This is a genomic window from Curtobacterium sp. SL109 (assembly GCF_026672405.1).
Taxonomy (GTDB): Bacteria; Actinomycetota; Actinomycetes; order Actinomycetales; family Microbacteriaceae; genus Curtobacterium.
Genome location: NZ_JAPPRB010000002.1, coordinates 396,529 through 452,200, shown reverse-complemented (window position 1 = coordinate 452,200; position 55,672 = coordinate 396,529). Strand labels below are relative to the sequence as shown.

Annotated in this window: 55 protein-coding genes (1 of these 55 cut by a window edge); 40 read left to right on the top strand and 15 right to left on the bottom strand. The window is 71.9% G+C overall.

Going from position 1 to position 55,672, the window contains the following annotated elements:
- Positions 1–479, bottom strand: partial view of a TMEM175 family protein gene (locus tag OVA28_RS03510; RefSeq protein WP_268095770.1) — the 5' portion only. The gene continues 169 nt to the left of window position 1, outside the view; 479 of the gene's 648 nt are visible here — the first part of the coding sequence; the start codon lies at positions 477–479; its stop codon lies off the left edge, out of view.
- A 78-nt stretch (positions 480–557) separates the two neighbouring features.
- On the opposite strand from OVA28_RS03510, the gene OVA28_RS03505 reads away from it, so the two are divergent.
- Positions 558–1,052, top strand: coding sequence for a hypothetical protein (locus tag OVA28_RS03505; RefSeq protein ID WP_194659496.1), 495 nt, complete (start codon positions 558–560; stop codon positions 1,050–1,052).
- Positions 1,053–1,056: 4 nt separating this feature from the next.
- Here OVA28_RS03505 and OVA28_RS03500 read toward each other — a convergent pair whose 3' ends face one another.
- A complete protein-coding gene (locus tag OVA28_RS03500) occupies positions 1,057–2,754 on the bottom strand; it encodes a cation:proton antiporter (protein ID WP_268095769.1) in 1,698 nt (565 codons plus the stop codon).
- 142 nt (positions 2,755–2,896) lie between these two features.
- On the opposite strand from OVA28_RS03500, the gene OVA28_RS03495 reads away from it, so the two are divergent.
- The gene (locus OVA28_RS03495; RefSeq protein WP_194659494.1) at positions 2,897–5,107 is read left to right on the top strand and encodes an NADP-dependent isocitrate dehydrogenase; all 2,211 of its coding nucleotides are present in this window, start codon (positions 2,897–2,899) and stop codon (positions 5,105–5,107) included.
- A gap of 216 nt (positions 5,108–5,323) precedes the next feature.
- Here the strand turns inward: OVA28_RS03495 and OVA28_RS03490 are convergent, their stop codons facing one another.
- Complete coding sequence (locus OVA28_RS03490) at positions 5,324–5,782, bottom strand: DUF3817 domain-containing protein (protein WP_268095768.1); 459 nt, start codon at positions 5,780–5,782, stop codon at positions 5,324–5,326.
- A gap of 192 nt (positions 5,783–5,974) precedes the next feature.
- On the opposite strand from OVA28_RS03490, the gene OVA28_RS03485 reads away from it, so the two are divergent.
- From OVA28_RS03485 to OVA28_RS03475, 3 genes are read left to right on the top strand one after another with little or no spacing between them, the layout of a single operon-like run.
- Positions 5,975–7,099: a Gfo/Idh/MocA family protein gene (locus OVA28_RS03485; protein WP_228504429.1), complete on the top strand. Its 1,125-nt coding sequence runs from the start codon at positions 5,975–5,977 to the stop codon at positions 7,097–7,099.
- On the top strand, positions 7,096–7,848 hold the full coding sequence (locus tag OVA28_RS03480) for a ThuA domain-containing protein (protein ID WP_194659492.1): 753 nt from the start codon (positions 7,096–7,098) through the stop codon (positions 7,846–7,848). Before OVA28_RS03485 ends, OVA28_RS03480 begins: the two co-directional genes overlap by 4 nt.
- Positions 7,845–9,002, top strand: coding sequence for a PP2C family protein-serine/threonine phosphatase (locus tag OVA28_RS03475; protein WP_268095767.1), 1,158 nt, complete (start codon positions 7,845–7,847; stop codon positions 9,000–9,002). The genes OVA28_RS03480 and OVA28_RS03475 overlap by 4 nt, the downstream gene beginning before the upstream one ends.
- Positions 9,003–9,068: 66 nt before the next feature.
- Here the strand turns inward: OVA28_RS03475 and OVA28_RS03470 are convergent, their stop codons facing one another.
- A complete protein-coding gene (locus OVA28_RS03470) occupies positions 9,069–9,500 on the bottom strand; it encodes a hypothetical protein (protein WP_268095766.1) in 432 nt (143 codons plus the stop codon).
- 98 nt (positions 9,501–9,598) lie between these two features.
- On the opposite strand from OVA28_RS03470, the gene OVA28_RS03465 reads away from it, so the two are divergent.
- The 15 genes from OVA28_RS03465 to OVA28_RS03395 all read left to right on the top strand — a co-directional run bounded on the left by OVA28_RS03465 (position 9,599) and on the right by OVA28_RS03395 (position 24,318).
- Positions 9,599–10,258 carry a ScbR family autoregulator-binding transcription factor gene (locus OVA28_RS03465; RefSeq protein ID WP_268095765.1) on the top strand — a complete coding sequence of 220 codons (660 nt, stop codon included), beginning with the start codon at positions 9,599–9,601 and terminating at the stop codon, positions 10,256–10,258.
- Between the two features lie 135 nt (positions 10,259–10,393).
- Positions 10,394–11,269: an aminoglycoside phosphotransferase family protein gene (locus tag OVA28_RS03460; protein ID WP_268095764.1), complete on the top strand. Its 876-nt coding sequence runs from the start codon at positions 10,394–10,396 to the stop codon at positions 11,267–11,269.
- A 60-nt stretch (positions 11,270–11,329) separates the two neighbouring features.
- Entirely contained in the window at positions 11,330–11,941 is a 612-nt protein-coding gene (locus tag OVA28_RS03455) for a DUF6197 family protein (RefSeq protein WP_268095763.1), read from the top strand.
- Positions 11,938–12,660, top strand: a complete 723-nt coding sequence (locus OVA28_RS03450) for a DinB family protein (protein WP_194659486.1) — start codon at positions 11,938–11,940, stop codon at positions 12,658–12,660. Before OVA28_RS03455 ends, OVA28_RS03450 begins: the two co-directional genes overlap by 4 nt.
- An 85-nt stretch (positions 12,661–12,745) precedes the next feature.
- Positions 12,746–13,081: a lactococcin 972 family bacteriocin gene (locus OVA28_RS03445; RefSeq protein ID WP_194659485.1), complete on the top strand. Its 336-nt coding sequence runs from the start codon at positions 12,746–12,748 to the stop codon at positions 13,079–13,081.
- Positions 13,082–13,728: 647 nt separating this feature from the next.
- Positions 13,729–15,135 carry a hypothetical protein gene (locus tag OVA28_RS03440; protein WP_268095761.1) on the top strand — a complete coding sequence of 469 codons (1,407 nt, stop codon included), beginning with the start codon at positions 13,729–13,731 and terminating at the stop codon, positions 15,133–15,135.
- Entirely contained in the window at positions 15,125–15,793 is a 669-nt protein-coding gene (locus tag OVA28_RS03435; protein ID WP_268095760.1) for an ABC transporter ATP-binding protein, read from the top strand. Before OVA28_RS03440 ends, OVA28_RS03435 begins: the two co-directional genes overlap by 11 nt.
- A gap of 234 nt (positions 15,794–16,027) precedes the next feature.
- Positions 16,028–16,672: an ABC transporter permease gene (locus tag OVA28_RS03430; RefSeq protein WP_268095759.1), complete on the top strand. Its 645-nt coding sequence runs from the start codon at positions 16,028–16,030 to the stop codon at positions 16,670–16,672.
- The gene (locus tag OVA28_RS03425; protein WP_268095758.1) at positions 16,662–17,933 is read left to right on the top strand and encodes an ABC transporter ATP-binding protein; all 1,272 of its coding nucleotides are present in this window, start codon (positions 16,662–16,664) and stop codon (positions 17,931–17,933) included. The genes OVA28_RS03430 and OVA28_RS03425 overlap by 11 nt, the downstream gene beginning before the upstream one ends.
- Positions 17,926–18,699 carry an ABC transporter permease gene (locus OVA28_RS03420; RefSeq protein WP_268095757.1) on the top strand — a complete coding sequence of 258 codons (774 nt, stop codon included), beginning with the start codon at positions 17,926–17,928 and terminating at the stop codon, positions 18,697–18,699. The genes OVA28_RS03425 and OVA28_RS03420 overlap by 8 nt, the downstream gene beginning before the upstream one ends.
- Complete coding sequence (locus OVA28_RS03415) at positions 18,696–19,700, top strand: glycine betaine ABC transporter substrate-binding protein (RefSeq protein ID WP_194659478.1); 1,005 nt, start codon at positions 18,696–18,698, stop codon at positions 19,698–19,700. Before OVA28_RS03420 ends, OVA28_RS03415 begins: the two co-directional genes overlap by 4 nt.
- A 27-nt stretch (positions 19,701–19,727) precedes the next feature.
- Positions 19,728–20,900: an ROK family transcriptional regulator gene (locus tag OVA28_RS03410; protein WP_194659477.1), complete on the top strand. Its 1,173-nt coding sequence runs from the start codon at positions 19,728–19,730 to the stop codon at positions 20,898–20,900.
- A gap of 163 nt (positions 20,901–21,063) precedes the next feature.
- Complete coding sequence (locus OVA28_RS03405; RefSeq protein WP_194659475.1) at positions 21,064–22,179, top strand: sugar ABC transporter substrate-binding protein; 1,116 nt, start codon at positions 21,064–21,066, stop codon at positions 22,177–22,179.
- Between the two features lie 109 nt (positions 22,180–22,288).
- The gene (locus OVA28_RS03400) at positions 22,289–23,053 is read left to right on the top strand and encodes an ATP-binding cassette domain-containing protein (protein ID WP_194660142.1); all 765 of its coding nucleotides are present in this window, start codon (positions 22,289–22,291) and stop codon (positions 23,051–23,053) included.
- Positions 23,050–24,318 carry a sugar ABC transporter permease gene (locus OVA28_RS03395; protein ID WP_194626624.1) on the top strand — a complete coding sequence of 423 codons (1,269 nt, stop codon included), beginning with the start codon at positions 23,050–23,052 and terminating at the stop codon, positions 24,316–24,318. The genes OVA28_RS03400 and OVA28_RS03395 overlap by 4 nt, the downstream gene beginning before the upstream one ends.
- A gap of 56 nt (positions 24,319–24,374) precedes the next feature.
- Here the strand turns inward: OVA28_RS03395 and OVA28_RS03390 are convergent, their stop codons facing one another.
- The gene (locus tag OVA28_RS03390) at positions 24,375–25,004 is read right to left on the bottom strand and encodes a TetR/AcrR family transcriptional regulator (protein WP_194659474.1); all 630 of its coding nucleotides are present in this window, start codon (positions 25,002–25,004) and stop codon (positions 24,375–24,377) included.
- Positions 25,005–25,085: 81 nt separating this feature from the next.
- Between OVA28_RS03390 and OVA28_RS03385 the strand changes: the two genes are divergently transcribed.
- On the top strand, positions 25,086–25,847 hold the full coding sequence (locus OVA28_RS03385) for an ABC transporter ATP-binding protein (RefSeq protein WP_228504428.1): 762 nt from the start codon (positions 25,086–25,088) through the stop codon (positions 25,845–25,847).
- Entirely contained in the window at positions 25,844–27,121 is a 1,278-nt protein-coding gene (locus OVA28_RS03380) for an ABC transporter permease (protein WP_268095755.1), read from the top strand. Before OVA28_RS03385 ends, OVA28_RS03380 begins: the two co-directional genes overlap by 4 nt.
- A 30-nt stretch (positions 27,122–27,151) precedes the next feature.
- On the opposite strand, the gene OVA28_RS03375 is transcribed toward OVA28_RS03380, so the two are convergent.
- Positions 27,152–27,427: a hypothetical protein gene (locus OVA28_RS03375; RefSeq protein ID WP_268095754.1), complete on the bottom strand. Its 276-nt coding sequence runs from the start codon at positions 27,425–27,427 to the stop codon at positions 27,152–27,154.
- Positions 27,428–27,530: 103 nt separating this feature from the next.
- On the opposite strand from OVA28_RS03375, the gene OVA28_RS03370 reads away from it, so the two are divergent.
- From OVA28_RS03370 to OVA28_RS03360, 3 genes are read left to right on the top strand one after another with little or no spacing between them, the layout of a single operon-like run.
- Positions 27,531–28,208 (top strand): hypothetical protein, encoded by a 678-nt coding sequence (locus tag OVA28_RS03370; RefSeq protein ID WP_194659469.1) that lies wholly within the window; start codon positions 27,531–27,533, stop codon positions 28,206–28,208.
- 47 nt (positions 28,209–28,255) lie between these two features.
- On the top strand, positions 28,256–29,701 hold the full coding sequence (locus OVA28_RS03365) for a phytoene desaturase family protein (RefSeq protein WP_268095753.1): 1,446 nt from the start codon (positions 28,256–28,258) through the stop codon (positions 29,699–29,701).
- 5 nt (positions 29,702–29,706) lie between these two features.
- On the top strand, positions 29,707–30,150 hold the full coding sequence (locus OVA28_RS03360) for an SRPBCC family protein (protein WP_268095752.1): 444 nt from the start codon (positions 29,707–29,709) through the stop codon (positions 30,148–30,150).
- Positions 30,151–30,210: 60 nt separating this feature from the next.
- Here OVA28_RS03360 and OVA28_RS03355 read toward each other — a convergent pair whose 3' ends face one another.
- Positions 30,211–31,029 (bottom strand): shikimate 5-dehydrogenase, encoded by an 819-nt coding sequence (locus OVA28_RS03355; protein WP_268095750.1) that lies wholly within the window; start codon positions 31,027–31,029, stop codon positions 30,211–30,213.
- Between the two features lie 90 nt (positions 31,030–31,119).
- Between OVA28_RS03355 and OVA28_RS03350 the strand changes: the two genes are divergently transcribed.
- From OVA28_RS03350 to lepB, 3 genes are all read left to right on the top strand, one after another.
- Entirely contained in the window at positions 31,120–32,058 is a 939-nt protein-coding gene (locus tag OVA28_RS03350) for an NADP-dependent oxidoreductase (protein WP_228504427.1), read from the top strand.
- Between the two features lie 83 nt (positions 32,059–32,141).
- On the top strand, positions 32,142–32,336 hold the full coding sequence (locus tag OVA28_RS03345) for a PspC domain-containing protein (RefSeq protein ID WP_071276996.1): 195 nt from the start codon (positions 32,142–32,144) through the stop codon (positions 32,334–32,336).
- A 15-nt stretch (positions 32,337–32,351) separates the two neighbouring features.
- Positions 32,352–33,062 carry a signal peptidase I gene (gene lepB / locus OVA28_RS03340; protein ID WP_268095749.1) on the top strand — a complete coding sequence of 237 codons (711 nt, stop codon included), beginning with the start codon at positions 32,352–32,354 and terminating at the stop codon, positions 33,060–33,062.
- A gap of 3 nt (positions 33,063–33,065) precedes the next feature.
- On the opposite strand, the gene OVA28_RS03335 is transcribed toward lepB, so the two are convergent.
- Positions 33,066–34,439, bottom strand: coding sequence for an acyltransferase family protein (locus tag OVA28_RS03335; RefSeq protein WP_268095748.1), 1,374 nt, complete (start codon positions 34,437–34,439; stop codon positions 33,066–33,068).
- Entirely contained in the window at positions 34,436–35,167 is a 732-nt protein-coding gene (locus OVA28_RS03330) for an acyltransferase family protein (RefSeq protein WP_268095747.1), read from the bottom strand. The genes OVA28_RS03335 and OVA28_RS03330 overlap by 4 nt, the downstream gene beginning before the upstream one ends.
- An 84-nt stretch (positions 35,168–35,251) precedes the next feature.
- Between OVA28_RS03330 and OVA28_RS03325 the strand changes: the two genes are divergently transcribed.
- Together OVA28_RS03325 and OVA28_RS03320 are read left to right on the top strand one after the other, a co-directional pair.
- Complete coding sequence (locus OVA28_RS03325; RefSeq protein ID WP_268095746.1) at positions 35,252–36,634, top strand: L-serine ammonia-lyase; 1,383 nt, start codon at positions 35,252–35,254, stop codon at positions 36,632–36,634.
- Positions 36,635–36,824: 190 nt separating this feature from the next.
- Positions 36,825–39,128, top strand: coding sequence for a S8 family serine peptidase (locus OVA28_RS03320; RefSeq protein WP_268095745.1), 2,304 nt, complete (start codon positions 36,825–36,827; stop codon positions 39,126–39,128).
- 59 nt (positions 39,129–39,187) lie between these two features.
- Here the strand turns inward: OVA28_RS03320 and OVA28_RS03315 are convergent, their stop codons facing one another.
- The 5 genes from OVA28_RS03315 to OVA28_RS03295 are packed head-to-tail and all read right to left on the bottom strand — an operon-like array spanning position 39,188 to position 43,728.
- Positions 39,188–40,027 carry a class II fructose-bisphosphate aldolase gene (locus tag OVA28_RS03315; protein WP_268095744.1) on the bottom strand — a complete coding sequence of 280 codons (840 nt, stop codon included), beginning with the start codon at positions 40,025–40,027 and terminating at the stop codon, positions 39,188–39,190.
- Entirely contained in the window at positions 40,024–40,944 is a 921-nt protein-coding gene (locus tag OVA28_RS03310; protein ID WP_268095743.1) for a 1-phosphofructokinase family hexose kinase, read from the bottom strand. Before OVA28_RS03310 ends, OVA28_RS03315 begins: the two co-directional genes overlap by 4 nt.
- Positions 40,941–41,906 (bottom strand): N-acetylglucosamine-6-phosphate deacetylase, encoded by a 966-nt coding sequence (locus OVA28_RS03305; protein WP_268095742.1) that lies wholly within the window; start codon positions 41,904–41,906, stop codon positions 40,941–40,943. The genes OVA28_RS03310 and OVA28_RS03305 overlap by 4 nt, the downstream gene beginning before the upstream one ends.
- A complete protein-coding gene (locus OVA28_RS03300) occupies positions 41,903–42,850 on the bottom strand; it encodes an ROK family protein (protein ID WP_268095738.1) in 948 nt (315 codons plus the stop codon). Before OVA28_RS03300 ends, OVA28_RS03305 begins: the two co-directional genes overlap by 4 nt.
- The gene (locus OVA28_RS03295; RefSeq protein WP_268095737.1) at positions 42,850–43,728 is read right to left on the bottom strand and encodes an SIS domain-containing protein; all 879 of its coding nucleotides are present in this window, start codon (positions 43,726–43,728) and stop codon (positions 42,850–42,852) included. The genes OVA28_RS03300 and OVA28_RS03295 overlap by 1 nt, the downstream gene beginning before the upstream one ends.
- Positions 43,729–43,864: 136 nt before the next feature.
- On the opposite strand from OVA28_RS03295, the gene OVA28_RS03290 reads away from it, so the two are divergent.
- The 10 genes from OVA28_RS03290 to OVA28_RS03245 all read left to right on the top strand — a co-directional run bounded on the left by OVA28_RS03290 (position 43,865) and on the right by OVA28_RS03245 (position 54,740).
- Complete coding sequence (locus OVA28_RS03290) at positions 43,865–44,653, top strand: DeoR/GlpR family DNA-binding transcription regulator (protein ID WP_194659454.1); 789 nt, start codon at positions 43,865–43,867, stop codon at positions 44,651–44,653.
- A 161-nt stretch (positions 44,654–44,814) separates the two neighbouring features.
- Entirely contained in the window at positions 44,815–46,026 is a 1,212-nt protein-coding gene (locus OVA28_RS03285) for a Gfo/Idh/MocA family protein (RefSeq protein WP_268095736.1), read from the top strand.
- A complete protein-coding gene (locus OVA28_RS03280; RefSeq protein WP_268095735.1) occupies positions 46,023–47,333 on the top strand; it encodes an ABC transporter substrate-binding protein in 1,311 nt (436 codons plus the stop codon). Before OVA28_RS03285 ends, OVA28_RS03280 begins: the two co-directional genes overlap by 4 nt.
- Before the next feature lie 114 nt (positions 47,334–47,447).
- Complete coding sequence (locus OVA28_RS03275; RefSeq protein ID WP_194659451.1) at positions 47,448–48,398, top strand: carbohydrate ABC transporter permease; 951 nt, start codon at positions 47,448–47,450, stop codon at positions 48,396–48,398.
- On the top strand, positions 48,395–49,303 hold the full coding sequence (locus OVA28_RS03270) for a carbohydrate ABC transporter permease (protein ID WP_194659450.1): 909 nt from the start codon (positions 48,395–48,397) through the stop codon (positions 49,301–49,303). Before OVA28_RS03275 ends, OVA28_RS03270 begins: the two co-directional genes overlap by 4 nt.
- 11 nt (positions 49,304–49,314) lie before the next feature.
- Positions 49,315–50,100 carry a hypothetical protein gene (locus tag OVA28_RS03265; RefSeq protein ID WP_268095734.1) on the top strand — a complete coding sequence of 262 codons (786 nt, stop codon included), beginning with the start codon at positions 49,315–49,317 and terminating at the stop codon, positions 50,098–50,100.
- On the top strand, positions 50,097–50,324 hold the full coding sequence (locus tag OVA28_RS03260) for a hypothetical protein (RefSeq protein WP_268095733.1): 228 nt from the start codon (positions 50,097–50,099) through the stop codon (positions 50,322–50,324). Before OVA28_RS03265 ends, OVA28_RS03260 begins: the two co-directional genes overlap by 4 nt.
- Positions 50,325–50,352: 28 nt before the next feature.
- Positions 50,353–52,038: a bifunctional 3'-5' exonuclease/DNA polymerase gene (locus tag OVA28_RS03255; protein WP_268095731.1), complete on the top strand. Its 1,686-nt coding sequence runs from the start codon at positions 50,353–50,355 to the stop codon at positions 52,036–52,038.
- A 205-nt stretch (positions 52,039–52,243) separates the two neighbouring features.
- Entirely contained in the window at positions 52,244–53,086 is an 843-nt protein-coding gene (locus OVA28_RS03250; protein WP_194659446.1) for a phosphatase PAP2 family protein, read from the top strand.
- A gap of 49 nt (positions 53,087–53,135) precedes the next feature.
- A complete protein-coding gene (locus tag OVA28_RS03245) occupies positions 53,136–54,740 on the top strand; it encodes a serine/threonine-protein kinase (RefSeq protein WP_268095730.1) in 1,605 nt (534 codons plus the stop codon).
- Positions 54,741–54,743: 3 nt separating this feature from the next.
- On the opposite strand, the gene OVA28_RS03240 is transcribed toward OVA28_RS03245, so the two are convergent.
- Positions 54,744–55,604, bottom strand: a complete 861-nt coding sequence (locus OVA28_RS03240; RefSeq protein WP_268095729.1) for an NmrA family NAD(P)-binding protein — start codon at positions 55,602–55,604, stop codon at positions 54,744–54,746.
- Between the last annotated feature and the right edge of the window lie 68 nt (positions 55,605–55,672).

The window sequence follows — 55,672 nt, the reverse complement described above, 5'->3', positions numbered from 1 at the left end:
GCGCCGTCGATCGGGTGGAGCAGCGCGCGACCGTCCTCGCGGAGGAGCTCCGGGTCGCGCCACACCGCCCACTGCATCACCGTCATGCTCAGGCTGGTCACGGCGATCGTGCCGATGTACAGCGCGTTGACGCCGACGTCGTGGGTCGTCTGCGCGATGAGGTTCGATGCGAACGGCAGGAAGGCGATGCTGGCGAGCCAGACGAAGTTCACCCGCAGCACCAGGGTGGAGTACGAGCGCGTGGCCTCGAACAGGCGGTGGTGCGAGAGCCACAGGCGCGAGATGACGATGAAGCTCACGAAGAACGCGACGACGGTGCCCACGTGCTCGGCCAGCAGGTCGCCGAGGGACTCGTGCTGGATCTCGTCCGCGACGTCGACGAGCGGCAGGAGCAGCAGCGTGATGGCGATCGCGACGGTGGCGTCCGAGAAGTTGACGAGGCGGTCGAGCCCTCGGTCGGTCCGCAGCGTCGGCGTCATGGCGTCAACCTAGCGGCACGCAGGCGCTCCGCACCGGTCGTCGGTACTGTCCAGGGCACTCAAGCGGAAGGACCCCTCATGGCCCGAACGCCTCGGGAACGCCACGACCCCGTCGACCTGCAACACGCCGAGGTCGTCCTCGCCGGCACGCAGGAGCTCCTGCCCGTGCTCCGCGCCGCGGCCGTCCGCGCCGGCGTGGACGCCACGCGCATGCGGGTGGTGGGCGTCGACGACCTGCCGGACCCGACCGACCACGCCGAGGCCGAACTGGCGGTCATCGCCATCCGCCGTCCCGGGGACGACCCGGCCTTCCACCGCGCGCAGGACGCCGCCGAGAAGATCGACCCGCTGATGGCCCCGAACGCGGTGCGCATCGTGGTGACGGTGTCCGGTGCGACGCGGCTCGCGCCGAAGCTCGAGCGGACGCTGACCACCGAGGTGCTGCACCAGATGGGGGCCGCGGCTGCACCGTTCGGGTTCCGGCGACCCTTCCGGAACCTGCGGAAGCGCCTCGGGCTCGCGGCGCTGCAGACCGCCGGTGTCCGGGTCTTCCGGATCACGATCGGGCACTGACGCCTCAGGCGGCCGGACCGCCCCGCAGTTCGAGCGCGATCTGCTCCGCGTCGAGGTTCCTGAGCACGGACTCCAGCACCTCGGCGTCGAACGTGCCGTCGTCGCGGGCGTCGAGCAGTGCCGCACGTTGGCTCTCGAGGACCCGGAGGCGCCGGACCTTCTCCTGGCCGAGCCACGCGCGGAGTTCGGCGGGGTCAGCGGCTTCGAGCTCCTCCCGCGTGCGCTGTGTCGACGGAGTGGGGTCGTCCGCCTGCGTGGACTCCGCCGCGGCACGCATCACCACGAGGAGCCGACCGCGTTCCTCGACGTCGGCCCGCGCCCGGTCGGCGGCCGGTGGGCTGATCCGTCGCAGCAGCGGACCGATCGTCCCGCCCTGGAGCAGCAGGGAGAACCCCGCGACGGCGAAGGCGACGAACACGAGCAACGACCGCTCCGGGGTGTCCTGCGGCAGCGTCTGGGCCGCGGCGACCGTCACCGCGCCGCGCATCCCCGCCCACACCACCGTGGTGCCCTCACGCCAGCCGAGTGGGGCCGCGCGGAAGTACTGGATGTCCGCGAGCATCTGTCGGACCCGGCCGCCGAACCGCTCGAGGTCCCGTTCGGAGGGCGTGCGGTTCCCGAGCCGGTGCTCCTGCAGGGCGGCGCTCGCGGTCTCGCGGTCGGCGTTCCGGTAGTCCTGCAGCCGGTCCTGCATCCGGGCCTGGCGTTCGGCGCTCCGCGTCAGGCCGAACAGCAGCGGGACGACGTACGCGGCCCGCACCAGGACCGTGAGCACGAGGGCGCCGAGGGCGATGAGGAGCGCCGGCCCGACGCCGGCGTGGTCGTGCTGCACGTCGCCGATGATCGACGCCAGCTCGAGTCCCATCACCAGGAAGACCGCGCCCTCGAGCACGAACTCGACCGTTCCCCAGTTCTGCGCGTCCGACAGGCGGTGGTTCGGCGGCAGCACGCGCGGCGCCCGGATGCCGGTGACCAGTCCGGCGACGACGGCGGCGACGAGGCCCGAGGCGTGCAGGTGCTCCGCGGGGATCGAGGCGACGAACGGCACCGCGAACGACAGTGCCGTGTTGACGGTGGGGTTCGCGACGCGGGCACGGACGACGAGGTTGAGCCACCCGACGACCAGGCCGATCGCGACGGCGACCGCCACCGCGAAGGCGAAGTCCCCGACGGCGCCCCAGAACGAGAAGGTGGCGCCCGCGGCGACGATCGCCGTCCGGAGCAGCACCAGCGCCGTGGCGTCGTTGAGGAGCGATTCGCCGTCCAGGATCGCGACCACCCGCCGGGACACCGAGGTCTGCTTCACGATGGACGTCGCGACCGCGTCGGTCGGGCTGACGATGGCGCCGAGGGCGATGCCCCACGCCAGGCCGAGGTCCGGCACCACCCAGGCGAAGAACAGCCCGAGCACCAGGGAACTCGCGACGACGAGCACCACCGACAGGCCGCTGATCGCGCCGAACTCCCGCCGGAAGTTCATCGTCGGCATCGAGACGGCGGACGAGTACAGCAGCGGGGGCAGCACCCCGGCGAGGATCCACTCCGGGTCGACCTCGACGGTCGGGATCCACGGCACCAGGCTCGCGACGATGCCGACGGTCACCAGGACCAGGGGCGCGGCCACGCCGATCCGGGGTCCGAACACGGCGGCGCCCGCGATGACGAGCAGGGCGACGATGCCGGCCACGAGGAGTTCTGTCACGTGCCCAGGGTGGCATCGATCGGCCTCCACAGGTCGGCGTCTCGGAGGCCTCCTCCACAGCCCATGTATCTTGATGTCGAGATACTGCTCACCGCGAGTAGCGTGGAGCCACCGACGCGCGAACAAGGGAGTACCCGCCAGCATGGCCAAGATCATCTACACCCTCACGGACGAGGCGCCGTTCCTCGCCACCCACTCCTTCCTCCCCGTCATCAAGGCGTTCGCCGGCACCGCCGGCGTGGACGTCGAGACGCGGGACATCTCCCTCTCCGGCCGGATCATCGCGCTGTTCCCCGAGCGGCTCAGTGCTGAGCAGCGGATGGACGACGCCCTCGCCGAGCTGGGCGACCTCGCCAAGACGCCAGAGGCCAACATCATCAAGCTGCCGAACATCTCGGCGTCGATCCCCCAGCTCAAGGTTGCTATCACCGAGCTGCAGTCCCAGGGCTACGACCTGCCCGACTACCCGGACGAGCCCAGCACCGACGCTGAGCGCGACGTCCGCGCCAAGTACGACACCGTCAAGGGCAGCGCCGTCAACCCGGTCCTGCGCGAAGGCAACTCCGACCGACGCGCACCCCTGTCGGTGAAGAACTACGCCCGCAAGCACCCGCACCGCATGGGTGCGTGGAACGCCCACTCGAAGACGAACGTCGTGACGATGGGGGTCGACGACTTCCGCGCCAACGAGAAGACGTGGGTCGCGCCCGCCGACGACACCCTGACGATCACCTTCGTCGGGTCGGACGGCACCGAGCAGGTCCTCAAGCAGTCGATCCCCGTGCTCTCCGGCGAGGTCATCGACGGCACCGTCCTGCACGTCGGGCCGCTCGAGCAGTTCCTCCGCGCGCAGATCCAGCGCGCCGCGGACGAGGGCATCCTGTTCTCGGTGCACCTCAAGGCCACGATGATGAAGATCTCGGACCCGATCATCTTCGGCCACGTCATCCGTGCCTTCTTCCCGGACGTCTTCGACCGCTACGGCGCCGACCTCGCCGCCGCCGGGCTCACCCCGAACGACGGCCTCAACTCGATCCTCACCGGGCTCGACGCCCTGCCGAACGGCGCGGAGATCAAGCAGGCCTTCACGGACGGCATCGCCGCCGGCCCCGAGCTCGCGATGGTCGACTCGGACAAGGGCATCACGAACCTGCACGTCCCGAGCGACGTCATCGTGGACGCCTCGATGCCCGCGATGATCCGTACCTCCGGCCACATGTGGGGCCCGGACGGCGACGAGCACGACACCCTCGCCGTGATCCCGGACTCCAGCTACGCGGGCATCTACCAGACCGTGATCGAGGACTGCCGGGCCAACGGTGCCTTCGACCCGTCCACCATGGGCTCGGTGCCGAACGTCGGCCTCATGGCGCAGAAGGCCGAGGAGTACGGCTCCCACGACAAGACCTTCGAGGTCCCCGGTGACGGCACGGTCCGCGTGACGAACGCCGCCGGTGACGTCGTCATCGAGCACCAGGTCGCCCAGGGCGACATCTGGCGTGCGTGCCAGACCAAGGACGTCGCCATCCGCGACTGGGTCAAGCTCGCCGTCACGCGTGCCCGCGCCTCGGAGACCCCGGCCGTGTTCTGGCTCGACGACAGCCGCTCGCACGACGCCGCCCTCATCGAGCTCGTGCACCGCTACCTCGGCGAGCACGACACCGACGGCCTCGACATCCGGGTGCTCTCCCCCGTCGACGCCATGCGCCTCTCGCTCGAGCGCATCCGCCGTGGCGAGGACACCATCTCCGTCACCGGCAACGTGCTCCGCGACTACCTCACCGACCTGTTCCCGATCATGGAGCTCGGCACCTCGGCCAAGATGCTCTCGGTCGTGCCGCTGCTGGGCGGCGGCGGGCTGTTCGAGACGGGTGCCGGTGGTTCCGCCCCGAAGCACGTCCAGCAGCTCGTGCAGCAGAACTACCTGCGCTGGGACAGCCTCGGGGAGTTCCTGGCGCTCGCCGTCAGCCTCGAACACCTCGCCGGCGTCACGGGCAACCAGCGCGCGAAGATCCTCGGCGCGACCCTCGACCGTGCCACCGGGACCTTCCTCGAGCAGGACAAGTCCCCGGGCCGCAAGCTCGGCTCGATCGACAATCGCGGCAGCCACTTCTTCCTGGCGAAGTACTGGGCCGAGGAACTCGCCGCGCAGACCGAGGACACCGAGCTGGCGGCGGCGTTCGCGGAGATCGCCCGGCAGCTCGACGCCCAGGAGCAGACCATCGTCGACGAGCTCGTCGCGGTGCAGGGCTCCCCGGCCGACATCGGCGGCTACTACCACCCGGACGACGCCAAGACGAGCGCGATCATGCGTCCGTCCACGACGCTGAACGCGGTGCTCGCCGCGCTCTAGACGCGACCAGGCCCACCGACAGGAGGCCCGGTGCCAGCTGGCACCGGGCCTCCTGTCCGTCTGCCCACCCGTCCGGCACCGGAGCCCGCCGAGTGGTCACCAATCGTCGTCCCGGGGACTCCTGAGCGACGTCCCCTGGCCGCTCGGCAGACGTGAGCGGGGTGTTGCGACCGGTCGCGGCGGCGCGGGCGCGGTCGGGTTGGGCGCGGGCGCGGGTCAGCGGGACGGGACCGGCGGGCCGATCGTCAGCAGCACCACGAAGACGAGGGCCACCAGGACCACCCCGACCAGCGCGGCCACGAACGGGTGCGCGACCACCAGGAAGAGCAGGCGGTCGAGCGGCCCGGGGCGCCGAGCCTCGGACGCCGACCGACGCCACGGCCCGTCGAGCATGCCGCGGCGGGCGACACCGACCTCGAACGGCAGCGTCGTGTACGGCACGATCGCGCTGGCCCACCCGAGCAGCGTCGCGCCGATCGACCACCGCTGGTTCACCGCGACGACCGTAGTCACGACGAGGTAGGCGAGGAACACGAAGCCGTGCACGCTCCCGCCGATGCGCACCGGCAGGTCACCCAGCCCGGCACCGTACTTCAGCACCATGCCCACGAGGAGCATCGTCCAGGTCACGAGTTCGGCGACCGCGAGGACACGGAACAGGGAGCGAGGCGTCATGCCTCCATCGTCCCGGACGGGTCTTGGGAACCACCGCTGAGATCGCACTCGGTGTCGGCTCCCGGAGACCGGAGGCGACACGAAGTGCGATCTCAGCGAGCACCGCGAGCACCGCGAGCGGGCCGCGCGAGAAACGACCCCCCGCGCGTCGGATCGGAACGATTCGACCCGGCCTCGGGTAGCGTCGTCGGCATGTCGATGACGACCAACACGACCACGGACGCAGCACGCACGCTCCGCGTCGGGGTGGTGGGTCTCGGGTTCGCCGGGACCACGCACCTCGATGCCTACACGGCACTCCCGGGGGTCGAGGTGGTGGCGCTCGCGGGGCAGGAGACCGCGCGGCTGGCCGAACTCGCCGAGACCCGGCACGTGCCGAACACGTACGAGGACTGGCAGGACCTCGTCGCGCGGGACGACCTCGACGTCGTGTCGATCGGCGTCCCGAACGCCCTGCACCACCCGATCGCGGTCGCGGCGCTCGAGTCCGGCAAGCACGTCTTCTGCGAGAAGCCCCTCGCGACGACCGGCGACCAGGCGCAGGAGATGGTCGACGCCGCGCTGCGGAACGACCGCGTGCTCGAGGTGGCCTACAACCACCGGCGTCGTGCGGACGTGCAGTTCCTCGCGGCCCACCTGCACAACGACGGCGGCGAGAACCCGCTGGGCGACGTCTACCACGCCAGGGCCAGCTGGCTCCGGCGTGCGGGCATCCCCGGCATCCGCAGCTGGTTCGCGAACAAGGAGACGGCCGGTGGCGGTCCGCTCATCGACCTCGGCTCCCACGTGCTGGACATCGCGCTGCACCTGATGGGCGAGCCCCGGGTGGTGACGGCGAGCGCGGTCACGTACAACGAGCTCGGCCGCGCCGGCCGTGGTGGCAGCGAGCACACGCCGGTGTCCGCCACGACCGACCGCCCCTTCGACGTCGAGGACTTCGCCAGCGCACTGCTCCGCTTCGACACCGGCGCGAGTCTGCTGCTGCAGGCGAGCTGGGCGTCGTACTCGAAGGACGCCGAGGACATCGAGGTGGAGCTCCTCGGGTCGACCGGTGGCGCGCGACTGTTCGTCCGCGACTACGCGACCGAGGGCACGGTGACGCTGTACTCCGACGAGCAGGGCGTCCCGACGGTCACCCGCCCCGCCGTGCAGGTGCCGTCCGGGCACCACCAGCGGGTCATCGAGGAGTTCATCGCGACCATCCGCAGCGGCCTGCACGACGGCCACCACGGGGAGTTCGCACTGCACCGGAGCCGTGTCGTCGACGCGATCTACGCGTCAGCGGCTGCCGGACACGAGATGGAGGTACCGGCATGACGAACATCGTCGTCTGGAACGAGAACGTGCACGAGAGCCGCGGCGACGCCACCGTCCTCGGCCACTACCCCGACGGCATCCACACCGTCGTCGCGGACGCCCTGCGCGCCCACCACCCCGAGGCCGACGTCTCGACGGCCACGCTGCAGGAGCCCGAGCACGGCCTGAGCGCAGAGCGTCTGGCGTCGACGGACGTCCTGTTCTGGTGGGGCCACGTCGCCCACGACCAGGTCGCGGACGAGGTCGTCGACCGCGTCGTGCGGGCCGTGCACGCCGGCATGGGCCTCGTGGTGCTGCACTCCGGGCACTACTCCAAGCCGTTCACCCGCCTGATGGGCACGACCTGCTCCCTGAAGTGGCGCAACGACGGGGAGCGCGAGCTCGTCTGGACGACCGCGCCCGAGCACCCGATCGCCGAGGGCGTGCCGCACCCGATCGTCATCGACCGCCAGGAGATGTACGGCGAGTACTTCGACATCCCCCGCCCGGACGAGGAGGTCTTCCTGTCGACCTTCGCCGGTGGCGAGGTGTTCCGCTCGGGCGTCGCCTACCGCCGCGGCCGCGGGCGCGTGTTCTACTTCTCGCCCGGCGACCAGGAGTACCCCGTGTACCACCACCCGGACATCCAGCGGGTCCTGGCGAACGCGGCGGGCTGGGCGACCCCGACCACGGAACGCCGCGACCTGACCGCCGACCCCCACCCGCGGGACTGGTTCCTGAGCGGCGGTGCGGGTAGACAGGACGGGTGACCACCACCACGGATCAGGGCGCCGACCACCGGGACGCCGTCGTCGAGTCCCTCGCGGTCCTCGGCAGCGGCCCGGAGGAGCGGTTCGACCGCATCACCCGCATGACCCAGCAGGCCTTCGGCGTGCCGTTGAGCTTCCTCAACCTGGTCCACCACGACCTGGTGACGGCGCAGTCCACGCAGGGCTGGGAGCAGGGCGGCAGCGTGCCCGCGAGCATGGTCTTCTGCTCGACGACGGTGATGCAGGGCGAGCCGGTGGTCGTGCCGGACGCGACCCTCGACCCGCGCTTCAGCTCCCTGCCCGCGGTCACGGGTGAGCCGGGCATCCGCTTCTACGCCGGTGCGCCGCTGACCATGCCCGACGGCACCCCGGTCGGCACACTCTGCATCATGGACCCGCGGCCGCGGGAGCTGTCCGCCGAGGACCTCGCGCTGCTGCAGGACCTGGCCAGGTGGGCCGAGCGCGAGCTGGGGCAGGCCATCGACCTCGACCGGGTCCGCAAGACCCTCGACGGCCTCGTCCCCGAACCCGTGTCCGTGCCCGGCTACGACCTCGACGTCGTCACCGCCCGCAACGAGGACGGCGGCGACGTCGCCGACTGGCGCGTCGCCGACGACGGCGCACTCCACCTGACGATCGGGGCCGTCTCCGCCGTCGGTCGTGCCGCCGGCCTGCTGGCCGCGAACGTCCGTGGGGCGCTCGTCGCGCGCGCTGACCGGTCGATCAGGGACGGGGGCCCCGGTCTGGAGGCGCAGATCGCCGCCGACCTGGACGCTGCGGGGGCCGTCGTCTCGCTCTTCCACGCGCGGCTCGACCCGACGTCGGGGCGCGTCGAGCACGTGGACGCCGGGCACGGTCTCGCCGTGCACCTGCACGCCGACGGCGGTCACGACGTGCTGCGGTCCCTCGACCTGCCGCTCGGCCTGCATGCGCCGACGGAGCGACGCGCGACGGGCACCCTGCTGCTCGGCCCGGGCGACCGGCTCGTGGTGTTCTCCGAGGGGCTGTTCGGCCTGACGGGGATGCCGGACGTCGACGCCGTGGTGGCCCTGGCGGCGACGGAGCCGGACGGAGCGGCCTTCGGCGACCGTGTCCGCGCGCTGCTGTCGACGGCCGGCGCGGACGTCACCGTCGCGGTCCTCACCCGCCGCTGACACCAGCCGGCGTCGGCGCGACGGGGACGAGCACGCGTCAGCGCGACGACGACCGGGTGGGACGGGTCAGCGCGACGACGACCGGGTGGGACGGGTCAGCGCGACGACGAGCAGCGTCGCCAGCAGCCCGAACCCGCACAGCTCGATGCCGAGTCCGGCGAGCCGCCAGTACGCGCTGCCCACGTGCTGCGGCTGCGTGAGGGCGTCGGGCCACCACGGGTCGATGAGCGGGAAGGTCCCGGGGAACGGGTCGAGCGCCAGCACGACGAGCCCACCGAGGAGCATCACCACCCCGAGCGCCGCCATCGCCCCGAGGCTGCCGCGGAGCATGCGCACGACGAGCGCAGCGGCGATGCCGACGAGCCCGGCGACCGCGACGAGGAACGCCACCACGAACACGCCCTGCGGCACGAGCGAGAACCAGTTGAGGACGGCGGTCGGCACGAGCAGCCACCGCCCCGTCCGGGCCCAGCGCGCGGGGTTCCGCCATCCGTCCATGCCCGGAACCGTAGGGCACGCGTCCTGACGGTTCCCCGGAACGAGTCCGACAGGTGTCGCCGTACGGGCGTCCCGGTGGCCCTCGGTACGCTGGGTGCATGGCGCAGGACGGCCGGTCACGGCAGCAGCGGGCCGGGGACACCCGGGCCGCGATCGTCGCCGGTGCCGCCCTCGAGTTCGACCACCGCGGCTACGTCGGCACCTCGATGGACGCCGTCGCCGAACGGGCCGGCGTCACCAAGGGCGCGCTGTACTTCCACTTCACGTCGAAGGCCGACCTGGCCGGGGCCGTCATCGCCGAGCAGCACGCGATCTCCCGTCGGTACGGCGAGGCCGCGTTCGCGAAGGCCTCGTCGCCCCTCGAGACGCTGATGTGGATGTCCCAGGGCCTCGCGACGCAGATGGTGTCGGAGGTCATGGTGAGCGCGGGCATCCGGCTCTCGACCGAGGCCGCCACCACCGACGTCGCCCGTGCGGCGCCGTACACCGACTGGATGTCCGTCACGGCGGACCTGGTGCGCGCGGGCATCGCCGACGGGCAGGTGCAGGACACCTGGGACCCGGAGCTGCTCGGGCGCGTGGTCATCCCCGCGTACACGGGCGTGCAGACGGTCTCGGACGTGCTCGCCGGCCGCCGCGACCTGTTCGAGCGGCTCCGCGAGCTCTGGACGGTGCTGCTCGCGGCCATCGTCACCGACCGCGTCCGCCCGGAGATCCCCCGGCTCGTCGGGATCATCGCACCGACCGTGGCCCCCTGAGACCACGACCGGCCGTTGCGGTACGTGGGTCCCCCCAGGGACACCCACGTCGTCCGACACTGTGAAGCTACCAAGAGTCCGATCCGCGCTGAACTCCCCCGTTCGCGGGGAAACGACGCCCGCTAGCCTGTCGCGATGCCCACCCCCGCCGCCGAGGTCGACGTCGACGTGCCGCTCGTCCGGGCCCTGCTGGCCGACCAGCACCCGGACCTGGCCGACCGCCGGTTGCGCATCGTCGCGAACGGCTGGGACAACGTGGTCGCCCGGCTCGGCGACGACCTGGCGGTCCGACTCCCCCGGCGGACGGCCGCCGCACGGCTCATCGAGCACGAGCAGCGGTGGCTGCCGGAGATCGCCCGCCGCGTCGCGCCCGTCGTCCCGGTGCCGGCGCCGATCCGCCTGGGCCGCCCAGCGCTCGGCTACCCGTGGTCGTGGAGCGTCGTCCGCTGGCTGCCCGGCGAGGTGGTCGGCGAGCGGGCAGCCGGACCCGGTGTGGCCGCAGCGCTCGCCGCCTTCGTCGGGCTGCTCCACGTGCCCGCGCCGTCGGACGCTCCGGTGAACCCGTTCCGCGCGGTCCCGCTCGCCACCCGGAGCGACGCGGTGCTCGAGCGGCTGGCGACCGCGGACGTGCCCCGTGCCCGCGAACTGGCTGCGCTCTGGCGGACCGCAGCGGCGGCGCCGACGCACACCGGGCCTCCCGTCTGGGTGCACGGCGACCTGCACCCGTTCAACGTGCTCGTGGAGCGCGCTGCTGGCGGCGACCGCCTGTCGGCGGTCGTCGACTTCGGGGACGTGACCGCCGGGGACCCCGCCGTCGACCTGGCCACGGCCTGGCTGAGCTTCGACCGGGAGGGCCGGCGCACGTTCCGCGCACAGGTGGCGGCCGACGACGCGACCTGGACCAGGGCACGGGGCTGGGCCGTGTCCATCGCCTCGGCCCTGTGGACCAGTGACGACCGCGCGTTCCGGACCGTCGGACGCCGCGGGATCGACGCGACCCTCGACGACTGAGCAGAACGGCGTTATCGTCGCTCCACACCATCCGTGCACGTGAAGAATCGGAGGGGCCTGATGACCCTCGAGTTCCGCGTCCAGCACGACGTCGACACCGACGCCGCTCCCTCCTCGTCCGCGCCCGCCCGCCCCGGGCTGCGCGGCCTCCTCGACCGCATCGCCATCCGCCGGGCCGCCGCCAGGGCCCGCCGCGACGCCACCGAGATCGCCGAGCTGGCCGACCTCGGGCGGCTGCTCTCCGACGCCCGCGCCGTCGTCGAGCACGGCTGGATCCAGCACGCGTGGTTCGCGTACGTTGACCCGACCGGGCGCACGCGCACGGCCTCCAGCGCGGCGGCGATGGACGTCGTCGGCCGGCCGCTCGTCGGCGCCTGCCTGGTCGGTGCCGTCGTCTCCGCAGCGGGCGGGCCGCACGCGGTGCACGCCCAGCCGGTGCAACGCGCGCTCGACGTCGTGTGGCACGCCCTCGCGTCCGCCGAGGGGACCCCGGTGCTCTGGTGCCCGGCGCCGGACGTCCGGATGGGCCGGGTCCGCGACCTGACCAGCTGGAACGACCAGCCGACGCGGAGCGCCACCGACGTCGCATCGCTGCTGCTCACGGCCGAACGGGTCGCCGTGGCCGAGTCGGAGCGCGTCCGGGCACGAGCGGTGGCACGATCGACCGCATGACCGACTCCCCCGCGAGCACCCCGGCCGTCGACGACTCCGGCGTTCCTGCCGTGCGGCGTGCGCCGGCGTCCCCGACCCTGGCGGCGGTCGGAGGGTCGCGTCTCAGTGACGAGGGCCGCGCGCCCGTGACGGACCAGGCCCAGGTGAAGGCGACGCTGCACCGCTACCTGCAGAAGCACCGGGCAGCGCTGGTCGGCAAGCTCGACGGGCTCGCGGAACGGCAGGCCCGGTGGCCGGTCACGCCGACCGGCACGAACGTGCTCGGGGTCGTCAAGCACGTGGCCTCGGTGCAGCTGCTGTACTTCGGGTCCGTGTTCGACCGGCCCTTCCCCGATCCGCCGGCCTGGGTCACGGCCGAGGACGGCACCGACATGTACGCCAGCCTCGACGAGACGACCGCCGACGTCATCGCGTTCCACGACGCCAGCGCCGCACACGCCGACGCCACCATCGAGGCGCTCGACCTCGACGCCCGCGGCGTGGTGCCGTGGTGGCCCGAGGACGTCCGCGAGGTCACGCTGCACCGCATCCTCGTGCACATGGCGTACGAGACCGCCCGGCACGCTGGCCACGCCGACATCGTGCGCGAGATGCTCGACGGCCTGGCCGGGGACGGCGACGGCAACCTGGCGGACAGGACGGCCGACGAGTGGCGCGACTGGCGCGACCACCTCGCCGACATCGCGGAACGAGCCGGCCTGCGCACCTCCGGGCTGTAGCCGACTTGGGACGTCGGTGCATCTGACGTATGAGTACTGATATGTTCCGAGTGCGGGGGGAAGTGCCTCTCGTGAAGGGACATCGATGAAGAAGATGCTCGTGACGACAGTCGGGGCCGCACTGCTGCTGGCGCTGGTGACACCCAGCGCCGCACATGCAGAAAGCGGCGGAGGGGCGAATGCCGATCGCGCTGCGTCGGCTCGGACCGTCGCGCACGTGGGCGGCGGGTACTGGGAGTACGGAACCGCCAACGGGTTCGTGCAGTCGTTCTACAGCCACGGCTCGAAGACCCACAAGGCCACGGCCTGTGACGGAGCCAACCGCTGCACCTACACCGGGTGGAAGGCCAAGGGCGTGTACGCCAGTGCCATCCGCGACAAGACCGCAACGGGGAACACGGCGTACTGGGGCGTGAAGTAGGACGGAACGGCTGTCCACCCGGGGTTCGCGTCGTCCGTGGCCCCCGGGTGTCTGCCTCACGGACATGCACAAGAACTTCCCCCGCCTGCTCGTCATCAGCACACTCCTCCTGAGTGCCTTGCTCTCCGTGAGCGTCGCGTTCGTCGCGTGCGTCGACCGTGACCGGGAGACCTTCCCGACGGCACGTAGTGCGATCGTCGTCCTGGACGTCCCGGAACACGCCGACCTGTGGCGGATGGTGCAGACCTCGGCCGATGCAACGCACTCGAACACCTACCGGGTGCAACTCGACCCTGATTCCGCTGGCGGCCGCCTGGTCCGAGCGGCGGTCGGGAACCGAGAGTCGTTCGACTCGGTGTTCCGCCAGGGGCGGCATCGAGCCTTCGCCGATGGTCAGACGTCGACGCTGGTCAGGTCGTCGTCGACTGAGCGCGGGCTCTACTTCAGCACCATGTCCCGCGTCCAAGCGGAGGACCTCGTGCGGAGCATGCGAGAAGCCGGCGTCGAAGTCCGCCTCGACAGTGCCGGCTGGGACGTGAGCCTCGCCTTCACCGCAACGCGTCCGGGTCTCGTGATCGGCTTGGTCTCCACGCTCTTCGCCCTCCTGCTCCTCGGTCAGACCAGTGGGGCTCCTGGTCGCGCGACACGTGGCACTCAGGGAGGTCGTCGGTCGGCGTGCCCTCGCCAGGGACCTCTGCGGCGTCCTGGCCACCGCCGGCGGCGTCGCGGTCGTCGTCGGGGTGATGGTCGCCACCGTCTCCGCGACGCCCCTGGTCGGCGGGCAGGTGATGCCCTTCCTCGTGATCAGCGAGACGTTGTTCCTCATCTGCGCCGTGGTGTTCGCCTCCGGGATCATGACCGGGTCAGCCGTACGCGCGGCCGACCGGATGCGCGCGGCCTTCAGTGGATGGCGTCCGTGGCAGAAGGCTGGCCTGGTGCGATGGGCGGCGCAGGTCGCGGCGGTCGCGAGTGTTGCCTTCGCCTCCGTCCCGATCGTCTCCACTGTCGATCTGCTCGACGAGTACGCGCGGAGTTCGCCGCTCGTTGCCCGTTGTGCCGCGTGTGTCCCCCCGTTGCTCTCGGGGACCCTGCGCCCCGAGGACATCGATGCTGCAGCGCCGCGTTTCACCGCGATGGTGAACGAACTCGATGCAGCGGACGGCCTCCTCCTTGCTCGACATCCGTCGGACCCGGTGCCAGTGAGCTACGCACCGGAGACCGGGAACTCCGTCATCGTGAACTCCGCGTTCCTCCAGCGATTCGGCTCGACTGGGATGCCTGCCGGCGTCGACGACACCCGAGATCACCCTGGGGCGTGGTCGATCTTCGTGCCAGAAGGGGCTGCGCCTTCGACCGGTCCCCTGGTCGACGAGTGGAAGGCCTGGTTCGCGTTCCAGCGCGAGGTCGACCCGGACCTCGTCGAGGCCGATGCGCCGACCGTGCGGACGTACGAACCACAGGAGGTCTTCGACCTCGGAGGCGAGACGAGTGCGACGCCGCTGTTCGCCGCGGCACCGGTCGTCGTGGTCGTCGATGCTCGCGCACGTCTCCTCAGCGGTGACTTCTACACTGCGGCGGCGTCCTCCGGACAGCTCCTCATCGACACGCCTGATCCGCGCGCGGCGGTCGAGCGCTTCGGTCTCTCTGCGGTGGTCGGGTCGTTCGTGCCGCTCGTCGACGTCCTCGCGTCGGACAGGGCGGTCGTGGTGACATCGCTGCTCGTGAACGTGGCTGCTGGCCTCCTCGCCGTGATCGGGCTCATCACCGCGGTGACACTCAGGATCTGCGCTCATCGCTGGCGCAGCGCTGACCGCCTGCGGCAGTCGATGGTCCTCGGTGCGTCCTTCCTGTCCGCGCACCGGTCCTTCATCATCCCGGAAGCCGCTGCCGTCATCGCTGTCGTCGGTCTGACCGGGGTGGGCAGCCGACTCATGATCACCGACCCGTCGGGGGCGGAGGTGATCGCAGCACTCGTCGCGGTCACCGTCGGAGTGCTCGCCATCATCATCGCGGTCCGGCCGCACAACGAGAACGGGCGCAGACATGGCCAGTAGCGGGATGATCACCGTGACAGGGCTCGACCTGACCTACGACGATCGTCGGGTGCTCCATGGGGTCGACCTCACCGTCGGTCCTTCACAGATGATCGCCGTCACCGGCCCGAGTGGTGCAGGGAAGTCGACGCTCCTCCGCGTGCTGGGGGGCATCGAACCGCCGACGGCCGGGCTGGTCGAAGTCGGAGGTCTCGATGTGGGGGGCATGTCGCCTCGTGAGCGCCGGCGATACCGTCGCAACCTGGTGGGCTTCGTCTTCCAGGACGGAGGACTCGACGAAGCTCGGACTGTCCGAGAGAACCTGACGGTGGCTGCGCGTGCGATGCCAGCGACGCCGTCGGGCCGACCAGCGCCGCTCCGAGACGCCTGTCATGCCCTCGGCGTCGACTGCTGGTTCGACACGCCGGTCCACCGGCTCAGCGGTGGTGAGAAGCAACGAGTAGCGCTCGCCCAACTCCTCGTTCGCCGACCGCCCCTCGTCCTCGCTGACGAACCGACCGCCGCGCTCGACCGGGACAACGCCGAACTCGTGGTCCTGTTGCTCCGCGGTCTCTGCGACCAAGGGGCGACGGTCATCACGGCGACTCACGATGACCGTCTCGTCCTGGCGTCGGACGACGAGTTCCGGATCCCAATCGATCGGAACGCAGGAGTCTGAACCGCATCGACGCGGTCATGGTCAGTAGCTGACCGTCGTGCAGGATCGTTACCGTTCTCCCAGGGTGACGGGCGTGCGCCCGCTCTGACCTGGGGTTCCCTGCTGCATGGTTGCGCAGGTTCGCGGCGGAAACCGGTTCCACGGTTGTACAGGTCGCGGACGCCTTGGCTACGTTTGGCCGGGTTCGCGCCCCGATCCGTGGGTCGACATGCCGACCGGGAAGGGACCGACTCCGTGTTCCAGTACGTCGTGGAGCGGTGGGACCAGATCTGGTTCGCCTCGTGGCAGCACTTCTCACTGGTCGTCCAGTGCGTGGTGCTCGCCACCGTCATCGCCGTGGTGCTCGCAGCACTCGTCTACCGCATCCCCCGCCTCCGGTCGGCGGCGAACGAGCTGTCGACCATCGGGCTGACCCTGCCGTCGTTCGCCGTGATCGGGCTGCTGCTCGTGCCGCTCGGGTTCGGCGTCGTGCCGTCCGTCGTCACCGTCACGTTCTTCGCCGCCCTGCCGATCCTCCGCAACGCGGTCGTCGGGCTCTCCGAGATCTCCCCCGCCGTCGTCGAGTCGGCGCGCGGCATCGGGATGAGCCGCTTCCGCACGCTGGTGCAGGTCGAGCTCCCCATGGCGTGGCCGATCATCCTGACCGGCGTCCGGGTCTCCGCCCAGATGGTGATGGGTGTCGCCGCAGTGGCCGCCTACGCCCTCGGCCCGGGACTCGGCGGCTTCATCTTCTCCGGACTGTCGCGTCTCGGCGGCGCCAACTCCCTCAACTCCGTCGTGGTGGGTGTGGTCGGCGTCGTCCTCCTCGCCCTCGTCCTCGACCTCCTGCTCCTCGGCCTCGGCCGCCTGACCACCTCGCGAGGTATCCGTGTCCACTGAGAACGCCACCCTCACCGCCCCCGACGGAGACGTCACCGGCCGCAGCATCCTGCTCGACACCGTCACCAAGCGGTACCCGGGCCAGGACAAGCCGGCCGTCGACGGCATCACGCTCGAGATCCCCGCGGGCAAGATCGTCATGCTCGTCGGCCCGTCCGGCTGCGGCAAGACCACCACGCTGAAGATGATCAACCGGCTCATCGAGCCCACCGAGGGCCGCATCGTGGTCGGCGACGACGACGTGACCTCGATCGACGGCGACGAGCTGCGCCGCCGCATGGGCTACGTGATCCAGGCCGGTGGGCTCTTCCCGCACATGACGGTCGCCGCGAACATCGCGATCGTGCCGAAGATGCTCGGCTGGTCCAAGGCGAAGATCGCCGCCCGCGTCGACGAGCTCCTCGAGCTGGTGTCCCTCGACCCCGACACCTACCGCGACCGCTACCCCCGTGAGCTCTCCGGTGGCCAGCAGCAGCGCGTCGGTGTCGCCCGGGCGCTCGCCGCCGACCCGCCCGTGCTGCTCATGGACGAGCCCTTCGGTGCCGTCGACCCGATCACCCGTGCGCGGCTGCAGGACGAGCTCATCCGGATCCAGGAGGAGCTGCACAAGACGATCGTCATCGTCACGCACGACTTCGACGAGGCCGTGAAGCTCGGCGACTGGATCGTGATCTTCTCCGAGGGCGCGCACATCGTGCAGTACGACAGCCCGGAGCGCATCCTCGCCGAGCCCGCGAACGAGTTCGTCGAGAACTTCATCGGCTCGGGCGCCGGCCTCAAGCAGCTCACGCTGAACCGGGTCCGCGACGTCGAGGTCGTCGACGCCGTGACCTGCTCCCCCGGCGAAGAGGCCAAGGCCGTCCTGCAGCGGATGCGCGAGGCCGGTGGCCATGGGCACGCCGTCGTCGTCGACCGCCGGCAGCGCCCGATCGGGTGGCCGTCCCGCCGTCAGCTCGAGCGCCTGGACCGCATCCCCGACGGCGTCGACCCGAACCTGCCCGTCGTCGGCGAGGCCGCGACGCTCAACGACGCGCTCGACACCATGCTCGTGTCCAGCGCCGGTGCCGCCCTCGTCACCGCCGGCCGTGACGCCTTCCGCGGTGTGATCACCGTCGAGACGGTCATGGAGGCGATCACCCGCTCCCGCGCCGCCGCGGCCGAGGAGCAGGCGTACACGCCGGTCGGGACGAACACGAACCCGATCGAGACCCTGCCGAAGTCCCCGGTGCAGGCCTCGTCCACCGGAGGCACCGATGACTGACGTCGTCGTGGACCCCGCCACCACGAAGTCCGGTGGCCACGCGTCGTCCTGGAAGGCCCTGGTCATCCAGCCCGTCGCGATCCTCGTCGTGCTCGCTGCGTTCGCCGTCTGGCTGAACACGGCCGACCTCACCGCCACCGAGCGCAGCACGCTGAACCCGGCCGACCTGCTCGCGCTGACGTGGCAGCACCTGATGCTGACCGTCGTGTCGACGGCGATCGTGCTCGTCATCGGCATCCCGCTCGGCATCGTCCTGACGCGCGGTCCGCTCCGCCGGGCCAGCGGCGCGATCCTCGCCGTCGCGAACTTCGGCCAGGCAGCACCCGCGGTCGGACTCGTGGTGCTGCTGGCGTTCTGGCTCGGCTTCTCGTTCTGGGCGGCCGTCATCGCGCTGGTCCTCTACGCGATCCTGCCCGTGCTCCGGAACACCATCATCGGCATCGAGAGCGTCGACCAGCGCACCGTCGAGGCCGGTCGTGGCATGGGCATGAGCGCGTTCTCCGTCCTGCTCAAGGTCGAGCTGCCGCTGGCCGTGCCCGTGATGCTCGCGGGCATCCGCACCGCCCTGGTGCTCCTCGTCGGGTCCGCCGCCCTGGCGACCTTCATCGGCGCCGGTGGCCTCGGGCTGCTCATCACCACGGGCGTGAACCTGTTCCTGCCCAAGGTGCTGGTCGCCGGTGCGCTCCTCATCGCGCTCCTGGCCCTGTCCATCGACTGGCTCGGCCGCATCGTCGAGACGTACGCCCGACCGAAGGGACTCCGATGACCCGCACGAAGCGCACCCGTCGCGTCGCCGCGACCCTCGTCGCCGGTGCCGCTGCCCTGGCCCTGACCGGCTGCGGTCTGCAGCCGGCGACCTCGTTCGTCCCCGCGGCCGAGCCCGGCACCATCAAGCGGATCGCCGACCTGCCCGAGGACGCCCACATCACCGTCACGGCGAAGAACTTCACCGAGCAGCTCGTGCTCGGCAAGATCGCCGTGCTCGCCGCGAAGGCCGCCGGGTTCGACGTCACGGACGAGACGAACGTCCCGGGCAGCGTCGCCGTGCGGCAGCTGATGACCGGGCACGACGCCGACATGACGTACGAGTACACCGGCACCGCGTGGCTGACCTACATGGGCCACAAGCAGGGCATCCCGGACAAGCAGGAGCAGTACCAGGCGGTCAAGGAGGAGGACGCCGGCAACGGTCTCACCTGGCTGCCGCCGGCGCCGATGAACAACACGTACGCGTTCGCGGTGCGCAAGGAGGCGGTGAAGGACCTCGGCGGCATCACCACGCTCTCGCAGATCGCCGAGCTGCCCGCGGAGGACCGCACGTTCTGCGTCGAGTCCGAGTTCAACTCCCGCGCCGACGGGTTCAAGCCGATGCTGGCGAAGTACGGCATGCAGCTCGGTGGGTCCGGCGACGGCGCGATCCCGAAGCGCAACGTCGACATCCTCGACACCGGCACCGTGTACACGGCGACCGACCGCGGGACGTGCAACTTCGGCGAGGTCTTCACCACCGACGGCCGCATCAAGTCGCTCGGCCTGCAGGTGCTCGAGGACGACGAGGGCTTCTTCCCGGCGTACAACGTCGCGCCGGTGCTCAGCAGCGCGACGCTGGAGCGGTACCCACAGCTCGAGGGCGTCTACGACCAGATCTCCCCGAAGCTGACCGACGCGGTGCTGCAGGAGCTGAACCGGCAGGTCGACGTCGAGGGCCGCGAGCCGGTCGACGCCGCCTACGACTGGATGGTCAAGGAAGGCTTCATCACGAAGTAGCCGGACGCCCCCGGTTACGCTGTCCCCGTGTCAGAACCACGCCGGAGTCCGGGCAGCCAAGCTTCACTGCGTGAAGCCAACCGGGGACGGGTGGTCGAGGCCGTCAAGCGCCACGGGGGACTGACCCAGGTCGAGCTGGCCGGTGCGACGGGGCTCTCGCCGGCCACCGTGTCGAACATCGTCAAGGAGCTCGTCGCGACCGGGGCCCTGCACGCCACCCCGAGCACGTCGAGCGGACGCCGGGCCCTCCGGGTGACGCTGCCGCACGGCCTCGGGCTCGTCGCCGGGGTGCACGTCGCGCCGCGGCACCTCCGCGTGGCCCTGTCCGACCTCAACGGCGCCGTGCTGGCCGAGCGGCACATGCCCCTGGCCCGTGACCACCGCGCCGACGCCGAGCTGGACAAGGCCGCCCTGCTCGTGATGGACATGGCCGAGTCGGTGGACTCGTCCATGGCCGAGGTCCTGTCGGTCGGGCTCGCCGTGGCCGCACCGATCGACAAGCGCACGGGGATGACCGCGCGCGGCGGGATCCTCCGCGGGTGGGACGGCATCGCGATCGGGACGTCCCTCGGCGAGCGGATCGGCAAGCCCGTGCAGCTCGACAACGCCGCCACGCTGTCGGCCCTCGCCGAGCACCGCAGCGGCGCCGGTCGCGGCCGGAGCACCGTCGTCACGCTCGACGTCGGCAACGGCATCGGCGCCGGCCTGGTGCTCGACGGCCGGCTGTTCCGCGGGCACCACGGCGTCGCGGGCGAGTTCGGGCACACGCCCGTGGTGCCGCACGGGCCGATCTGCCGCTGCGGGAACCGCGGGTGCCTGGAGGCGGTGGCCGGAGCCCCCGCGGTGCTCGAGTCCGTCCGTGACGAGGTGGGCACGCTCAAGCTGACCGACCTGATCCTCCGGGCGATGTCCGGCGACCCGACGTGCATCCGGGCGGTGGCGGACGCCGGTCGGGCGATCGGCACGGCGGCGGTCGGGCTCTGCAACGTGCTGGACCCCGAGCGGGTCGTCGTCACGGGGGAGTTCGCCCGTGCCGGGGAGCTGCTGCTCGGACCGATGCGGCACGCGCTCGAGTCGATGCTCATCATCGACGCGGACGGCACCCCGGACGTCGTGCAGGGGCAGCTCGGCGAGAAGGCGGCCGTGACCGGGGCCCTCGCCGTGGCGATCGAGGCGGTGGACGTCACCCGAGCCCGGTGACGCCCTGACCGCGCGGTCTGCCCAAGCCCGATGACGAGGCGGTCTAGATAACGATTTCGTCACGGGCCGCACCCCTTGCGTTCAACTCTTGCAGCCAAGAACGCCCGCTGGCACACTCAGGGCACCGCCAACGTGGGCGGTCCACCTGTCGGAGGACGTTTCAATGAAGAAATCCACCACACGCGCCATGCTCGGCGTCGGCGCGCTCCTGATCGCGATCACCACCCTGGCGGGCTGCTCGAACGGTGCCGGTGCCGGGACGGGGTCCGGCAGTGGCGGCGGCGACGCCTCGAAGGCCAAGATCGGCCTGCTCCTGCCCGACTCGGTCACCGCCCGCTACGCCAGCGCCGACCGTCCGCTGTTCACCGCCGAGATCAAGAAGCAGTGCAGCGGCTGCTCGGTCGTCTACGCCAACGCCGACGGTGACGCGTCGAAGCAGCTCCAGCAGGCCCAGTCGATGCTCACGCAGGGCGTCAAGGTCCTGGTCCTCGACCCGTTCGACGGCGAGGCGGCAGCGTCCATCGTCCAGCAGGCCAAGGCGAAGAAGGTCCCGGTCATCTCCTACGACCGGCTCATCGACAGCCCGGACCTGAGCTACTACATCTCGTTCGACAACGAGAAGGTCGGACAGCTCCAGGGGCAGGCCCTCGTCGACGCCCTCAAGGCGAAGAAGGTGCCGGCCGGCTCGGGGATCATCATGGTCAACGGCTCGCCGACCGACAACAACGCGTCGCAGTTCAAGAAGGGCGCGCACTCGGTCATCGACAAGAGCGACTACAAGGTGCTCGCCGAGTACGACACCCCCGGTTGGGACCCCGCCAAGGCGCAGGACTGGGCCTCCGGGCAGATCAGCAAGCTCGGTGCCGACAAGATCACCGGCGTCTACGCGGCGAACGACGACACCGGCGGCGGTGTGATCGCGGCGCTCAAGTCGAGCGGCGTGAAGACGCTGCCCCCGGTCACCGGTCAGGACGCGTCACTCGCGGGCATCCAGCGGATCCTCGCGGGGGAGCAGTACATGACCGTCTACAAGGCGTTCAAGCCCGAGGCCTCGCAGGCCGCGGACCTGGCGATCCAGTTCGCCAAGGGCGAGTCGCCGAAGGGTGACTCGACCGTGAAGACCGCCAAGGGCGACAGCGTGCCCTCGACCCTGCTCGACCCGGTGGCCGTCACGACGGACAACGTGCAGGACACGGTGATCAAGGACGGTCTGTACACGACGAAGCAGGTCTGCACGTCGCAGTACGCCGCCGCCTGCTCCACCGCCGGCATCAACTAGTCCGAACAACCGCCCGCCCGGTCCCACACGGACCGGGCGGGCCCCACCGATCGAGGACGACCCCGTGAGCAACGAGTCCCCAGCAGCACACCCCACCTCCGAGCCGGTGATGTCCCTCCGTGGGATCACGAAGCGGTTCGGTGCCGTCCAGGCCCTCAGCGACATCGACTTCGACGTGCACGCGGGCGAGGTGATCGCCATCGTCGGCGACAACGGCGCCGGCAAGTCCACGTTCGTGAAGATCCTCGCCGGGGTCTACACGCCCGACGGCGGCACGATCACCTTCAACGGCGAGGAGGTCACCGTGCCGAACCCGGCGGCCGCCCAGTCGCTCGGCATCGCCACCGTGTTCCAGGACCTGGCGCTCGCTGACAACCTCGACGTCGTGTCGAACCTGTTCCTCGGCCGCGAGATCAGCCACCCCTTCCTCGACGAGGAGGAGATGGAACGTCGCTCGTGGGAGCTCCTGCAGCAGCTCGCCGCGCGGATCCCGTCCGTGCGCATCCCGATCGCCTCGCTCTCCGGTGGCCAGCGCCAGACGGTCGCCATCGCCCGGTCGCTCATCGGCAACCCGCAGGTGGTCGTCCTCGACGAGCCGACCGCCGCACTCGGGGTCGCCCAGACCGCCGAGGTGCTCAACCTCGTCGAACGGCTCCGCGAGCGCGGCCTCGGCGTCGTGCTCATCAGCCACAACCTCGCGGACGTGCAGGCCGTCGCCGACCGGGTCGCGGTGCTCCGCCTCGGCCGGAACAACGGCACGTTCCGCATCGACGACGTCTCCTACGAGGAGATCATCGCGGCCATCACCGGAGCGACCGACAACGCCGTCACCCGTCGCGCCGCCGCCAGGACCGAGCAGGAGACCACCGCATGAGCAAGGCCGACGAGACCCTCACCGCCGCGACGCCCACCCCGTCAGCGGCCGACCTGCAGGACGAGCGGCTGCTCCGTGACCAGGGGATCGGCGGGGCCGCGAAGGCCTTCGTCCGCCGGGTCCGCGGCGGTGACATCGGCTCGCTGCCCGTGGTCGTCGGCCTCGTGGTGATCTGGGCGGTGTTCCAGGCCCTGTCGCCGGACTTCCTGTCGCCCGGCAACCTGGTCAACCTCGCGCTGCAGTGCGCCGCGGTCGGCACCATCGCGATCGGCATCGTGCTGGTCCTGCTCCTCGGCGAGATCGACCTCTCCGTCGGCAGCGTCAGCGGGCTCTCGGCCGCGATCCTCGGCCAGGGCCTGACGACGCTCGGCTGGCCGCTGTGGCTCGTGCTCGTCGTCGCGCTCGCCGTCGGTGCCGCCGCCGGCTTGCTCTACGGCCTGCTCTTCACGCGGTTCGGCGTCCCGAGCTTCGTGATCACGCTCGCCGGGCTGCTCGGCTTCCTCGGCCTGCAGCTGCTCATCCTCGGCCCCAACGGCTCGATCAACCTGCCGTACTCGTCGCCGATCGTGCAGTTCGCCTCGGCGTCGTACCTGCCCCCGTGGCTCGCGTACCTGCTCGCCGCGGTCGCGGCCGGTGGCCTGTTCGTCACCGAGGTCCGTCGCGCCGGTCGTCGACGCCGTGCCGGCCTGTCCACGGGCGCGATGTCCCTGACGATCGCCAAGTCGCTCGCGCTGTTCATCGGCCTCGGCGTCATGGTCTGGTACCTGTCCCGCGACTTCGGCACGGGCACCTCGTTCGTGTTCTTCATCGTGCTCGTCGTGCTGATGAACTTCGTCCTGAAGCGCACCCGCTGGGGTCGCTCGGTCTTCGCGGTCGGCGGCAACGTCGAGGCAGCACGACGCTCGGGCATCCGGGTGAACCGGATCTACATCTCGGTCTTCGTGCTCACCTCGCTGTTCGCCACCATCGGCGGGATCCTGGCCGCAGCGCGCCTCAACTCCGCGAGCCTGTCCTCGGGTGCCGGCGACACGAACCTCAACGCGATCGCCGCTGCGGTCATCGGCGGCACGAGCCTGTTCGGCGGTCGCGGCAGCGCCTGGTCGGCCCTGCTCGGCATCATCGTCATCCAGTCGATCTCGAACGGCCTGACGCTGCTCAGCCTCGACTCGTCGATCCGCTACATGATCACCGGTGCTGTCCTGCTGCTCGCGGTCATCATCGACTCGCTCTCACGACGCAGCCGCGCCAGCCACGGCGCCGCCTGATCGGCACCCGACAGACGGGAGGCTCCCCACCGGACCGGTGGGGAGCCTCCTGTCAGTCAGCCGGCTGCGATGCGGGCCGCGGTGTCGCGCATCAACGCGACCACCCGGCTGCGGACCTCGTCCGGGTCGGTGCCCTCGTGCCGGGCCGCGCTGCGGAGCGCGGTCATCACCATGCCGAGCAGCATCTCGGCCGCCTGGGCCGTGGCCGCGTCCGGGCCCCAGGCCGGGTCGCGCTCGAGGACGGTGCGGACGGCACCGGTCATCGCCTCGGCCACGGTCGTCATCCGGCTGACCTGGCGGCGCATCAGCTGCGGGAAGCGCACGATGAGCTCCTTGCGGGCGAGCCGCTCGCGCTCGTCGCCGAACGTCTCGCCGAACACCAGGAACGCCAGGTCCACGACGGCCTGCGCCGCGGGCTCACCGGCGACGGTGCGGAGGTGGGCGTCGAGGGCCTCGGGGGACAGGTCGAGCTCGGTGTGCCCGAGGACCGCGTCCTCCTTGCTCTCGAAGTAGTTGAAGAAGGTGCGCGGCGAGATGTCGGCACGCGCGGCGACCTGCTCGATCGTGGTGTGGTCGATGTCGTTCTCGAGGGCCAGCGAGCGGGCGGCCTCGGCGATCCGGTGGCGCGTCTCGATCCGCTTGCGGTCGCGGAGACCGAGTGCGGGGGGCGCGACGGACTCAGGCATGGGACGACTGTAACCGGAACGTCACGTGGTTTGCAGCAGATGCAAACTTTCACTCGTGCATCCGCCACTACGCTCAGGCCCATGACCACTCCCGTGCTCGAGGTCCGAGACCTCACGAGGACCTACGGCCGCGGCTCGTCGCGGTTCGACGCGCTCAAGGGGGTGTCGCTCGCGGTGAACCAGGGTGAGAGCCTGGCGATCGTCGGCAAGTCCGGATCGGGCAAGTCGACGCTCATGCACCTGCTGGCGCTGCTCGACAAGCCCTCGGCCGGGCAGGTGCTGCTCGACGGCACCGACGCGGCGACGCTGAGCGCCCGCGACGTCAACCGCACCAGGAACAGCACCTTCGGGTTCGTGTTCCAGCAGTTCTTCCTGACGCCGAAGACCTCGGTGCTCGACAACGTCGTGCTGCCGCTGAAGATCGCCGGCGTCTCCGGAGCCGAGCGGAAGCGCCGGGGGATGGCCGCCCTCGACGCCCTCGACCTGGCGGACAAGGCGAAGAACGACGCCAACGACCTGTCCGGCGGGCAGAAGCAGCGCGTCGTCATCGCCAGGGCGCTGGTGGGGGAGCCGAGCGTGATCTTCGCCGACGAACCGACCGGCAACCTCGACACGAACACCGGGCAGGTCGTCGAGGACCTGCTCTTCGGCCTGCAGCGCGAACGGGGCATCACGCTCGTCGTCGTCACCCACGACGAGGAGCTCGCTGCGCGGTGCGACCGGAGCGTCAACGTGCGCGACGGACTCATCGTCGGCGGTTCGGACGCCCGCGCCGCCGCCGCGTCCCCTGGTGCCGCGACCGCCTCGGTCGCCACCGACCAGCACGGGAGGCACTCCGCATGAACTTCCTCGACCTCCTCCGGACCGCGGTCGGCAACACCTTCCGCTCCAAGCTCCGCACCACGCTGACCGTCATCGCGATCTTCATCGGCGCGTTCACCATCACGCTGACCTCGGCGATCGGCACCGGTGTCGGCAACTACATCGACACCCAGGTCGCGTCCATCGGGGACACCGGCTCGCTGACCATCACGAAGGCCGTCGACTCGTCGAGCACCGACAGCGGCCCGGCGAAGTACGACCCGGACGCCTCCACCCAGAGCGTCGACCGGGGGCCGGCGTCGTTCGGCTTCCTGTCGGCGTCCGACATCGACAAGGTCAAGGCGGTCGACGGCATCGGCACCGTCCGCCCGGCCGTCGCGCTGAGCCCGAAGTACGCCGAGCACGGCGACGACGGCAAGTACGTCGTCACGCTGACCGCCAACGCGGGGGAGCTCAAGGCCGACCTGGCGTCGGGGAAGCAGCTCGACGACGACACGAGGTCGAACCAGGTGGTCCTGCCGACCGACTACCTGAAGAACCTCGGGCTCGGCAGCGCGAAGGCGGCCGTGGGCGAGGACCTGACGTTCGCGGTCGACGACTACCAGGGCGCGGAGCACACCCTCACCGCCAGGGTCGTCGGCGTGCAGAACGAGTCGCTCTTCGGCGGCGGCGCCGGGGCGAACACGGCCCTGACCGACGCCATGCAGGCCGCGCAGGAGACCGGCAAGCCCTCGTCGATCGCGACCTCGTACGCCAGCGCCTCGGCCACGGTGTCATCCGGTGCTGACGTGTCCGACGTGAAGAAGGCCCTGGCGGACGACGGCTACACGGGCCAGACGATCCAGGACCAGCTCGGCCAGTTCCAGACGGTCATCAGCGGCATCGTCGGCGTGCTCAACGCCTTCGCCGTGATCGCGCTCATCGCCGCCGGGTTCGGCATCATCAACACGCTGCTGATGAGCGTGCAGGAGCGCACCCGCGAGATCGGCCTGATGAAGGCCATGGGCATGGGCGGCGGGAAGGTCTACACGCTGTTCTCGCTCGAGGCCGTGTTCATCGGGTTCCTCGGCAGCGCCATCGGGGCCGGCGTCGCGATCGGCCTCGGCACCGCGATCTCGAACGTGCTCGCGGGCACCCTGCTCAAGGACCTGCCGGGTCTGCAGATCCTGCAGTTCGCACCGTCCTCGGTGATCACGATCATCCTCGTGGTGATGTTCATCGCGTTCCTCGCGGGCACGCTGCCGGCTCGTCGGGCGGCCCGTCAGAACCCGATCGAGGCGCTCCGGTACGAGTAGCGCGCGGGCGCGACTCGTGGGGCACGGGAGTCAGGAGCCGTGGACGGTCCGCTGCCAGAGTGCGAAGGTGTGGGCGCCGACGGCGAGCACCAGCAGCACGACCCAGATCGCCAGGGCGACGACGGCGAGCAGGACGCCCCAGCCCGCCCGGCCCCGGGCGGCCGGCTCCTTCCGGAGCGAGGCGATCCCCAGGCAGAGCCCGACGATCGGGGCGAAGAACGTCCACCCGGCGAGCAGTGAGCAGATGCCCAGCACCAGGCTCGCGGTGCCGAGTCCGGTGCGGGTGGGTGCGGGTGCGGTGATCATGTCGACGACGCTACGGACGCGGCCGAGGCAAGTCGTCCCTCCAGGCGGTGATCCGGGTCCACCTGCGGGCTGACCGACACCGGACGCCGGTATCGTTCCGGGCATGGCTCTGTTCGGACGGCGCAGCAAGACCTCGACCGAGCGACCCATCAGCCAGGTCGAGCTGAAGCGGGCCGTGGACGAGGGCTTCCTCATCTCGCGCGCGGCGATCGTCATCGCGGTCGCGAACCGGATCATCACGACCTCCCTCCGCGAGAACGGGTACTTCGACCACGCCGTCGCGGCCGAGGCCACGCGTGAGGAACTCCTCCGCATGGCGACCGAGCAGCGCGGCGACGCCGAGCGCATGCGGGAGATCCGCTCGAAGGCCATGAAGCAGAAGGGCCGGTCGAAGCACCAGCACGACTACCGCCGCGGTGACGACCTCAAGCTCCGCACGCGGGAGGCCACCTACGAGCAGCTCGCCACGATGCTCGAGCAGCGTCGGGACGACAAGGGCTTCGTCGACCGCATCGTCCTCGCCGCCCGTGCCCGTGCGTGGGACGACATCGGCACCACGGTCGTGGGGCGCCTGGGCTGGGCGCAGCGTCCGACCGAGGGCTACGAGATCGGCCGCGACGACCGCGTGCAGCAGATGCTCGACGAGGACTTCGCGGCGCTGCTCGCGGAGCACCCCGTCGGCTCGGGTCCGGACTCCGTGGAGGACACCGACGAGCCCGACGACGCCGACGCGGGCGACGAGGGCACGGACGCCTCGGACGCCGACGCCGCGCGCAGCTGACTCGCCGGCTCCGAAGGCCCCGAGCCACACGGCCGTAGGCTCGACGCATGGTCGATGCGGTGGTGGTCGGAGCGGGGCCGAACGGTCTCGCCGCAGCGGTGACGCTCGCGCGGGCGGGACTGTCCGTCGAGGTCGTCGAGCGGAACGACACGATCGGTGGCGGTGCCCGCACGTCGGAGCTCACGCTGCCCGGGTTCCTGCACGACGTCTGCTCCGCCGTGCACCCCATGGCCCTGCAGTCCGAGTTCTTCCGGCGCTTCCGGATGGAGGACCGCATCGAGCTCCACCTGCCCGAGGTGCAGTACGGCCACCCGCTCGACGGCGGCCGCGCGGGCATCGCCTACCGGGACCTCGACCGCACCGCGGCTGAGCTCGGCGTCGACGGCCCCGCGTTCAAGCACCTGATGGCACCGCTCGCGCGCAACGCCGACCAGGTCGCCGACTTCGCCACCGATGCCCTGCTGCACGTGCCGCGGCACCCGCTGACGGTGCTGCGGTTCGGCCTGCGGGCACTCGAGCAGGGCAGCGCCGCGTGGAACGTCCGGTTCCGCGGGGACACCGCCCCGGCCATGGTCTCCGGCGTCGCGGCGCACTCGATCCAGCACCTGCCCTCGCTGTCCACCGCCGCCGCGGCCCTGTCGCTCGGCTCCTACGCCCACGCCAGGGGCTGGCCGGTGCCGATCGGCGGCAGCCAGGCGATCGTCGACGCGCTCGCCGCGGACCTCGTCGCGCACGGCGGCACGATCACCACGGGGCACGAGGTCCGCTCGCTCGCCGACCTGACCCCCGCCAAGGCCGTGCTGTTCGACACGAGCGTCCCCGGCATGCTCCGGATCGCCGGGAAGCAGATCCCGACCCCGAGACGCGGTGCCCTGCGACGCTTCAGGTTCGGCAACGCCGCGGCCAAGGTCGACTTCGCGCTGTCCGACGCCGTGCCGTGGACGAACGCGGAGCTCCGCCGTGCGGGCACCGTGCACATCGGCGGGACCCGGTCCGAGATCGCCGAGGCCGAGGGTGCCGTGGCCCGCGGACAGCACGCCGAGCGGCCGTACGTCCTGGGCGCCGAACCCACCGTCGTCGACCCGAGCCGCGCCCCGGCGGGCAAGCACGTCTTCTGGGCGTACGCGCACGTGCCCGCGGGCTCGGACGTCGACCCGACCGAGATGGTCACCCGCCAGATCGAGCGCTTCGCCCCGGGCTTCCGCGACACGATCCTGGCGTCGAGTTCGCGGACTGCCGTCCAGATGGGCGAGTACAACCCCAACTACGTCGGCGGCGACATCGCCGCCGGTGCCGCCAGCTTCTGGCAGCTCGTCAAGCGCCCGGTCCTCTCGAGCGACCCGTGGCGGATGGGCGGCGGCATGTACCTCTGCTCCGAGGCGTCCGCCCCGGGGCCCGGCGTGCACGGCATGGCCGGGTGGCACGCCGCCAGGAGCGCCCTGCGCCACACCTTCGGCCTGCCGGAGGACGTCGACCTCACCCCGGAGGACTGATCACCATGGCCAAGAACGTCCGCATCATCCACTGCCCGCCGGAGGCCGTCTTCGACGTGCTCCGCGACGGCTGGCTCTACCCCACGTGGGTGGTCGGCGCGTCCCGCATGCGGGGTGAGGACACGGGCTGGCCCGCGGTCGGCACGAAGATCCACCACTCGTTCGGCATCTGGCCGTTCGTCATCAACGACACCACGACGGTGCTCGAGTACGACGAGCCCCGGCGCATGGTCATCCAGGCGCGCGGCTGGCCGGTCGGCGAGGCCCGCGTCGAGGTCGAGGTCGAACCGCACCCCCGCGGCAGCCGCGTCACCCTGCGGGAGAACCCGGTGAAGGGCCCCGGCTCCCTGGTCCCCGGCTTCATCGCGCAGCCCGGCATCTGGTTCCGCAACCACGAGAGCATCCGCCGGCTCGGCTGGGTCGCGACGGGTCGCGTCGCGAGTCGCTGACCTGCGGACAGGAGGCCCGTCACCAGCTGGTGGCGAGCCTCCTGTCCGTCTCGTGGCCGGTCACACGGCCCGGCTGAACTCGCTCGCGCGCCGCACCTGGTCGTCGGTGAGGGCGACGCCCGTGTACCGCTCGAACTGGCGGGCCGCCTGCAGGGCGATGACCTCGGCGCCCGTGATGACGTGCTTGTCGGCCGCCCGGCCGGCACGGACCAGCGGGGTCTCCGAGGGGAAGGCGACCACGTCGAAGACCGTGTGGGCCGCGTCGACGCGGGCCTGGTCGAAGGCGAGGGTGTCCGCCTGGTCGCCGTCCATGCCGAGCGGTGTGACGTTGACGAGCAGGTCGGCGTCGCCGGCGTCCGCCTCGGTCCGCGCCCACGCGTAGTCGTACTGGTCGGCCAGGGCCGGGCCGGTGTCCTCGTTGCGGGCGACGACGGTCAGGTGGTCGAAGCCGGCGCCGCGGAACGCCGCCGTGACCGCCTTCGCCATGCCGCCGGAGCCGCGCAGCAGCACGCGTGCCGACGGGTCGACGTCGTGCGAGGCGAGGAGTGCCGCGACGGCCTCGTAGTCGGTGTTCGACGCCGTGAGGACGCCGTCGTCGTTCACGACCGTGTTGACGGACTGGATCGCGGCGGCGGAGGCCTCGATGGTGTCGACCAGCGGGATGACCGCCTCCTTGAACGGCATCGACACGGAGCAGCCGCGGATGCCGAGCGCCCGGATGCCCGCGACGGCACCGGGCAGGTCGGTCGTCGTGAACGCCTTGTAGATGAACTGCAGCCCGAGCTCGTCGTACAGGTAGTTGTGGAACCGGGTGCCGATGTTGCTCGGACGGGCAGCGAGCGACATGCACACCTGCATGTCCTTGTGGAGGATGGGCATGCGGCCAGTCTCCCACGACGACGGCGATGGAGCGGTCCACAGGATGTCGCTCACGCCTGCGGACGGGGGAGCAGCGTAGGGTCGCGGACGATGAGCGATCTGCCTGAGACCATGCGAGCCGTCCGCTTCGACCAGTGGGGAGACCGGAGCGTCCTCCGCGTCGACGAGGTCCCCGTGCCACCCGTCGAGCCCGGTCGGGTCCTCGTGCGCGTGCGTGCCGCCGGGATCAACCCGGGGGAGTCCGCGATCCGTCAGGGCCTGTTCGACGGTGAGGACCCGTCGAAGCTGCCCTCCGGCCAGGGCACCGACTTCGCCGGCATCGTCGTCGCGGTCGGCGAGGGCGTCGACGGCGTGGACGAGCGCGAAGAGGTCATCGGCTGGTCGTGGGACCGCGCGAGCCACGCCGAGTACGTCTCCGTGCCGGCCGGCCAGGTCGTCCAGAAGCCCCGCCTGCTCGACTGGAACGTCGCCGGGGGACTCGACGTCGTCGCCACCACCGCGGCCGCTGCCGTGCGCGCGGTCGACCCCCGTGCCGGGGAGACCGTCGTGGTCTCCGGAGCCGCCGGCGGCGTCGGTGGCTTCGTCACGCAGCTCCTGACGAACGAGGGCATCGACGTCATCGCCGTCGCGTCCGAGGCGAACCACGAGTGGCTCGCGTCGAAGGGCGCCCGCCCCGTGGCCTACGGCGACGGCCTGCAGGAGCGCATCCAGGAGCTCGCGACGAACGGCATCGACGCCCTCATCGACACGCACGGCGCCGAGTACGTGCACCTCGGCATCGCGCTCGGGATCCCCGCCGACCGCATCGAGACGGTCATCGCCTACGAGGCAGCGGCCGAGGTCGGCGCGAAGACCTCCGGCAGCGTCGACACCGCCGACCCGGAGATCCTCGGGGCACTCGCCCGGATGGTCGCCGACGGTGAGATCGAGGTGCCCGTCGCCGCCACGTACCCGCTCGACCGCGTGCAGGACGCCTACGAGGAGCTCGAGCAGGGCCACACCCGCGGCAAGATCGTCCTGGTCCCCTGACACGACGGGTGGGGGCAACCCCGCCCGGCACCCGGGGGCGATCCGCCTGTCGTCAGTGGGTCGCACGCCGTAGCGTCGTCCGCATGACCTCACTCATGCGTCCTCGTTCCGGCCGTGTCCTCGCGGGTGTCTGCGCCGGACTGGCCGACCGCTTCGGCTGGTCGCGGCTGTTCGTCCGCGTCGCCTGGATCATCCTGAGCCTGTTCCCCGGCCCGCTGTGGATCACCTACGTGGTGCTGTGGATCGTGATGCCGGCCGAGGGCGGACGGCGCCGCTGACCTAGGCTGCACTGCATGGGGGAGACGACATCCGTTGGCGGGGGTCAGCAGCAGAACAGCACGCTGCGGTTCCTGCGCGACCTGCTCGTCATCGTGCTCGCGGCGCTCCTGGTCTCCTTCCTGGTCAAGACCTTCCTGATCCGCTCCTTCTACATCCCCTCCGGGTCGATGGAGAACACGCTGCAGGTCAACGACCACGTCATCGTGAACGAGCTGGCCGGTCTGCACCGCGGCGACGTCGTGGTGTTCAAGGACCCCGGCGGGTGGCTCGACACCGCGTCGTCCGTCGAGGGCCGACCGCAGCAGCACCGGTCCCCGGTCGCGGTCGCACTCAGTGCCGTCGGCTTCGGGTCGGACGGGGACGACCACCTCGTGAAACGGGTGATCGGACTGCCCGGTGACCGCGTCCAGTGCTGCAACGCACTCGGGCAGATGGAGGTCAACGGCGTGCCGATCAGCGAGCCGTACCTCCGCGTCCAGCCCGGTGAAGCGGCGTCGACGATCCCGTTCGACGTGACCGTCCCGCCGGGGTCCCTGTGGGTGATGGGCGACAACCGGGGCGACTCGGCCGACTCCCGCCTGCACCAGGGGCTGCCCTCGAAGGGGTTCGTCCCCGAGCGCGACGTCGTCGGGCGCGCGGTCCTGATCTCGTGGCCGACGAAGCACTGGACGTGGCTGGACGACCACCCGCGGGTCTTCGCGGGGACCGACCGCCCGCACCGGTGACCGTCAGCGCTGCAGGGCGGAGAGCTTCGCCCGCAGCGCGCGGTCGAAGTACGGCTCGAGGGTCTGGGCGAACGTCGCCGTGACGTGGCTGCCGTCCCGGTACACGACGACGCCGCCGATCACCGGCGGGCACGTGACGGCGGTGCAGTAGTAGTCGGTGAGGTCGATCTCGGCCGCGCGTCCACGGAACGCCGCGACGGCCTCGGCCGAGCCCTCGAAGGGTGACGTCGCGATCTGGCGGGGCTGGTCGCAGGCTGCGTCCGTCGGGCCGTTCATCTCGCTGACGCAGGTGATGACGTCCGCGCGCGGCACCGGGTTGTCGCGGAGGGCGATCACCGGGACCCTGCCGGCGGTCGCGGCTTCCCACGCCTCGGTCATGCCCGTGACCGTGGCCTGTTCCGTGGTCTGACCGGCCGCGGGCACGACCGGGCGCAGGCCGGCGGAGTGCGTCACGAGCAGGGCGTCGACGTCCTGGTGCTGCTGGACGTAGGCGATCGCCTTCCGCTTCCAGCTGGTGCACGCAGCGACCTGCTGGGCATCGGGAGCCGACTGCACCGCGGTGGTGAGGTAGCAGCCGCCGTGCCCGGCGACGTCGATCCGCCAGCCGTTCTGCTTGCCGATGCGGTCGTACACGTCGAGCCAGACGTTGTTGTGCGAGTCGCCGATCGCGATGAGGCGCTTGGAGTACCCCGTGGTCTTCCCCAGGGCACACACGTTGAAGTCGTCCGTCGACCCCGACCAGCACGCATCGCGGTTCGCGTCGTCGTGGCGCGCCGCGGCCGGGGCAGGGACGCGGACGTCGGCGAGCCGGGCGTCCGTGCACGGGTCGTCGGAGCCGATGCGCGCGGCCGCACCGAAGCACGGCACGTGCCCGGTCGTCAGGTCCTCCGCGAACGTCGCCGCCCGGACCTCCTGCACGTGCACGGCCGTGAGGGTCCCGACGCCGAGGCCGGCCACGACGAGCGAGCAGACCACGCCGAGGACCGCGACCCGTCGCGGGCGGAGCGCACGCACCCAGCCCGAGAACCGCAGGGGTTCCTCGACGAACACGGTCGTCAGGCTGGCGAGGACGAGGGCGCCGACCAGGATGGCGAGCTTGCTCCTGAGGCCCAGAGCGTGGCCCAGGACGAGCGGCAGGACCACGACCGCCGGCCAGTGCCACAGGTAGAGCGCGTACGAGATCCGGCCGGTGAACGCGACCGGCCGGAGGGCTCCGAGGCTCTCGAACACCGTCCGTGCCCCGAACGTCACCAGGAGCGTCGCGCCGAGGACCGGGAGCAGTGCGGCCGTCCCCGGGAACGGCGTGGAGGGCGTGATGACCCAGAGTGCGGTCACCAGTGCGCCGGCACCGACGGCCGCGCCGACCAACCGCGTCACGCGTGCGGCGCGCGTGCTCGGCCGGGGAGCGCGACCGTCGCAGCGAGGCCGCCGAGGGCGAACTCCCACGCACGCGTGGCCGTCGAGAAGTAGGCGACGCCCGGGGTGCTGCCGGTCTGGGCGATGCACCAGACGAGCGACAGGACGCCGACCGCCCCGAGGAGGACCCGTGCCCGCGTCACGACCGTCAGGCGGCCCCGTGCGACGAACGAGACCGCGATGAGCAGCAGCGGCAGCGCGATGTAGAACTGTTCCTCGACGGAGAGCGACCAGAAGTGCTGGAACGGCGACGGTCGGTTGTCCGATGCGAGGTAGTCCACCGAGTCGGACGCGAGCTGCCAGTTCTGGGCGTAGACCGTCGAGGCGATGAGTTCGCGGCCGTACTGTCCCCAGAGGGCGCTCGGGACGAACGCCAGGACCGCGGCGCCCGTGGCGGCGATCGTCAGGAACGCGCCCGGCAGCAGGCGCTTGGCTCGGCGGGCCCAGAACTGGCCGAGCCGGAGGCGACCCGTCGCACGCTGCTCCCGGAGCAGGTGCGCGGTGATGAGGTACCCGGAGATGACGAAGAACACGTCGACGCCGACGAACCCGCCCGGCAGCCGGTTCGGCCAGAGGTGGTAGAGCACGACGGCGAGGACGGCGAAGGCACGGAGCCCCTGGATGTCCCAGCGGGTCGTGTCACGAGCGCGGTGGGCGGGGCTCCGGTCGGGGCCGGAAGGAGTTGTCACCGTCGGCAAGCATAGGAGACCGGTGGCGACGGCAGCGCGACCGCCCCGGGAGCTGTTCCGTCCGGACGGGTTAGGGTGGCGGACGTGCCGGTCTCCGTCTTCGATCTGTTCAGCATCGGTGTCGGCCCGTCGAGCTCGCACACCGTGGGGCCCATGCGGGCCGCGGCCGAGTTCGCCGCGCGTGTGGCGACGCTGCCGGTCGTGTCGGTCCGCGTCGACCTGTACGGCTCGCTCGCGTCCACCGGCCAGGGCCACGGCACGCTCGGGGCCGTCGCCGCGGGGCTCACCGGGGAGCTGCCCGAGACGGTCGACCCCGACGCGATGGCGCAGTCGCTCGAGGACCTCGAGCGCACCGGCACGCTGCGGCTCTCGGGCGGGCAGGTCGTCCCGTTCCGGCTCGGGGACATCGTCCAGCACCCGCTGACGATGCTGCCCCGGCACCCGAACGCGCTGCGGCTCCGGGCCTTCGACGACACCGGGAGCCAGGTCGCCGTCGAGACCTACTACTCCGTCGGCGGCGGGTTCATCACCCGCGACGGCGACGACGCACCGGCCGACGTGGCCGAGGCCGCGATCCCGGTCGACGACACCGTGCCGTACCCGTTCTCCAGCGGCGCGGAACTGCTCGCCGCGTGCGCCGCGACCGGCCTGCCCCTGAGCGGCATCGCGATGGCGAACGAGACCGCCACCAGGACCGAGGACGAGGTCCGTCGGGGCCTGCTCGAGATCCACGCCGTGATGGAGTCCTGCGTCGACCGCAGCGTCCGACGATCGGGCACGCTGCCGGGTGGGCTCGAGGTCCGCCGGCGCGCCGCCAACTGGTTCGAGCAGCTCACCCGCGACGACCCCGGCCACGACCCGCTCTTCGCGATGGAGTGGACGAACCTGACCGCGATGGCCGTCAACGAGGAGAACGCCTCGGGCGGCCGGGTCGTCACCGCCCCGACCAACGGCGCCGCCGGGATCATCCCCGCGGTGCTCTTCTACGCGCTGACCTACGTGCCGACGATCACCGCCGACCGTCGCGACGACGCCGTGGTGCGGTTCCTGCTGACCGCCGGTGCCGTCGGGTCGATCTACAAGGAACGCGCCTCGATCTCCGGCGCCGAGGTCGGCTGCCAGGGTGAGGTCGGTTCGGCCGCGTCGATGGCCGCCGCCGGGCTCGCCGAGCTCCTCGGGGGGACGCCCGAGCAGGTCGAGAACGCCGCGGAGATCGCGATGGAGCACAACCTCGGGCTGACCTGCGACCCGATCGGCGGACTCGTGCAGATCCCGTGCATCGAGCGCAACGCCATCGCGGCGAACAAGGCCGTCAACGCCGCGCGGATGGCGCTCCGGGGCGACGGCGTGCACCACGTGTCGCTCGACCAGGTCGTCGAGACCATGCGGCAGACCGGCGCCGACATGTCGACCAAGTACAAGGAGACCGCCATGGGCGGGCTCGCGGTGAACGTCCCCCTCTGCTGACCGGACCGGCGCGGCCGGGGCGAGCCGGGCCTCCAGTCCGTCCGTCCCCACCCGCTGGAGGGCGGCCTGCTCCACAACTGGGGGAGGACCCGGGCCGGGTCGACGGGATAGCGTGCACCGTCCCCCTGACGTCATCGGGGGACCGGCGCCCACGGACCGGGCACCGTCCCGAGTCACGGAGCGACCACCGATGCCCCCTCGTACCCCGTCCCTGCTGACCGCTGCGGCCATCGTCACGGCGTTCGCCGTCGTCGGTGTCGCCGTCCCGGCCGCGAACGCGTCGGCAACCGCGCCGACAGCGGTCCAGGTCGCCCCCGAGGACCCGATGCCCACATCGACGGACCCGACCACGGGCGCGACGCCCGACGGCGAGGTCGTCGACCTGACGGTCGTGCTCCGCCCCACCGACCAGGCCGCACTGCGTGCGCTGCCGACCACGACGACCGGTGCCACGACGGACGAGCGCGCCGACGCCGTCGCCGAGGTCGCACCGGAGACCGACGACCGCGCCACGGTGCACGCGGCACTCGCCGCGGCCGGCTTCACCGTCACGGACCTGGCCACCTGGCAGGTGGAGGCCCGTGGCACCGCCGCGCAGGCCGAGGCCGTGTTCGGCGTCGAGCTCCTCGGGACCGGCGACGGGATGCACCCGGTGGCCGACCCCGTGCTGTCGGGCGTCCTCGGCGGCGCGGTGACCGGCGTCCTCGGCCTGGACACCAGGCCGGCCGTGTCGCACGCTGCCGTCCCGGCCGGCTACGCCCCGGCGGACATCGCGAAGGCGTACGCGTCCTCGACGAGCGCCACGGCGGGCACGGGAGCGACGATCGCCACCGTGCAGTTCTCCGGCTGGGACCGCAACGACCTGTCCGCGTACGCCGCCGCCGTGGGGCGCCGGGTGCCGGCCCTCGACCAGGTGGCCGTCGCCGGTGCCGACGTGCACCGTCCCGACGGGAGCGGTGGTGAGACCGAGGTCGCGCTCGACCAGGAGGCACTGCTCGCCGTGGCACCGGGAGCCCGCCAGCGCGTCTACGTCGCGCCGAACTCCTTCCAGGGCATGTACCAGGCGTACAGCCAGATCGCCGACGAGGTCGGTCCCGCGGGCATCACCGCGGTGAGCATCTCCTGGGGCGCCTGCGAGTCGCTCATGTCCGGTGGTGCCCGCGCGGCACTCGACGACGCGCTCGACCGGGTCGTCGCCGCCGGTGCGACGGTCTTCGCCGCGACCGGGGACGACGGCGCGCAGTGCCCGACGGGGCCGAGCACGACGATCCGGGACGTCTCGTACCCGGCGTCCTCGGCTGCGGTCGTCGGCGTCGGTGGGACCACGCTGCGTCGCTCGGGGACGGGCTTCACGGAGAGCGGGTGGTCGAACGACCTCGGCGCCGGTGGCGGCGGGACCTCGTCGGTCACCGCCCGTCCGGCCTGGCAGACGGGTGCCGGCATCAGCGGCACGCAGCGTCGGGTCCCGGACATCGCCGCGGTCGCCGACCCGGAGACCGGTCCGGGCATCTACCTCGGCACGGCCCACGGCTTCGTCTACGGCGGCGGCACGAGCCTCGCCTCGCCCATCGTCGCGGGGCAGCTCGCCACGGCACTGTCCGCTCGGGGCTGCGCCGCGGGCGTCGGTGACCTGCACGCCGTCCTCTACGGCAACCCCTCGGCCTTCCGCGACGTGAGCACCGGGTCGAACGGCACCTGGAAGGCCACGGTCGGCCACGACCTGGCGACCGGTCTCGGCACCCCTCGGTGGTCGACGCTCGGGCCGCTCCTGCCCGTCGCGGCCTCGTGCCCGCCGCCGGCCGGACCGTCCGTCGCCGGGGCCGCGCCGACCACGATCACGGCGTCCTCCGCCACGGTGCCGTCCGGGACCTCGATCCACTCGCCGAACGGGCAGTACTGGCTGGACCTGCAGCGGGACGGCAACCTCGTCGAGTGGGGCAACGGCCGCGTGCTGTGGTCCACGAAGACCCCTGGCGTGGGGAACACCCTGTCGCTCGCGAAGAACGGCGTGCTGAGCGTCCGGTCGACCTCGGGCGCGGTGCGCTGGAGCACGACGAAGACCACGGCGACCGGCAGGCCCGTGCTCTCCGTCACGGACGGCGGTGACGTCCGTGTCACGGTGGGCACCACGGTGCTCTGGCGCAACGGCGCACCCGGGGCCGACCGGATGGTGACCGGCGCGTCACTCCAGCCGGGCCAGAACCTGTGGGACACGACGGGCAACCGACGACTGACGGTCCGGGCGGACGGGCAGATGCGCGTGCTGCTCGGCACGCGGACGGCGCTCGCGGTCAGTGGCGGTGGAGCCGGTGCGTCGCTGCGCATGGAGTCGAACGGCAACCTGGTGCTCTGGGACCGGTTCGGCAAGCAGGCGTGGTCGTCGGCGACGTCCCGATCCGGCGGCGCGAAGGTCACGCTGCGGATGCAGACCAACGGCGACCTGGTGCTGCGGAAGGGCACCACGACGATCTGGCACAGCCGGACGAAGGGCTGACGGCGGGGCGGCGGCAGCGCGGTCCCCGCGCCGCCGCCGTTCGTCGCTGCGGCGCTCGCTCAGGCCGTGGCGAGCAGCGTCAGCAGTCGGCTCGTCTCGGCCGTGATCGCGTCCCGTCCCGCGGACACGTACTTCCGCGGGTCGACGACGTCCGGCCGCTCCTCGAGCACCGCACGGAGCGCCCGGGTGAACAGCCCGTTCAGGTGCGTGGAGATGTTGACCTTCGTCATGCCCGCGCGGACGGCGCCCTGCAGCTCCTCGTCCGACAGGCCGGACGACCCGTGCAGCACGAGCGGCACCGGCACGGTGTCGCGCAGGCGGGTGACGAGGTCGCGGTCCACCGCTGCCTCGCGCGTCTGCATCGCGTGCGAGGTCCCCACGGCCACGGCGAGGGCGTCGACGCCGGTCGCCTGGACGAAGGCCGCCGCGTCCGTCGGGTCGGTGCGGACGCCGGGCGCGTGCACACCGTCCTTGCCGCCGACCTCGCCCAGCTCGGCCTCGAGCGCGATGCCCGCGCGGTGGCAGCGGTCGGCCATGACCCTGGTGGCCGCGACGTTGGCGTCGTAGTCCAGGTGCGAGCCGTCGTACATGATCGAGTCGACGCCGAGCGCGATGCCCTCGGCGACCAGGTCGACGTCCTCGATGTGGTCGAGGTGCACGAGGACCTCGACGTCGGCCGCGCGGGCGATCGCCTGCGTCGCGGTCGTGATCGGGGCGAGACCGCCGTGGTAGCGGACGCAGTTCTCGCTGATCTGCAGGATGACGGGCAGGCCGGCGAGCTCGGCGCCGGCGACGATCGCCTCGGCGTGCTCGAGCAGGACGACGTTGAAGGCGCCGACACCGTGGCGCGTCGAGCGGGCCGTGTCGAGCAGTCCGGTGAGGGCGAGGTCGATGGTCATGCGGTGCTCCGGGTCGGTTCGGTGTCGGTCAGGAATCGGTGGACGGCGGCGCGGTCGACCTCGCCGGCGACGGGGCGCAGGACGGCGGCGGCGCCGAACGCGGCGGCGGTGCGGAGGGCGGCGGTGACGTCGGTGGCGTCCCGCGTGAGTGCGAGCACGAGTCCCGCGGTGGCCGCGTCGCCCGCCCCGGTCGGGTTGCCGGTGACGCCGGGGACGGCGCCGACCTCGACGACCTCGGTGCGGGTGTGGGCGGCGATGCCGTCGGCGCCCCGGGAGACGACGACCATGCCGGCGCCGCGGTCGAGCAGCGCGAGGGCTCCGTCGCGTTCGTCCGGGAAGCCGGTGGCCTCGGCGAGCTCCTCGCGGTTGGGCTTGCAGACCGTGGCGCCCGCGTCGGCCGCGGCCAGGAGCGCGGGTCCCGAGCAGTCGGCGACGACGAGCACCCCGGCGGCGACGGCGTCGGCGATCCACGGCGTCACGACCTCGGCCGCGGTGCCGACGGGCAGCGAGCCGGAGACGACGAGGGCGTCGGACGTCGGGAGCAGTGCCCGGACGGCGTCGTCCACAGGAAGCCAGGCGGCGGGCGGCACGGACGGGCCCGGTTCGCCGAACATCGTCGGGTGCGCGTGGTCGTCGACGACCGTGACCGTGGTGCGGGTCTCACCGGGGACCGGCACGGCGGTGGCGGCGAGCCCGAGGGCGGCGACGGCGTCCGCGACCCAGGCGCCGGCCGACCCGCCGAGCGGCAGGACCGAGTGCGTCTCGACGCCCTCGCCGGCCAGCACCCGTGCCACGTTGAGGCCCTTGCCGCCCGGCAGGCGGTCGACGGACCGGACGCGCTGGGTCGTGCCGATGCGCTGCTCGTCGACGCGGTACGTGACGTCCACGGCCGGGTTGGGGGTGACGACGACGATCATGCGGACACCTCGGTGTGCGGACGGACACGCCCGGTGGTCGTGTCGACGACGACGCGGTCAGGGGACGCGGGGAGCCCGAGCAGCGCCAGCGCCCGTCCGGAGCTGGCGTCGACGGCCTCGTCGAGCGGCGTCCCCGCTGCCAGCAGGCGCAGGAAGCCGTCGAGCACGGTGCTCGTGCTGCCCGCCAGGGACGACCCGTCGGCGAGAATCGCGACCCCGTCCGACACGACGACGTCGGACCCGGCGATCCGGTACCGCCCGTCGTCGCACCCGGTGGCGGCCATCGCGTCGGACACCAGGACCATGCGGCTGCCGGTGCTGCGGCGGACCAGGTCCACGGTGACGTCGTCGAGGTGGTGGCCGTCGACGATCGCCTCGACGTGCAGGCGCGGGTCGGTCAGGGCGACCCCGACCGGACCGGGAGCGCGGTGGTGCAGCGGCGGCATCCCGTTGAAGACGTGGGTGACGAGCCGGGCGCCGGCGTCCACGGCACGGCTGACGGTCTCGGCGTCGGCGTCCGTGTGGCCGATCGCGACGACGACCCCCGCCGCGGTCAGGCGCGCGACGGCGTCGAGCGCGCCGGGCAGCTCGGGGGCGAGCGTCACGATGCGGAGCGTGCCGGCGGCGGCGTCGAGGTACGTGTCGACCTCCGCCGGGGTCGGGGCGTGCAGGAGCTCGGCGGCGTGGGCCCCGCGGCGGGCGGGCGACAGCCAGGGCCCCTCGAGGTGCAGGCCGGCGAGCACGCCCTCGTCGACGAGCGGTCCGAGGCGACGGAGCGCGGCCACGGTGGCGTCGGGCGTCCCCGTCGCGATCGAGGCCACCATCGTGGTGGTCCCGCGTCCGGCGTGGTGGGCGACGGCGGCACGGGCGTCGTCGGCGGAGCAGGTGGCGAAGTCGTGGCCGAGGGCACCGTGCACGTGCACGTCGACGAACCCGGGGACGACGAGGTCGTGGGCGGTCATGCGCGGCCGCCGATCGGGTCCTCGGTCGGTGCGAGCGTGTCGAGGAGCTCCCGCGCGAGCAGCCCGGCACCGATGGCCCCGGCGGCGTCGCCGTGGCGTGCGGGCAGGAGCGTCGGCGCACGGAGCCCGACGAGTCGGTCGGCCACGGCGGTTCGGAGCGGGTCGAGCAGCATCGCGCCGGACTCGGCCAGGCCGCCACCGACGACGACGGCGTGGCAGCCCGCGACGGCGGTGATCCAGGCGATCGCCTCGCCGAGCACGTCGACGCACTCCTGCCACACGGCGGTCGCCACGGGGTCACCCTGCTGCACACGGAGCATCGCCGCGTGGGCGGACGCCGTGCCGGCACGGCGGGCGACGGCCCCTGCTGACGCGATCTCCTCGACGCGGAGCCCCGCGTGCGGACCGTGCTGGATGCGCACCTGTCCGATCTCGCCGGCCCAGCCGCCACCGGACACGACGGCACCGTCGACGACCAGGGCACTGGCGAGCCCGGTGCCGACGGGCACGAAGCCGACGGACCCGCGGTCGAGGGGCTGGGTCGCACCGGGCACGGGGCGCGACTCGGCGAGGGCGCCGGCGCGCACGTCGTGGCCGAACGCCACGGGGACGTCGACACCGCGGGCGACGAGCGCCGCGTGGATGCGCTCGCGGACGGGGACGCCCTGCCAGCCGAGGTTCACGGCGAGCACGGACACCCCGGTGACCTCGTCGACCACGCCCGGGACGACCACGCCGACGGCCGCCAGGCGAGTCGCACCGGACGCAGCGGCCGCGGTGACCGCCAGCTCGGCGATCACCTCGGCGAGCTGCACGGCGTCGGGGTCGGCACGCGGGGTCGGGACGCGGTGCTCGCCGAGCACCGTGCCCGCGGCGTCCGTGACCCGGGCCTTGATGCCCGTGCCGCCGACGTCGACCCCGAGCACCAGCCCCGTCGGACCCATCAGGTGAGGATGACCGAACGGGTCAGCGACCGCGGGTGGTCCGGGTCGAGACCACGGCGCTCGGCCAGGGCGACGGCGAACCGGTGCACGACGACGAGCCCGGCGATCGGGTCGAGCTCATGTCGGACGAACCGGGCACCGGTGGCGGCGACCTCGTCCTCCAGGCCCTCGGGCGACTCGCCGAGCGACCAGACCAGACGGCCCGGCTGCGCGATCGCGATCGGCCCGTGGCGGTAGTCCATCGCCGGGTACGACTCGGCCCAGAACTGCGCGGCCTCGCGCGTCTTGAGTGCCGCTTCGAACGTCAGGCCAACGGCGGCACCACGGCCGACGAAGGACACCTGCTCGGCGTCGAGCAGGTCCTCGATCGGGAGCGTGAGTGCGGTCTCCGCCTGGGCGGCGAGGGCGTCGACGTCGTCGCCGATCGACGCGCGCAGCAGTGCGAGCGTCGTGGTGGCGAACCGGGTCTGCACGACGCTGCGCTCGTCGGCGAAGGGCAGCGCGACGACGTCGTCGGCCTCGGCGGCCGCGGGGCTGTCGGCGACCGCGGTGATGAGCACGGTGCGCTGGGTCGGCAGTGCGGCGAGGAGCGAGACGATCTCCGTCGTCGTGCCCGAACGGCTGATGGTGACGACGCGGTCGTAGTCGCGACCGGCGGGGTACTCCGAGCCGGCGAAGGCGTCCGTGACACCGAGCCCGGCCTGCTCACGGGCGACGGCGTAGCTCATCGCGATGAACCAGCTGGTGCCGCAGCCGACGACGGCCACGCGCTCGCCGGGCTGGGGGAGGGAGTCGACGAACGAGGGCAGCAGGGCCGCAGCAGCGCGCCACGTCTCCGGCTGCGACGCGAGCTCTTCGCTCACGAAGGTGTCGGTCATGAGGGCCTTCCGATCCGTGAGTCGATCCGGGATGATCGACGTGGTTGGGAGCATAGCGAGCGATCGTGCTCGAAGCGAGGGCAAAACGTCATTTCCGATCAGGGCAAGTGTGATCTGCGCCCGTAGGATGGCCCTCATGACTCCGCAACAGCGGCTCAACGCCCTGCTCGAGCTCGTGAGCGACCGGGGGAACGTGTCGATCTCCGAGATCGGCGACGTGCTCGGGATCTCCGCGGCGACCGCCCGCCGCGACCTCGCCACGCTCGCCGACCAGCGCCTCGTCACGCGCACCCACGGTGGAGCCGCCGCGCTCGGCGCCGGGTACGAGCTGCCGCTGCAGTACAAGATCGCCCGCCAGGCCGAGGCGAAGACCGCCATCGCCCGCGCCACGGCTGCGCTCGTGGCCCCCGGCGACACCGTCGGGCTGAACGGCGGCACGACGACGACCGAGGTGGCGCGCGAACTCGGCAAGAGCGAGCGCTTCATCCGCTCCGACGGCGAGTTCGGCATCACGATCGTCACGAACGCGCTGAACATCGGGTACGAGCTGTCCGTGCGCGCGAACGTCAAGATCGTGGTCACGGGTGGTGTCGCCCGTCGTCAGTCCTACGAGCTGATCGGGCCGCTGGTGCGCGACACCCTCGACGAGTTCGCACTCGACGTCGTCGTCCTCGGCGTCGACGGCCTGACCGGGCAGTACGGCGCCACCACCATGCACGAGGGCGAGGCCGAGGTCAGCCGGCACTTCGCCTCGGTCGGACGGCGCGTGATCGTCGTGGCCGACTCCACCAAGGTCGAGCGGTCCACGTTCGCGCGGATCTGCCCGCTCGACCGGATCGACGTGCTCGTCACCGACCAGCCGGTGCCGTCGACGTTCGCGTCCGACCTCGCCGCCGCCGGCGTGGAGCTCGTCGTCGCGGACTGATCCCGAGCCTCCTGGCTCGTCCTGACCCGTCCCGGCACGCTCCGGACGTTACCGGCGTGTAAAACCCTTGCATCTCGCTTCCGTGAGCGATCTGTGATCGCATATTGTGCATCCATGATCGATTTGGCATCATTGCCGTCACAATCACGCAAGGGAGCGAGATGACCGTCAACACGAACGAAGCCCTCCGCGTCGCGGTGATCGGGATGGGTCAGCGGTCGTACATCGCCCGTCACGTCGCCGACGCCGTCGCGTCCGCCACCGACCTGGAGGCCCGGGTCACGGCCGTCGTGGACGTCACCCCCGCCGGGCGGGAGCGCGGACAGACCGAGTACCCCGACGCGCAGGTCCTCGAGGACCACCGCGCGCTGGCCGGGCTGGTCGACGCCGCGATCGTCACCACGCCGGACTGGACCCACGCCGAGATCGCGACCGACCTGCTGCGCGCGGGCATCGCCGTCTACCTCGAGAAGCCCCTCGCCATCACGGTCGAGGACGCCGACGCGGTGCTCAACACGGCCGCCGAGACCGGCACCCCGCTCTACGTCGGGCACAACTTCCGGCACGCCGCCGTGGTGCGCCTGATGCGCCAGGTCATCGAGCGCGGCGAGATCGGCGAGGTCAAGGCCGTCTGGGTCCGCCACTTCGTCGGCAACGGCGGCGACTACTACTTCAAGGACTGGCACGCCGACCGCACCAAGGTCAACTCGCTGCTCCTGCAGAAGGCCAGCCACGACCTCGACGTGATCCACGCCCTCGCCGGCGCGTACACGACCCGCGTCGTGGGCATGGGCTCGCTGTCGGTCTACGGCGACGTGACCGACCGCCGGGACCGCAGCGACGAGCTGATGACCGACTGGTTCTCGTTCGACAACTGGCCGCCGGCCGAGCAGACCGGGCTCAACCCCGTCGTCGACGTCGAGGACGTCTCGATGGTGATGATGACGCTCGACAACGGCGTGCAGGCCAGCTACGAGCAGTGCCACTTCACGCCGGACTACTGGCGGAACTACACGGTGATCGGCACCCACGGGCGCCTCGAGAACATCGGTGACACCGGCGGCGGCGTGGTCAAGGTCTGGAACCACCGACGGAACTGGGACGTCCAGGGTGACGTCGAGTACCCGATCGACGGCGTCGAGGACGGCCACAGCGACGCCGACCTGCTCACGATGACCGAGTTCCTGCGCTCCGTCGCCTTCGGTGAACCGACCAGCCTGTCGCCCCTCGCGGCACGTGCAGCGGTCGCCACCGGCGCCCTCGCCACCCGGTCGCTCCGCAACGGGTCCGAGCCCATCGACGTCCCACCGCTGCCCGAGGCGACCCTCCGGCACTTCGCGACCACCTCCGTTCCCGAAAGGACCACCCGATGACCGCTCCCACCGCCCGTCCGGGCCGCGGCCGACGCCGCGCACTGCTCGGTCTCGCCGCTGCCGTCAGCGCCGTCGCGCTGCTCGCCGGCTGCAGCACCTCGTCCTCCGGCAGCGCCGGCGGTTCCGGCGAGGTCGCGAAGGACACCAAGGCGAACCTGACGTACGCCGTCTGGGACCAGAACCAGGTGAAGGCGATCAAGGCCAACATCAAGGGCTTCAATGAGAAGTACCCCGACATCAAGGTCAACGTCGACGTCACCCCGTACGCCAGCTACTTCACGAAGCTGCAGACGCAGGGCTCCAGCAACACGCTGCCCGACCTGTTCTGGATGAACGGCCCGAACTTCCAGCTGTACGCAGGCAACGGCAAGCTCGCCCCGATCACCGACGAGGTCAAGTCGGGCGCGATCGACCCGAAGAACTACTCCTCGGCGCTCAACAAGCTCTACACGCTCGACGGCAAGCAGTACGGCGTCCCGAAGGACTTCGACACCATCGGCGTGTGGATGAACAAGTCGCTGTTCGAGCAGGCCGGCGTCCCGATGCCGTCCAAGGACTGGACCTGGGACGACTTCCAGAAGACCGGCGCCGAGCTCTCCGCGAAGCTGAAGAGCCAGGGCGCCTACGGTGCCGCCGCGGGCATGGACGGCCAGACCACGTACTACGACACGATCTTCCAGGCCGGTGGGTCCGTCGTCGACGGCAAGAAGTCGGAGTACGACTCGAAGGCCGCCGAGGCCGGGCTGGCCTACTGGACCGACCTCATCAAGTCCGGTGCGTCGCCCACGATGCAGCAGCTGACCGACACCACGGCCGACCAGTGGTTCACCTCCGGCAAGGTCGCCATGTACCAGGGCGGCAGCTGGTTCCGCTCCGCGCTGATCGGCACCGACATCGAGAAGGACGTCGTCGCCTACCCGCTGCCCAAGGGCAAGGAGCAGGCCACGGTCATCCACGGCGTCTCGAACGTCGTGGCCGAGGCCTCGAAGAACAAGGGCGCCGCGCAGGCGCTGCAGGCCTACATGGCGTCGAAGCCCGCCCAGCAGCAGCAGGGCGACATGGGCGCGATCATCCCCGCCTACACCGGGACGCAGGACGCCTTCACGAAGACCATGCCGGACGCCGACCTGCAGGTCTTCCTGGACGCGGTGAAGTACGCCAAGCCGCTGCCGGTGTCGAAGAACACCGCCGCGTGGAACACCCTCGAGACGAACCTGCTCCCGAGCGCCTTCGACGGGTCGAAGCCGGTCGACCAGGTCGCGAAGGAACTGGCCACAAAGATGGACGCAGCACTCGCCAAGGAGTGACGGAGCCGGTCGACCGGTCGGGCCTGATCCCCGGCCGGTCGACCGTCCCGCGTCCCACCTCCCCCGATCCACCAGCAGCACCCGATCCGACCGCCCTGGCCGAGGAGCGACCCGATGACGACCACCACCCAGCACCGTGACGCCGCGCAGGCGTCCCCGCCCCCGACGACCCCCGGGGCCCGCCGCGCCGGCGCCCCGCGCACCGACGGCTTCTGGCCGTGGCTGTTCGTCCTGCCGCTGCTCATCGGCGTCGGCACGTTCTTCATCTGGCCGATCATCCAGACGTTCTACTACTCGTTCACCAGCTGGGGGGTGTTCGGCGGGTCGAGCTTCACCGGCATCGCGAACTACGTCCGCCTGGTCTCCGACCCGCAGCTCTACCAGTCGCTGCTCAACACGATCATCTACACGGCGATCGTCCTGCTCGGCATCCCGATCGCGGTGTGGCTCGCGAGCCTGCTGAACACCCCCGGCCTGCGGTTCGCACAGTTCTACCGCGTGCTGTTCTTCCTGCCCTACGTGGCGATGCCGGCCGCGATCGCCCTGGTGTGGCGCATCATGTTCAACGGCGACTTCGGCATCGTGAACTCGTTCCTCCGGGTGTTCGGCATCGACGGCCCGTACTGGATCTCCACCCCGGGCTTCGCGCTCGTCGCCGTCTCCCTGGTGGGACTGTGGTCCTCGCTCGGCTTCTCGATGATCATCCTCGGCGCCGGCCTGAAGGACATCCCGCCGGAGCTGTACGAGGCGGCCGAGCTCGACGGTGCCAGCCGCTGGCGCCAGTTCCGCTCGGTCACGGTGCCGCTCCTCAGCCCGAGCATCTTCTTCGTGCTCATCGTCACGACGATCTCGAGCTTCCAGCTGTTCGACCTGCTCTACGCGATCCTCGGCCCCTTGAACCCGGTGATCCCGAAGACGATGTCCCTCGTCTTCTACTTCTACAACTCCGGGTTCGTCGACGGTGACAAGGGCTTCGCGGCAGCGATCGCGATGGTCATCTTCCTGCTGATCGGCATCATCACGGTCATCCAGTTCCGCGTCCAGAAGAAGTGGGTCCAGTCATGACCGGCATCATCGAAGCTCGCGGTCCCAAGGCCGCCGTCGCCACGAAGGCCTCCAGCCGCACCCGGACCAGCACCCGGTCCCGCCCGCGTCGGCGGCAGGGCAGCCACTGGTGGATCCACGTCGTGCTCGGCGTCGGCGGGTTCGTCATGGCGTTCCCGTTCATCTGGCAGATCATCATGGCGCTGTCGACCAACGCGCAGGTGACCTCACCGACGCCGGTGTTCTGGCCGGGGCAGCTGCAGTGGCAGAACTTCGCGCAGGTGTTCGAGCGGCTGCCGTTCCTGAGCCAGCTCGCGACGTCCGTCTGGGTCACGCTGATCCGCACCGTCGCGCAGATCATCCTCTGCACCTTCGCCGGGTACGCCTTCGCGCGCATGCGGTTCAAGGGCCGCGGTCTCATCCTCGGGATCGTGCTGTCGATCCTGCTCGTGCCGTCGCAGGTGTACCTGATCTCGCAGTACCAGATCGTGCAGGGCCTCGGCTGGCTCGACACCCTCGCCGGCATCGTCGCGCCTGGCCTGTTCAGCGCGTTCGGCACCTTCCTGATGCGGACGGCGTTCCTGAACATGCCGGCCGAGCTCGAGGAGGCCGCCCGCATGGACGGCGCGAACCCGTTCCAGACGTTCTGGCGGATCATGCTGCCCCTGGCACGGCCGTCGATGAGCGTGCTCGCGATCACCACCGTGCTCTGGTCCTGGAACGAACTGCTCTGGCCCCTCGTGGTCTCGACCCGCGCCGAGTCGATGCCGCTGGCCGCCGGGCTCGCGACGCTGTCGAGCGACCGGACCGTCAACTACCCGGTGCTGATGGCCGCGAGCCTGATGGCCATGGCCCCGGTGCTGATCATGTTCATCGTGCTCCAGCGTCGCGTGATCGACGGGCTCGCCTCGTCCGGTCTGAAGTAGGGGAGCGACCGGTGGCGGACACGACCAGCCTGGAGGCCCTCCCCGCCTCCGTCGCGCTCCTCGCGGCCGCCGTCGGTTCCGACCAGGACCCCGACGACACCGCGCGGGCGCTCGCCGCGAGCGTCGCGCACGTCCCGGCGTCCGAGCGGGACGAGCGCGCGTTCGCCGCCGTCCTCGCGGTCCTGCCGACGACCCGCGCGTGGCTCGTCGCCCACGGTCTGTCGGCGGCGCAGGCGGACGCGAGCATCGCGGACGTGCCGCGGAAACGTGACCGGTACGGGATCCTCGGCACCGGGATGGGCTGGTTCTGCGGGATCGTGACCGGACGCGTGGTGGCCGTGGGGCGCCTCCAGTTCGAGGTCGGGACCCACCTGCCCGACGGGACAGCCGCATGGGGCGTCCACGTCCCCGAGACCGGCCCGCTCGACCCGGAGGCCTGCTCGCGGTCGTTCGCCGCCGCGCCGGAGGTGCTCCGTCGGCTGGCGCCCGAGCACGAGGCGACGGTGTGGAGCTGCCGGTCCTGGACCCTCGACCCCGGGCTCGCGGCCGCGCTCGGTCCCGAGGCCAACCTGGTCCGGTTCGCCGAGCGCTTCGCCCTGCTCCCGCCCGAGCCGCACGACGAGGAGGAGGGCGACGACAGCGCCGCCAAGTTCGTCTTCGGCACCGACCTCGACGTCGCCCGCACCACCGTGCCGCGCGGCCGCGTGCAGACCGCGGTGCACGAGCGGTGGGCGGCCGGCGGGCACTGGACGGAACGCACCGGCACAGCGCCCGTCGGGGTACCGTCCTCGGCATGAGCGAACCGGACCGCGACCACCTCGACGACGGCGTCGACATGACCTTCGACGAGCGGCGCCACGACACCCTGCGCCGGATGTCCGGGTCGGACGCCCACGACGAGGCCCCACGGGTCGAGGTCGACAAGCTCGACGACGGCACCGTGCGCATCGACGTCGCGGACAGCGCTGCCGTCCGCCCGGGCGACCCCGACGGCCACGCCGCGGAGCACCCCGGACGCTGACGACGGTGGGGCACGGCATGATCGGTGCGTGCACCTCGTCCTCAGTCGCGTCGACGGCGGCGTCCTCGCGACGCCCCTGACCGACTCGGGGACCCCGCAGGGCGAGCCGACCCGGATCGAGGAGTCGAGCCTCCCGGCCTTCGTCGCGCAGCACGAGGCGACCGGGCTCCGCTGGGTGTGGGACGACACCGCCCGGTGGTACCCGGCCGTGCTCGCGGCAGGCGGTCGCGTCGCCCGGTGCGTCGACCTGCGGCTCGGCCACCGGATCCTGCGGTCGGCGCTCGCCGCGCGCGGGTCCGCCCTGCAGCAGGCCCCCGACGGGCCGTGGGACCAGGCCGCTCCGCTCGAGCGCCCCGCGCGGCCGGCCCAGACGCAGCTCTTCGACGACGCGCTGTTCGGCAGCGGGCGCCCCGACGACGCCGCCGACCCGGTCGCCGAGCTCCAGGCGCAGCTCGCCGCCGTGGCCGGGGCGACCGACCCCGGGGCGCTCCGGCTGCTGCTCGCGGCCGAGTCCGCCGGCTCCCTCGTCGCGGCGGAGATGCGCTTCGGCGGGCTGCCCTGGCGGGTCGACGTGCACGAACGGCTGCTCGAGGACACCCTCGGTCCACGGGTGCCGTACGGGGTCCGGCCGCGACGGCTCGAGGAGATCGCCGACGTCCTCCGCGCTCGGCTCGACGACCCCGCGCTCAACCCGGACTCGCCCGCCGAGGTGCTGCGGTCCCTGCGCCGGGCGGGACTCGTCGTCGAGAGCACCCGGAAGTGGGAGCTCCAGCAGCTCGAGCACCCGGCGATCGAACCGCTGCTCGAGTACAAGCGCCTGTACCGGCTGCTCACCGCCAACGGCTGGTCCTGGCTCGACGAGTGGGTGCAGGACGGCCGCTTCCACCCGGAGTACGCCGTCGGCGGCGTCGTCACCGGGCGGTGGGCCGCGAACGGCGGCGGGGCGATGCAGCTGCCCAAGGCCGTCCGGGCCGCGGTGGTCGCCGACGAGGGGTGGAAGCTCGTGGTGGCCGACGCCGCACAGCTCGAGCCGCGGGTGCTCGCCGCGATGGCGGGTGACCTCGCGATGGCCTCGGCGGGCGACGGGCGCGACCTCTACGACGGTGTCGTGGCCTCGGGGGCGGTCGAGACCCGGCAGCAGGCCAAGGGCGCGATGCTCGGCGCGATGTACGGCGCCACCCAGGGCGAGGGCGGCCGACTCGTGCCGCGGTTGGCGCGGGCGTTCCCCCGGGCGCTGGACCTCGTCGAGCAGGCAGCGCGGGCGGGGGAGCGCGGTGAGCCCGTCACGACGCGGCTCGGGCGGACGTCCCCGGTGCCCGAGGCCTCGTGGTTCGAGGCCAGGAACCGCGCGTGGAGCGTCGAGGGCACGCCGGCGATGCAGCGCGCCGTGGAGTCCCGCGCGCGCAGCTGGGGGCGCTTCACGCGGAACTTCGTCGTCCAGGGCACGGCGGCCGAGTGGGCACTGTCGTGGATGGCGTCCCTGCGGACGCGGCTCGCTGCCCGGTGGCAGGGGCCCGTGCGCGACGGCGCCCACCTGGTGTTCTTCGTGCACGACGAGATCGTGGTGCACGCGCCCGCAGCCGATGCCGCCTGGGTGGCCGAGCAGGTCGCGGCGGCGGCGGTCGACGCCGGTCGGATCCTGTTCGGCACCTTCCCGATCACGTTCCCCCTGTCGGTCTCCGTCGTCGACGACTACGGCAGCGCGAAGGACTGACGCGCGCCGTCGTGGGCGCAGGCCGACGGGCGTTCTCGTTCGCGGCGATGACGGATCTGGTTCGCGATCCTCGGGGTCCGAGAACCGGATCCGTCAGCGGCAGATCCGAGAACCGCCCTCCGCCCGTCACCCTGCGAGACATCGTGCGGGACACCGGGCGGGACGGCGCGCGGGGCTCTCGGGTGGGGGCGGGCACGCTGGGCAGATGGACAGCGAGCAACGAGCACGTGAACCCGGGCACCCGGAGCAGGCCGACCGGACACTCGGGGACGTCGACCTCACCACGTGGCGCACCCCGGCCGGTCGGGCGTCGGCCGAGGCGTCCGTGCGACTCGGGCACCGCTTCGGCGCCCTGCCCGTGCTCGTCGTCACGCTCCTCATCGGCATCGCGATCGCCGCGCTGGCCACCCTGCTCGCATCCGAGGTCTACGACGCCGTGCGCGAGGCCGACGACGTCGCCGTGCTCGACCGCCCGGTGCTCGACTGGATGATGTCGGTGCGGACGCCCGGCCTCGACACCGCCGTGACGTGGTGGACGAACGTCGCGGGGACGATCGGGATGCCCATCGTGGCGATCGCCTTCCTGGTCGGGTTCACGATCCAGCGGCGCCGGTGGACGCCCGTCGTGCTGCTCGTCGCCGCGAGCGGGGGATCGCTCCTCATGACCATCGCCGGCAAGGACCTCATCGGCCGGGCCCGTCCGCCCCGTGCCGACGCCGTGCCGCCGTACGAGCACTCGCCCTCGTTCCCCTCGGGGCACACGCTGAACGCCACGGTCATCGTCGGGTCGATCGTCTACCTGCTCATCCTGCGGCAGTCCCGCCGGGTGGCACGAGTGACGACGATCGTCGCGGGGACGCTCTTCGTGCTGTCCGTCGGGGTCTCCCGCGTGTTCCTCGGGCACCACTGGTTGACGGACGTGCTGGCCGCGTGGGCGCTCGGGATCGCCTGGCTCGCGCTCGTCGTCACGGCGCACCGGCTCTACCTGACAGCCCTCGCCCGCGACCGCCACGGCGACCGCGTGCCCGTCGCCCGACACGAGGGCTAGCACTCCGCGCACGTCGTCGTGGTCAGGTGCTGCCGGTAGGTTTCCGGGCATGGCAGAACGGGTCTTCGGCGGCAGGTACCGAGTCACAGGCACCCTCGGGCACGGGGGGATGGCCTCGGTGTACCGCGCGGTCGACGAGCAGCTCGGGCGCGAGGTCGCGGTCAAGGTCTTCCGGATGGGCTCCGTCGACCACGGTGAGCGTGCCCGTGCCGAGGCGGAGATCCAGGTCCTCGCGGGCCTGCGCAGCCCGTCCCTCGTGACGCTCTACGACGCCGCCCTCGACGACGCCGACGGGGACTCCTACCTCGTGATGGAGCTCGTCCCCGGCAGCGACCTCGCCACCCGACTCGGCGAAGGGCCCCTCGACCGCGCCACCACCGCGCGTGTCGGGGCGCAGATCGCCGACGGCCTCGCCGCCGTGCACGCGCAGGGCATCGTCCACCGCGACGTCAAGCCCGCCAACGTCCTGCTCGAGTCCGACGGCTCCCACGTCAAGCTCGCCGACTTCGGCATCGCCCTGCTCCGCGACGCCGCCCGGGTCACCGGCACGGGCGCCGTGATGGGCACCGCCGCCTACCTCGCACCGGAGCAGGTCACCGCCCAGGCCATCAGCGGCAAGTCCGACGTCTACGCCCTCGGCCTGGTGCTGCTCGAGGCCCTCACCGGCACCCGACCGTTCCCCGGCAGCGCGATCGAGTCCGCCACCGCGCGGCTGATGCGCTCGCCGGAGATCGACCCGCACCTGCCCACCGCCTGGCGCACGCTGCTGCACGTCATGACGGCGACCGACCCCGCCGAGCGCCCGACCGCCGCCGAGGCGGCCGAACGCCTGCGCGCACTCGGCCGCGCCGACGTCGAGCCCGCCACGCAGCTCCTGCCGGGAGGCCCCGGTACCGTCACCGCGGCGGCTGCGGCCGCCGGGGCGGCAGCGGCCACGGCCGCGATGGACACTCCGACGCAGGCCTGGGACGACCAGGCCACCCGCGCGATGCCCGTGAACGGGAACGGTGGCGCGGACGACGCGACGCGCCTGCTGCCGGCGGGACGAGCCTCCGACCAGGACGACGTGTCGACCACCGTCCTCGGCGCCCAGCGTGGCGGTGGTGGCGCCGGCGGCGGTGTGCCCGCGGCGCCGGCGCGACCGGCACCCCGACCGGAGGAGCCGGAGCGGAAGAGCCGTCGCGGACTGGTGATCACGCTCGTGGTCCTCGGCGTGCTGGTGCTCGCCGGGATCATCGGGGCCCTGGCGTTCGCGAACGGCGGCGGGACCCCCGCACCGACCGAGTCGTCGTCCTCCACGCCGGAGCAGCCGCAGCAGGACCCGTCGGAGGACGCGTCCCAGCCCGCCGAGCAGCCGTCCGAGCCCGCGGAGCAGCAGCCGTCCGAACCGGCCGAGCAGCAGCCCTCCGAACCCGCCGAGCAGCAGCCGTCGGAGCCCGCCGAGCCGTCCCAGCCGGCCGAGCCGACGACGGGTCCGCAGCCGACGGTGCAGCCGACGCTGCCGGTGCAGACACCGGCGGCCGACACCGGAGCCGCCGGCACGTCGAACGGCACCTCCACCGGCACGACCGACACGACCGACACGTCGGTGGTCGCTCCGGCGAAGACCGGGCCCGGCAACTCGGAGAACGCGCCGGGCCACAACAAGGGCTGACGCTCAGCGGGCGAGCGCGGCCTCGATCGCAGCGCGGACGGTGAGCGGCTCCCGACCGAGCAGCTGGCCGAGCAGCGGGTCGACCTCGTCGAACTCCCGGGCCCTGGCGCCGTGGAACATCCCGAGCAGCAGGCGTGCGGCGGGTTCCGGCGTGCCGTGGGCGATCTGCTCGGCGAGCCACTCGTCGTCGTCGACGACGGTGCGCCGCACGGTCGTGCCGGTGACCTCGGACAGGACCCGGGCGACGTCGTCGAACGTGACGGCCGCGGTCGCGGTGAGGGCAGGGGTGGGGCCGTCGATCATCGGACCCTGCGCGAGCAGGACGGCGTCGCCGGCGGCCAGGTCCTCGCGGGCGGTCCACGAGACCGGGCCGTCCTCGGGCAGGAGCAGCTCGCCGCGCTCGACGGCCCCGGCGATGAGCCACCCGAGGGTGTGGGCGTAGAAGCCGTTCCGCAGCGAGGTCCACGGCGTCCCGAGCTCGGCGAGCGCTGCCTCGGTCGCGGCGTGGTCGACGGCGAACGGCACGGGGGAGTCCGCCCGCGTGTCCTGGTGCGCCGTGTAGAACACCCGCTCGGCGCCGGCGTCCCGGGCTGCCCGAGCCGCGGCCGCGTGCAGGGCGACACCCTCGGGCCCGAGGGTCGAGCCGGACACGACGAGCACCCGGTCGGCGTCCGCGAAGGCGTGGGCCAGGGAGTCCGGGTCGGCGAAGTCGCCCTGCCGCACCCGCACGCCGAGCCCGGCGAGGTCCTGGGCCTTCGCGGTGTCGCGGACGCTCACCCCGACCTCGGACGGCGGCAGGTGGCGCAGGAGTTCGTGGACGGTGGCGGAGCCGAGTGCCCCGGTCGCGCCGGTGACGATGATCATGGTGACGCCTTTCGTGTTATCAGTGGAAACACCAGAACCGTAGCATCGATAAAGCACCGGTAACAAGG

What these genes read in the sequence shown, in the direction of transcription:
- OVA28_RS03415 (WP_194659478.1), top strand. Translation starts at nt 18,696, where the DNA reads ATGACCCGCACGAAGCGCACCCGTCGCGTCGCCGCGACCCTCGTCGCC.
- OVA28_RS03400 (WP_194660142.1), top strand. Translation starts at nt 22,289, where the DNA reads ATGTCCCTCCGTGGGATCACGAAGCGGTTCGGTGCCGTCCAGGCCCTC.
- OVA28_RS03365 (WP_268095753.1), top strand. Translation starts at nt 28,256, where the DNA reads ATGGTCGATGCGGTGGTGGTCGGAGCGGGGCCGAACGGTCTCGCCGCA.
- OVA28_RS03245 (WP_268095730.1), top strand. Translation starts at nt 53,136, where the DNA reads ATGGCAGAACGGGTCTTCGGCGGCAGGTACCGAGTCACAGGCACCCTC.
- OVA28_RS03395 (WP_194626624.1), top strand. Translation starts at nt 23,050, where the DNA reads ATGAGCAAGGCCGACGAGACCCTCACCGCCGCGACGCCCACCCCGTCA.
- OVA28_RS03385 (WP_228504428.1), top strand. Translation starts at nt 25,086, where the DNA reads ATGACCACTCCCGTGCTCGAGGTCCGAGACCTCACGAGGACCTACGGC.
- OVA28_RS03310 (WP_268095743.1), bottom strand. Translation starts at nt 40,944, where the DNA reads ATGATCGTCGTCGTCACCCCCAACCCGGCCGTGGACGTCACGTACCGC.
- OVA28_RS03480 (WP_194659492.1), top strand. Translation starts at nt 7,096, where the DNA reads ATGACGAACATCGTCGTCTGGAACGAGAACGTGCACGAGAGCCGCGGC.
- OVA28_RS03455 (WP_268095763.1), top strand. Translation starts at nt 11,330, where the DNA reads ATGACCCTCGAGTTCCGCGTCCAGCACGACGTCGACACCGACGCCGCT.
- OVA28_RS03505 (WP_194659496.1), top strand. Translation starts at nt 558, where the DNA reads ATGGCCCGAACGCCTCGGGAACGCCACGACCCCGTCGACCTGCAACAC.
- OVA28_RS03435 (WP_268095760.1), top strand. Translation starts at nt 15,125, where the DNA reads ATGGCCAGTAGCGGGATGATCACCGTGACAGGGCTCGACCTGACCTAC.
- lepB (WP_268095749.1), top strand. Translation starts at nt 32,352, where the DNA reads ATGGGGGAGACGACATCCGTTGGCGGGGGTCAGCAGCAGAACAGCACG.
- OVA28_RS03320 (WP_268095745.1), top strand. Translation starts at nt 36,825, where the DNA reads ATGCCCCCTCGTACCCCGTCCCTGCTGACCGCTGCGGCCATCGTCACG.
- OVA28_RS03370 (WP_194659469.1), top strand. Translation starts at nt 27,531, where the DNA reads ATGGCTCTGTTCGGACGGCGCAGCAAGACCTCGACCGAGCGACCCATC.
- OVA28_RS03295 (WP_268095737.1), bottom strand. Translation starts at nt 43,728, where the DNA reads ATGACCGACACCTTCGTGAGCGAAGAGCTCGCGTCGCAGCCGGAGACG.
- OVA28_RS03275 (WP_194659451.1), top strand. Translation starts at nt 47,448, where the DNA reads ATGACGACCACCACCCAGCACCGTGACGCCGCGCAGGCGTCCCCGCCC.
- OVA28_RS03380 (WP_268095755.1), top strand. Translation starts at nt 25,844, where the DNA reads ATGAACTTCCTCGACCTCCTCCGGACCGCGGTCGGCAACACCTTCCGC.
- OVA28_RS03345 (WP_071276996.1), top strand. Translation starts at nt 32,142, where the DNA reads ATGACCTCACTCATGCGTCCTCGTTCCGGCCGTGTCCTCGCGGGTGTC.
- OVA28_RS03260 (WP_268095733.1), top strand. Translation starts at nt 50,097, where the DNA reads ATGAGCGAACCGGACCGCGACCACCTCGACGACGGCGTCGACATGACC.
- OVA28_RS03490 (WP_268095768.1), bottom strand. Translation starts at nt 5,782, where the DNA reads ATGACGCCTCGCTCCCTGTTCCGTGTCCTCGCGGTCGCCGAACTCGTG.
- OVA28_RS03405 (WP_194659475.1), top strand. Translation starts at nt 21,064, where the DNA reads ATGAAGAAATCCACCACACGCGCCATGCTCGGCGTCGGCGCGCTCCTG.
- OVA28_RS03420 (WP_268095757.1), top strand. Translation starts at nt 17,926, where the DNA reads ATGACTGACGTCGTCGTGGACCCCGCCACCACGAAGTCCGGTGGCCAC.
- OVA28_RS03445 (WP_194659485.1), top strand. Translation starts at nt 12,746, where the DNA reads ATGAAGAAGATGCTCGTGACGACAGTCGGGGCCGCACTGCTGCTGGCG.
- OVA28_RS03485 (WP_228504429.1), top strand. Translation starts at nt 5,975, where the DNA reads ATGTCGATGACGACCAACACGACCACGGACGCAGCACGCACGCTCCGC.
- OVA28_RS03290 (WP_194659454.1), top strand. Translation starts at nt 43,865, where the DNA reads ATGACTCCGCAACAGCGGCTCAACGCCCTGCTCGAGCTCGTGAGCGAC.
- OVA28_RS03355 (WP_268095750.1), bottom strand. Translation starts at nt 31,029, where the DNA reads ATGCCCATCCTCCACAAGGACATGCAGGTGTGCATGTCGCTCGCTGCC.
- OVA28_RS03305 (WP_268095742.1), bottom strand. Translation starts at nt 41,906, where the DNA reads ATGACCGCCCACGACCTCGTCGTCCCCGGGTTCGTCGACGTGCACGTG.
- OVA28_RS03495 (WP_194659494.1), top strand. Translation starts at nt 2,897, where the DNA reads ATGGCCAAGATCATCTACACCCTCACGGACGAGGCGCCGTTCCTCGCC.
- OVA28_RS03270 (WP_194659450.1), top strand. Translation starts at nt 48,395, where the DNA reads ATGACCGGCATCATCGAAGCTCGCGGTCCCAAGGCCGCCGTCGCCACG.
- OVA28_RS03470 (WP_268095766.1), bottom strand. Translation starts at nt 9,500, where the DNA reads ATGGACGGATGGCGGAACCCCGCGCGCTGGGCCCGGACGGGGCGGTGG.
- OVA28_RS03280 (WP_268095735.1), top strand. Translation starts at nt 46,023, where the DNA reads ATGACCGCTCCCACCGCCCGTCCGGGCCGCGGCCGACGCCGCGCACTG.
- OVA28_RS03350 (WP_228504427.1), top strand. Translation starts at nt 31,120, where the DNA reads ATGAGCGATCTGCCTGAGACCATGCGAGCCGTCCGCTTCGACCAGTGG.
- OVA28_RS03240 (WP_268095729.1), bottom strand. Translation starts at nt 55,604, where the DNA reads ATGATCATCGTCACCGGCGCGACCGGGGCACTCGGCTCCGCCACCGTC.
- OVA28_RS03465 (WP_268095765.1), top strand. Translation starts at nt 9,599, where the DNA reads ATGGCGCAGGACGGCCGGTCACGGCAGCAGCGGGCCGGGGACACCCGG.
- OVA28_RS03315 (WP_268095744.1), bottom strand. Translation starts at nt 40,027, where the DNA reads ATGACCATCGACCTCGCCCTCACCGGACTGCTCGACACGGCCCGCTCG.
- OVA28_RS03285 (WP_268095736.1), top strand. Translation starts at nt 44,815, where the DNA reads ATGACCGTCAACACGAACGAAGCCCTCCGCGTCGCGGTGATCGGGATG.
- OVA28_RS03450 (WP_194659486.1), top strand. Translation starts at nt 11,938, where the DNA reads ATGACCGACTCCCCCGCGAGCACCCCGGCCGTCGACGACTCCGGCGTT.
- OVA28_RS03375 (WP_268095754.1), bottom strand. Translation starts at nt 27,427, where the DNA reads ATGATCACCGCACCCGCACCCACCCGCACCGGACTCGGCACCGCGAGC.
- OVA28_RS03250 (WP_194659446.1), top strand. Translation starts at nt 52,244, where the DNA reads ATGGACAGCGAGCAACGAGCACGTGAACCCGGGCACCCGGAGCAGGCC.
- OVA28_RS03390 (WP_194659474.1), bottom strand. Translation starts at nt 25,004, where the DNA reads ATGCCTGAGTCCGTCGCGCCCCCCGCACTCGGTCTCCGCGACCGCAAG.
- OVA28_RS03460 (WP_268095764.1), top strand. Translation starts at nt 10,394, where the DNA reads ATGCCCACCCCCGCCGCCGAGGTCGACGTCGACGTGCCGCTCGTCCGG.
- OVA28_RS03300 (WP_268095738.1), bottom strand. Translation starts at nt 42,850, where the DNA reads ATGGGTCCGACGGGGCTGGTGCTCGGGGTCGACGTCGGCGGCACGGGC.
- OVA28_RS03360 (WP_268095752.1), top strand. Translation starts at nt 29,707, where the DNA reads ATGGCCAAGAACGTCCGCATCATCCACTGCCCGCCGGAGGCCGTCTTC.